Genomic DNA, 57,671 nt, shown 5'->3' with positions numbered 1-57,671 from the left:
AGGCTGCCACCAAGGGGAAAAAGTGATTCGCATATTCTTTACTTTACTTATAGTGTTAGCTGGTTTTACCTGCGGATTTTCAAAAGATCTGCCGATCGCCCCGGGTAGTTACCACATTGATTTTAGCAAGTACAGCTTCATCGATTCCACCTTGAACGTGATTCAGTTCCCCAAGGGGAACGCCAGTTTCGAACCGTTCTTCAAGAAGCTGGACACCCTGGTTTTCGAGAACCGCGGTCAGGTAAAGATCCTGCATATCGGCGGCTCCCATTTACAGGCCGACGTTATTTCTGGGCGTATCCGCGAACATCTGATCAAGGAATATCCCGGCGCCAGTGCAGGCCGCGGTTTCGTGTTCCCCTACTCCGCCGCAAAGACCAACACCCCTTCGACCTACGGCAGCGCCTACAAGGGCATCTGGAATCGCAATCGTAACATCCAGAAAGAAATCACCCGCCCGCTGGGTCTCCTGGGTATCGCCGTAAGCACCAGCGACCCCCGCGCAGAAATCAGCATCTTGCTGGACAAGTACAACAGCGAACCCATGTGGGGCGAAACCCGCCTGCGTCTGTTCGGCTACAGCGACAACAACGATGTGGTCCCCGTGCTCCGCGTCGACACCACTGACATCTATGGCGTCCAGGACACCGCAAGCCAGAGCTACGTGTTCACTTGCCCCCGCCCCATCGACACCATCCAGATTCAGTTCCGCTGGATGGATAGCCTGCAGCAGGCCGCCATCGCCAAGTTCATTACCGACTCCCTGTATCAGGATTCTATCGCCCGCGCTTCCGCCGACACCACCCAGAAGGATTCCGCAATCGCTTCTAGCGCATCGGCACAGCCGGCAGCAAACGTACCCGCCAACGTGGCACTGATCGCTCCCGACGCCCCCAGCGATTCCATGTTCCAGGGGGACTGCGACCTGCTGGATACCGCCTGCATGGCCAAGGCCGAAACAGTCGCCGCCAGCATGAGCAACAGCGAAGGTTTGCGCAAGTGTTCCGACGCCATCCAGGCTGCAGCCGCAGCCAACGAAGATTCCTCGAACGCCGTCAACGTCCACTGCATTCCCGACGACGAAATCATTCCCGATTCCGTCAAGAAGAATGCACGCCCCAACTTCACCTTGACCGGCATCCTTACCGAAACCGACAATCCGGGTATCACCTACACTGGCGTAGGCATCAACGGCGCCCGCGTCCACGACTACTTCGAAGAAGTCTGCCCCCTGCTGGAACGTCAGATGGAATTCTACAAGCCCGACCTGGTGATTTTCGCCATCGGCATCAACGACGCCAACGTAGAACATTTTAACGACAAGCTGTTCATCGAGGAATACGGCAAGCTCCTGGCCCGCATCAAGCGCGTGTCCCCCAATGCAGCAGTCATTTTCGAGACTAACAACGATATGTACCGCAAGGTGAAAAAGAAGCGCTACGTGCAGCACCCCAATGGCGATGTAGCCCGCAAGGCCTTCTTTACCCTGGCAGAAAAGTACAAGGCCGGTGTATGGGATAAGTTCAGCCTCATGGGTGGTTTGGGTTCCATGTCCAAGTGGGAAAAGGCTGACCTTGCAAAATCCGACAAGGTCCACTTCAAGCTGGCAGGCTACAACCTGCTGGGAGACCTTTTCTACAAGGCCCTGATCAACGCCTACCAGGAACACATCGCAAACTTGCCCGCCCAGGAACCCTAACGAATTACTGAACGATGCTTGACTACGTTATTCCCTACTTAACCCGCACCTTCTCTTTCGACCCCAACAGCCCCCTGCTGTTTACCCAGTTCTATTTCTGGGGATTCTTCGCAGTGGTCTTTGCCATTTTGACTCTAGTTCACAAGCGCATACTTTTACGCAACGCCTTCCTGTTTGCCACAAGTATGTTCTTCTACTATAAGACCAGCGGCAGTTATGTTTGCATTCTCGCCTTCTGCGTCGTGGCCAACTTCTTTATAGGCAAGTGGATCGAATCTACAGAAACCCAGTGGAAAAAGAAAGTCTGGATGGTCCTGGTAGTGATTATCGACTTGCTGGTGCTGAGCTATTACAAGTATGCCTACTTCTTCCTGGATGTAATCTACGACATTTTCGGCATCGAACTTCACGTCTATAACTTCTTTGCCGCTGCAAGTAACGCCATGTTCGGCACCAATTCCCTGGTAGACCGAATCATCTTGCCTGTGGGTATTTCCTTCTTCACCTTCCAGGCCATCAGCTACTGCGTCGATATTTACCGCGGGAAGATCAAGGCCGTATCCAACATCCTGGATTTCGGATTCTACCTGACCTTCTTCCCCCAGTTGGTGGCAGGCCCCATCGTCCGCGCCGACAAGTTCGTCCCCCAGCTCTATAGAAAGTTCTTCTTAACCCGCACTGCCTTCGGTATCGCCGTGTTCTGGATTCTGAACGGCCTTGCCAAGAAGATCATCCTGAGCGACTACCTGGCCACAAACTTCGTGGACCGCGTTTTCGATACGCCGCTGCTTTTTACGGGCTTCGAAAATCTGATTGCCCTGTTTGCCTATTCCCTCCAGGTTTACGCCGACTTCTCGGGCTATACCGATATCGCCATTGGCGTGGCCCTGCTCATGGGTTTCCGCCTGCCCCAGAACTTCAACTCCCCCTACAAGGCAATCTCCCCCACAGAATTCTGGCGCCGCTGGCACATGAGTCTTTCTAGCTGGCTCCGCGACTACCTTTACATTCCCCTGGGCGGCAACCGCGGCGCAAGTTTCGGCACCTATTTCTGGATTGCCTTTATCGCCCTCACCGCCATCCTGCTTTCGGGTAGCGTCTGGGTGGGACTGGGAATCGGCCTGTTCTTTGTCTACATCGCCCTGTACGCCTATTTTAAGCCGGAATCCCGCAAGTTCATTACCACCAACATGAACGCCATGACCACTCAGATCATGGGCGGTCTGTGGCACGGTGCCAGCTGGAACTTCATTATCTGGGGCGGCCTTAACGGTTTCGGCCAGGTATTCAACAAGATCTGGGTCAAGCGCAGCCTCAAGTTCCGCGCCTTCGCCTCCTTTATCCTGTTTGCGGTCTCGGCCATCATTTTCAAGCGGGAACATATCGCCATTTTCGCCATTTCTGCCGTCTGGTTTGGCGTTATCTTCTTCGGCATCTACGCCGTCATGATTTTCCGCCTGTTCAGCGACAGGACCTTCGGCTGGCTCCATACCGCCTGGAACGTCACCCTGACCTTCGTGTTCATTACCTTTACCCGTCTGTTCTTCCGCGCCGGTTCCAACCTGGACCCCGCCGAAGCCAACGAAGTGGCATGGAACACCGCCAAGAACATGGTGCAGCAGATGGGTACCGCCTGGAAGCTGGAAACCATTCCGGCCATCGCCTGGGAACACATGAACATTATCTTGGTGTTCATTGCCGGTATGCTGATCCACTGGATCCCCAAAAAATACAAGAGATGGTACCGCCTGAACTTCGCCATGCTCCCCATCCCGGTCATGGTCTTGGCAACGGCCCTTATCATCTTCGTGATCTACCAGTTCATGAGCGCAGACTCCTGCCCCTTCATCTACTTCCAGTTCTAGCGATTTTCATTTAAGCAAAATCACACTTTGAGTCAAAAACACCGCTATTTGTGGTGTTTTTTCCGTTTTACGCGTCAAAGAACCATTTTTCTTACAATAAAAAGTTATTTTACAACCGATGAGTTTCCAGTATCAGATATGCGGTCTAATTATAATAGTGTTGATCCATGTGATCTACTCTACTCATAAGCGTCTGATGCTCCGTAGCGAAAGGGTGTTCAGTAGGGCACTTCGCATTACTACGGGAATGCTGATTCTCGACATTTTGAAGGTCTTAGCCATCCAGAATATGGATACTCTACCCCTGAACATGATCAAGGGCATGAGTAAAATCTACGAAGGGTCCATCATCCTCTGCTCGGGGACCGTGCTGATCTACCTGATGGCCAACATTCTCAAGAAAGAAGCCTATAACGACCTGAACAAGACGACCCTGGCCGTACTTCTGGCCGAAATCGTTCTAGCAGCCGTTCATACCACCCATATCGACCCCCGTGGATTTTCTTACGGACCGGCCATTAACGTGGGCTATGTCATTGTGGGCGTAAACTTCCTGGTCACCCTGTTTTTCCTGATCAAGAATATCGAAAAGGTGGAACGTCGTAGACGTTTTGGGATCCTGCTCTGGATTGCCATGTGGGTGGCCCTAGTCCTAACTCAGCGTTACGTTCCCCATATCATGCTTTCTAGCCTGGCCGTTGCGTTGGGCGTGTTGATCTTGTTCGTCTTGCTCGAAAAGCCGGAATCTAAGCTGGACAAGGAATATGGCTGTTTCAACTATTTCGCCTTGCTGAACTACCTGGACGAAATGCTGGAAATCAAGGCCCCCATCCACCTGATGTCCGTTTCATTGAAATCTTCAGGAACATTGACTGGTACCGCCCTGTACAAGGAAGCCTCCCACGCCCTCAGCGTCATGGAACGCATACCCGGCGTATGGGTTTTTAGAGGCATCGGCCAGGATTTTATTGCCATCGCCAGGACCAAGGAAGCCATTGACGACCTAGGCAAGGAACTGGAACGAGAAGCAGCCCTGATTCCCTACATTTCTAAACTGGCCCGATTTGTGCGCAGCGACAACTGCTCCATATTCAACAATGCCGTAGAAGTTCTGAGTTTCTTGAGTTTCGCCAAGACCTGCGACAACGAAAAGAGCCGAATTTTTACCACCAACGACAGTTTGGTTGAAGCTTATCATAACCGCAAGCAGCTTGAAATAGAACTGAATAACGCCCTGATCGAGAACCGCATCGAGACGTTCATTCAGCCCATCTATTCTGTTCACGACAAGCGAATTTCTTCTGGCGAGGCCTTGGCCCGAATCCGCACCCGCGACGGAAAGATCCTGATGCCCAGCGATTTCATTCCCGTTGCCGAACAGAACGGTTCCATTTCGGAACTGGGCTACAAGATTTTTGAACAGACCTGCGAATTCATCTCGAAGAACATGGACCTGTTGGATTACATCGAAATCAACCTGTCGGTGGTCCAGTGCGAAGATGAAGGCTTGTCTCAGAAGTTGATCGAGATTATGGACCGCTACCACGTTCCGCCCCAGAAGATCAACCTGGAAATTACCGAAACGGCCTCCATCGTGACCAAGCAGAAATTGCTGAAGAACATGGAACGTATGCTGGAACATGGCGTCACCTTCTCCTTGGATGACTTCGGAAAGGGCGAATCTAACCTGATGTACATGGTGGATATGCCGGTTTCCATTGTGAAGCTGGACTTCGACATGAGCAAGTCCTACTTCAAGAATGACAAGGCCAAGTATGTGGTGAACGCCGTAGAAGGAATGTCTCACGGTTTGAACATGAAGCTGGTGGCCGAAGGTATCGAGACCGAAGAAGAACTGCGCGCCATGGAAAAGCAACGCGTGGACTACATTCAGGGTTATTACTTCTCTAGGCCCCTGCCCCAGGATGAGTTTGTAGATTTCGTGCAGAACTACAACGCTAACAGGGATATGGAAGCCGGAAACGAAAAGGAAGATCCCATCGAGAAGTTTAGACCCGCATAAGGGTACTGCAAATTTTATATTTGTAGTGATGAATTCCTCCGAAAATAAAAGCCCAGAATCCAATCTGGAAAAGCGCCTGAAACGTCAGGTCATTGGCAAGCCCCACCGCTTTATGGCCGTGGTGCCTCTGGGATTTGAAGGGACTTTGGTGGAGGAGTTGAAGTACATCGGAGTGGAGTGCGTCCAGGATTGCACCGCTAATGGGAACTGCGCCGCAGGTATCAAGGTCGCGGGCGACGGCAAGGTGGAATTCACCGCAAAGATTACCGAAGCCTGGAAGGCCGTAGCCTACAGCCGCATCGCCAACCGAGTCCTCATGGAAATCGCCACCTTCAAGGCCGAGAACTTCGGACAGCTGGAAAAAGGCGTAGCAGCAGTGCCCTGGGAATTGTATTTGCCCAGCGTCATTCTGGAGGCACAAAGTGCCGATAGAATCCAAAGCTTTTTAAATATTCACGTCACGTGCAAGCATTCTCGACTTTACCATAGCGATGCCGTGGAAGAACGCATCCGCAAAAACATCACCCCCACAGATCACGCTAGCGCGCCCCAGCACTTGTACGTCAACCTGCAAGACGACCGCTGCACACTCTGGCTAGACCTAGCCGGCGAAGAACTTTACAAACGCGGCCACGAACGCTTTGTGGCAGAAGCCCCGCTGAAGGAAACCATAGCCGCCGCCATGATCTTCGAGGCGTCAAAAATCGCGAGCACCAATAACCCCAAAAGCACCGAAGGTGCGACCCCACACCTCAAAGCGAGCGACGCGAGCGCCCTCATAACCTTTATTGACCCCATGGCCGGAAGTGGAACTTTCTCGCTGGAAGCCGCCTACATCGCAAACGGCCTGATTCCTGGGAAATGTAGGGACTTCGCTTTGAAGCACCAACCCGCCTTTAAAGAAGGCACCTGGAACTTTATCCTAAAAGGACGTCATTCTGAAACAGCAGCGCCCTTACGTCATTCTGAGGAGCGGAGCGACGAAGAATCCACAACGAACCTTCTATCGATTATTACCTCCGACATTTCGGAACGCCCCGTCAGCATCATCAAGCATAATGTAGAATGCAGCCCGCTGGCAGAAATTGCGAAAACAAATCCCGACGCGGTTACCATCAACCCACAGCTGAAAGATTTCTTCAGCTACACCATAGAAGATTTTCAGAAAGCGTCGAGCGAATCCGCCCGCAACATCATCATCCTGCTAAACCCGCCCTACGGCAAGCGCCTGGCATTTGACGCCCCAAAACTTTATTCCCAAATCGGTAAAAAGTTAAACGAATGGAGCCGCGACGCCCACCCCCGCGGCATCAACTTGACCGTAGCCATCCTCGCCCCCAAAGACGATACCCGCGGCGGCGCCCATTACACCTGCACAGAAAACCTGCTGAAAGCCTGCCCTGCCCTAAACCCAAGCAACAATCCCGAGGCAAAGCTCATCGAGACAAGTCACGGCGGCTTCAGCCTAAACGCAATCTTTGCAAGAATCTAACAAGCGTCCCAGCCTTTCAAATTAAATCTATTGACAAATACACATATACTTTTGTATATTATCAATTGATGACAGGGTGGCAGGCCAGCCCACCTAAGATAAAAAAGAACGGCCATTGGATGACAGGGTGGCAGGCCAGCCCACCTAAGACAAAAAAGAACGGCCATTGGATGAATATCCGCGTTTTGTATATCCTACAGAACGCGGATTTTTTTTGTTTAAGGAAAAATAAATGAACGAAGTAAAAACTGTTGTCCTGAAAAAAGACTTCTACGAGAAACACAAAGAACACAAGGAAATCCTTTCCGACAAGGACGGGCGCCCCTACCTTACCTTAGTTATTGAATGCAAGGATAAAATGTTTGCCATACCATTTAGAACAAATCTCAAACATAAATTTGCGTTTTATTTCTACACTTCCCAAAGAAAAGATGAGGAACAAAAGGGACTGCCTGGTATTGATTATACAAAGGCCGTAGTCATTCAAGAATCAGATATAGAACGAAACAGCGCTGTTGATAAAAAAGAATGGCTAGAATTAAAGAGAAATATCAATACAATCATCCGTGAATTCCAGGAATATGTCCAAGCATTTAAACATAGCCTTGAAAACGGTGATTTCGGCGTAAGGCCGGTCTTTAAATATTCAGCATTACAGTACTTCATTCCAGAGATTAAAGATTTTTAGAAACTCACTGGATTCTTCGCCCCTGGGGCTCAGAATGACAATCGAGAAATATCGCGATATACTATATTTTCCTCGTTCAAATTTTATAGAATCGGCGCAGCCCCGCCCCGCATATACGGAACTGCGCAATTTATGAGGTAACATTATGCCGAAACTTCGTTCGTTGAAGACTATGGAAGGCCGCGAAATGGCCGGTGCACGTGCCCTTTGGCACGCAACAGGTACCAAGGTGGAAGACTTTGGCAAGCCGGTGATTTGCGTTGTTAACAGCTATACCCAGTTTGTTCCGGGTCACGTTCATCTGAAGGACGTGGGTCAGATCGTTGCCCGCGCTATCGAAGCCGCCGGTGGTGTTGCCAAGGAAATGAGCACTATCGCCGTGGATGACGGTATCGCCATGGGTCACGACGGCATGCTTTACAGCCTCCCCTCTCGCGACCTCATTGCAGACTCTACCGAATACATGGCCAACGCCCACCGCGCCGACGCCCTGGTCTGCATCTCCAACTGCGACAAGGTGACCCCGGGTATGCTCATGGCCGCCATGCGCCTGAACATTCCTGCCATCTTCGTTTCTGGTGGCCCCATGGAAGCTGGTCACGTTACCACTAAGGACGGCAAGGATCGCGCTCTTGACCTGATCGACGCCATGATCGATTCTGCAGACAACTCCGTTTCTGATGAAGAAGTTGCCGCTATCGAAGCTAACGCCTGCCCCACTTGCGGTTCCTGCTCCGGCATGTTCACTGCAAACTCCATGAACTCCCTGACCGAAGCTCTTGGCCTTTCTCTCCCGGGCAACGGCACCATCGTCGCCACCCACTCCGAACGTAAGAAGCTGTTCGAAGCTGCCGGTAAGCGCATCGTGGAACTCTGCCACAAGTATTACGACGAAGGCGACGAAAGCATCCTGCCCCGTAGCATCGCTACCATGGACGCCTTCGAAAACGCAATGCGTCTGGACATCGCCATGGGCGGTTCCTCCAACACCGTGCTCCACCTCCTGGCTGTGGCTCAGGAAGCCGGCGTTGACTTCACCATGAAGGACATCAACCGTCTCTCCCTGAACACTCCTTGCATCTGTAAGGTTGCTCCCACCGTTCACAACATCCATATTGAACAGGTGAACCGCGCTGGCGGTATCATGGGCATCCTCGGTGAACTGGACCGCATGGGCCTCATCCACAAGAATGCAAAGACTGTTCACGCAGCAACCATGGGCGAAGCTCTTGAAATTAACGACATCGTCCGCGGCAACGCAACCGAAGAAATCAAGCAGCGTTACCTGGCAGGCCCCGGCCGCAAGTACAACCTGGTCGCTTTCAGCCAGAGCACCTACTACGAATCTCTGGATCTGGACCGCGAAAAGGGCGCAATCCGCGATGGCGCACACGCCTACACCAAGGACGGCGGTCTCGCAGTTCTGTACGGCAACCTGGCTCAGGACGGCTGCATCGTGAAGACTGCAGGCGTTGACGAATCCATCTGGAAGTTCACCGGTCCCGCAGTCGTGTTCGAATCTCAGGAAGACGCCGTGAACGGCATCCTTGGCGACAAGGTGAAGGCTGGCGACGTCGTTGTGATCCGCTACGAAGGTCCTAAGGGTGGTCCGGGCATGCAGGAAATGCTGTACCCCACATCTTACCTCAAGAGCCGTCACCTGGGCAAGAGCTGCGCTCTCCTTACCGACGGTCGCTTCTCTGGCGGTACCAGCGGTCTTTCCATCGGTCACGCTTCTCCGGAAGCCGCTAACAAGGGTAACATCGGTCTGGTGGAAACTGGCGACGTTATCGAAATCGATATCCCGAACCGCACCATCAACGTGCAGCTCACCGACGACGAACTCGCCGCTCGCCGCAAGGCTATGGAAGCTCGTGGCGAAAAGGCATGGAAGCCGGTTTCCCGTGACCGCGTAGTCTCTAAGGCACTCCAGGCATACGCCGCCATGGCCACCTCCGCAGACAAGGGCGCAGTCCGCGACCTGTCTTTGATTGGCGTAAAATAAAGGAACATGGCGCGGGCCGCACCCGCATACAGCCTAGCTAAAAATCCCGACGGTTCAAAAAACCGCCGGGATTTTTTTGCATTCCCCTTCTGCGAATAAATCGCAGGCAAAGCCTGCGACGAAATGTGCATCGCACATTTCAGCGGGGGTTCTAAGGGGGGGGGAGAGCCCCCCTTACGTCATCGCTTACTCATCAGGCGTAGCAGTTCATCGGTCACTTCGCCCCACATGTCCAGCACCACCTTGCCAATGGCAGGATCGTACATCTTCCCAAGATTTTTCTCGATCTCTTCGCGGCAGAAATCCAGGGACATGGCATCACGATAGCAACGTTTACTGGTCATGGCGTCGATGGAATCCGCAATGGCAATAATGCGGGAACCCAGCGGAATATCATCACCAGAAATTCCTTCCGGGTAGCCTCTACCATCATAACGTTCATGATGATGCATCACAATATTCACCAGTTCCTGGGTATAGTTGGACTGCATCAAAATCTTGGCACCGATAGCCGGATGCTGTTTAATCGCGGCGAACTCATCATCAGTTAGCTTTCCCGGCTTGCCGAGAATAGCATCGCTAATTCCCACCTTACCAATATCGTGGAGAATGGCCGCATCAGAAATCATCTTCAGGGAACTGTCAGAAAGTCCGAGAGCTTTTGCAAACTTAATGGAAAGTTCCTGCACTCGGTCGGAATGATGGGCAGTGTATGCATCCTTTGCTTCTTCGATGGAAATCAGGCAAGACACCAGTTCTCGCAAATTCTGATTTTCGCCGTAACTATCCGCATGATGAGACGCACTCTTATCGCGATACATATTCAAGTCGGCATCCATTTTCCAGTCGCTTATGGACTTGCGCATGCCGTAATCATTTTTCAAACGGCTTTCACCTACAGCCATCGAAAGCCTGTACAGGGCGGTCTTGTTGTAAGTCTCAACCGCATTGCGAAGGCGCTTCTGCAGTTGGAACATCTTTTCTTTGCCGGCGTCTGCAACAACCACAAATTCATCGCCGCCAATTCTAAAGCAATGACCCGAAGCACCGAAGGCCTCTGTAACGGTCTGGGCAGCTGCCACGATCAAGGCGTCACCAGCCAGATGTCCAAAAGTATCGTTGGTATACTTCAGACCGTTCACGTCGATCATGAGCATCGACCAATCCGAAGGAGCATTCCCCTCGGAATCAATTCGCTTTAACAGGGAATCAAATGCCAACCTGTTTTCAAGCCCGGTCAGGCTATCCCTAGAAGCAAGGCCCTTCAGCTGCTGGTTGTACACCTGCAGCTTGCTGTTGATTTCTTCCAGTTCGAAGGAAGTCTCGCGAATGAAGGTTGCCATTCGTGCGGCCAGGGGCAACTTGGTGGAACGAGCTTCATGGCGCTTGAATGCCGAAGCCTGCAATCCCTTGCCGGGGCCCTCTCGCATAGCCGCAATCACAAGGGTAATGTTATGCTGATTCAAGTGGAACTTCTCACGCAGGAATTCACCGTGGGAGAAAAATCCCGTGCTATGGGCGATGCACTTAAAGGGAAAAATTTCGTAGGTCGGTTCCTGGGTGGCCCAGAAGGCCTTGCGGGCGGCACAAGAAAAGATATGCAGCACGTCAGGATTAAAGACCTTGATCTTTTCGCTTTCTTGCCTAATGGATTCCAGAATGGTTTGAGGTTCTCCATAGGAAAGTCTAACAATAGAACCCACCTGTACATCGGAACTCATGTTGATGGAACCGTCCGGATTGCTGGAAGCAGGAGCGCGGACAATGGTGGTTCCGTTATGTTCGTACATAATGGGGAAATCCAGCGCATTCATAAAGAAATTGCTGTCGTTGTTGATGTTCAAATACTTGTGGTAAACATCGAAAGCGGGAATGCCGCTCAATTCGTGGAGAACACTTCCGTCGGACTTGGTCACATGGAAATTACGTCCGATAGGTTTCCATCCGCTGATCTTGATGGACTCCACAATAAAATCTTCGCCGCCGAAAAAGAGGATAATCAGACCGTTGGGGTTATAACCGCCGACAGAAGAGAACACGCAGGAATCAGAACTGCTTAAATCCGTAGAACAGACAATGCCGCCAAACATCTGGATATCGGGACGCAGACCATCCATGCCTTCGCAGAAATTTGTAGAGGAGTTGGCCGAAATGGTACGGTACATTTCGATAGCCTTGACCCACGGATTTTCATTGGCCTCGGCCACAATGCTCTGGGTAATTTCGCGGGCCGACATCTTGGACATGTCGTACTGTAAAAGTTTGAACTGGGTCGTGGGCTTTTCAAAAAAAGTAACCGCAATGGTAATTTCGGCAGCAGCATCGCAGTCAACGATGTTACCGCTAGTGGAATTTCCGAACCAAGGCACACCGGGGAATACTTCCTCGATGATCGTCCAGATAGGCTGCAGCTTGTGCGGGCTCAGAACCGTTGTGAAAATCTGGATGTACATCCTAGGCAATTCAGTTCCGTTCCCAGTCATGGGCAAAATCGCCTTCAGGACTTCCAAATTGTTCCGTAATTCCTCGTCACCCTTGTAAGATATGATTCTCTTCTGCATCGAAAATGTAATTCCACTTTAAGATATTTATTTCTTACAATATATGTTAATAATATACACCTAGGCAAACGGAATTTCACAACGCTTACATTTTTTTAAAAATTCTATATTCCAGTTCGTTACAAGATGAAATTAACTTGCGCCTAGATTAAGGCCAAAGAAAAGCGAGATTATTTATGAGTGATCAGAAGGATTCGCTCCAGAAACCGTTCATGAACTCCAAGAAGGTGTTCGTTTCCGGCAAGATTTTCAATGATATCAAGGTCGGCATGCGCGAAATCCAGATTGAAGATCCGGATTTTACCTCTGTTACCGTCTATGATACCAGCGGACCCTACAGCGATGCCGACGCCAAGATCGACGTAACCAAGGGTATCGAACGTTTCCGTGAAAGCTGGATTAACGAACGTGGCGACGCCGAACAGCTGGACGACATGACTTCTGCCTATGGCCGCGCCCGCCGTGAAAACCACGAGCTGGACCACCTGCGCTTTAGCGCAGAACACCACCCCATGCGCGCCAAGGCTGGCCACAAGCTGACCCAGCTGGACTATGCCCGCGCAGGTGTCATTACCAAGGAAATGGAATACGTGGCTATCCGCGAAAACCAGCGTATTGACGAACTGGTGGCCGCAGGAAAGATAAAAGCTAACGGCAAGCCCATTACCGCCGAATTCGTCCGCGACGAAATTGCCGCCGGCCGCGCCATCCTTCCGGGCAACATCAACCACCCGGAATGCGAACCTATGATCATCGGCACCAACTTCCTGGTGAAGATCAACAGCAACATCGGCAACTCCGCCATTACCAGTTCCATCGAAGAAGAAGTGGAAAAGATGGTGTGGTCCGTGCGCTGGGGTGCAGATACCGTCATGGATCTTTCTACCGGTAAGCACATTCACGAAACCCGCGAATGGATTATCCGCAACAGCCCCGTACCTATCGGAACAGTGCCTATCTACCAGGCCCTGGAAAAGGTCAACGGCAAGGCCGAGGAACTGACCTGGGAACTTTACCGCGACACTTTGATCGAACAGGCTGAACAGGGCGTGGACTACTTCACCATTCACGCAGGCCTTTTGCTGGAACACATCCCCATGTGCGCCAAGCGTACCACCGGTATCGTTAGCCGAGGCGGTTCCATTCTCGCCCTGTGGCAGATGAAGCACAACCAGCAGAACTTCCTGTATACCCACTTCCGCGAAATTTGCGAAATTCTGGCACAGTACGACGTAGCCGTCTCCCTGGGTGACGGTCTCCGTCCGGGTTCTCTGGCCGACGCCAATGACGAAGCCCAGTTCGGCGAACTGGATACTCTGGGCGAACTGACCAAGATCGCCTGGGAATACGGCGTTCAGGTGATTATCGAAGGTCCGGGTCACGTGCCTATGCACAAGATCCAGGACAATATGGCCCGCCAGCTGGAAAAATGTCACGGCGCCCCCTTCTACACTCTTGGACCTCTCACTACCGACATCGCTCCCGCCTACGACCACATCACTTCTGCCATCGGTGCAGCACAGATTGGTTGGTACGGTACCGCCATGCTCTGCTACGTGACCCCCAAGGAACATCTGGGCCTCCCCAACCGCGACGACGTTCGTGCAGGCGTTGTGACCTACAAGCTGGCCGCCCACGCCGCAGACATCGCCAAGGGACATTTTGCAGCCCAGTTCCGCGACGATGCCCTGAGCCGTGCCCGCTTTGACTTCCGCTGGAACGACCAGTTCGCATTGTCCCTGGATCCGGAAAAGGCCATGGAATACCACGACGCGACTCTGCCCGGCAACCAGGCAAAGTCCAGCCATTTCTGCTCCATGTGCGGCCCTAACTTCTGCAGCATGCGCATTACCCGCGCCATCCGCAACTTTGTGGCCACCGGCGACATCGGCGATGTCTAACAGAAAATCCAAAGCGACGCCGAAAGGCAAATTCTAACTTTGTGTAAAAAAGCGAGTTCCCGTACATTCGGGAACTCGCTTTTTTATATCTTTTCAGCATGATCAAAGATTGCATTCAACTCGCCATTTCCATCGTCAAGATTTGCGTCGTGCAGATTCTGACCTGGACCTATATTCTGCCGTTGTTCTATTTCTTGAAGGGTATGCTTGAAGTGCGCCCCTTCAATTACCTCAAGTCCCTGAACTGGATCGTGCTCCTGGGCATTGCCGCCTTCTGCGTGATCCTCGCCATCGTAAACAATATCCGCGTCGAAGATTCCAAGTCTGTGGAATGGATCGGAAGCCAGGAAATCCTGGAAAAGCCGGCAGACATTCTGTAAGGGGGCCATATGGAAAAGTTTACCAAGAAGACCGCAATTTCTCTGGCACTGCTGATTGTCGCCTCCATTCTTGTCGCTTTCGGCGTTGCAGAAATCTCGTTCCCCGAAACCTTCCTGACCGTTACCGACAAGGATTGGATGATCGATATCTGGCCCAAGTCCTACCGCTATAACATTCATGTGGGTCTGGGAGCCATCATCGTGGCAGCAGGCATCTGCATTCCCGCCTACAAGCTTCACAAGGACTTCGCCATCCGCGCCCTGGAAACCTTGTTCCGCGTGGGCATTGGCGGCATGTTCATTTTCGCAAGCATTTTCAAGATCCAGGATCCTCACCAGTTTGCAACGCTGGTGGCTCAGTACCAGTTCTTCTCCACCCTGCACCTGGATTTCATCAACAACTTCTTCGCCCTGGTGTACCCGCAGTTTGAACTGTGGTTCGGTCTGGCCATGATCTTTAGCCCCTTCGTCAAGGAAAGCGCCTTCGCTATTTTCTGGATGTTCGTCAGCTTCATTATCGCGCTGGCTTGGGCCCTGGGCAACGACCTAGGCATTACCTGCGGTTGCTTCGAACTGGAAGACGGTGACGCTCACGACAAGGCCGAAGCCTGGACAAGCCTTATCCGCGACCTGGTGCTGATCTGGCCCACCCTGTGGCTTATCTTCCGCAAGAACAGAAGCCTAATCAAGGTCTGGACAGAAAAGAAGTAAGTGCCGAAAGCACACAATTCTTAAAGGAATTCATAGAGCAGTGGAGTAAAAGTTCCGCTGCTCTTTTTTCGTCTACCACATTTTCGCCGGCGATGACGCGGTCAATTACCTTGGCGTAGGCTTCGGCATCGGTAGGCGGATCAATCAGAGGAACAACCCCTTCCAGGTTTTCTTTTACCGCAGAGGTGGCTGCACACAGGGCAGGAGTTCCGCAGGCAAGAGATTCAATAGGAGGCAGGCCAAAACCTTCTAACAAAGAGGGGTATACCATCAGGTCGGCATGGCGGTAAAAGTCCCGCAGTTCCGTTGCGTTCAGGCGTTCAAAATGGTAGACGTTATAAAGCTTTTTAACGTTAATGATTTCGCGGAGTCGTTCCGAAAGTTTACCCACACGGACAAAGGCCACATCGGGGCGGAGCCTTGCCGTTTCAAAATAAGTGTCGATATTCTTGCGGGGTTCATCAAGGCTAACGTTAACGCACATGCCCTCGAAATTACGCATACCGTGCTTGCGACGGAATGCCTTTTTATCGTCGGCAGTAATTGCCACTTCGGGCTTGTTAAACAGATCCTGGTCAATGGGGCAACCGATTACAGAGCCGGGAGCACAGGACATTTTCTTGCCAAAGTGAGCCGCAGCCTGTTCACGAGTCCATCCCGAATTATAGACAAAAGAATCCGCCTTGACGGTTGCACGGATATAGAACAGGTTCAACAGGATAAACTTGGCACTTGTGGGGTAAAGGGTTTCTGCAAAGGTATCGTGAACGAACATGACTGTACGTCCGTCATTCTTGCAAGCCTTTAACGCCGACTTTGCCACCGGCACCAGAAAACCCAACTCCGGTCGAATAAAGAAAACCACATCCGGCTGCACCGCCTTAATCGCCTTCTTTAAAGGACTGCGGAAACTCATGAATCCAGTATAGAGCGACTTGGCCCACACTTCGTGAGAAGTATAGGAATCCGGCGACACCACTGCAGCGGCACCTTCAGCCGACTTGGCCGCATCCGGGAAGAACTTGGGTGTCTTTAACCACAGCACATGGGTTTCAAACTCCGGCGTTACCGCCTTCACCAAATTCAAGGTTAGGCGTCCAAAACTGGTACACTCATTCTTATCGCAAACAAAAAGGATTTTCTTCACAACGTCAATTATAAAAAATTCCTTTTTTTATATTGTGGGCTATGAGCAAGCACCTCTACTTTTATAGCGATGCGTCGGAATGGGGCGGCCAGGAAATTCTTTCGGCCCGTATCGCCAACATTCTGGCAGAAAGTTACCAGGTGCATTTTTTCTTTTCCGCTCAAAAGTTTGATTCCGAGTTACACCCCTCCATTGAACGGATTCCCCTACCCTACCATTCCCAGGGACCATTCCCCATTGTTCGAGATAGGTTTTCGGGTAAGTCGGGCAAGGCCTTCAAACTTTTAAAAGAACATGGAGCAGGTTCCGCCAACTTTAGGCAGCTTATCATCTGCCCGGGCAACATAGAACGTTGTATTCCCGCCGTAGTTGCCGCCTCCAAACTCAATCTGGAATTGATTTCTTATTACCCCATGGCCTTCACCCAAAAGGAATCGCTGGCCAAGTTTGGAACACTCCGCGACAGGCTGGCATTGAAAGTCTATCCGAAGATTTCGAAATGGATCGTCAACACGCCTTACCAGGAACGTCTGCTCCGCAGATTTATTCCCAGTGAGACGCCTGTATTCCAGTTGCCCAACCCGCTGACCTACCAGGAAGACGCAGCCCCCAAAGCACCTTCCGAAGTAAGAAACATCGCAAACATCGGCAGACTATACTTCGGGCAAAAAGGTCAGGAGATCATCCCCCCGCTAGCAAGCCTGCTAAAAGAAAAAGGCGTTCATTTTCACGTCATCGGACAAGGCCCCGACAGGGACATTTTCAACAAGATGGTCCAGGACTGCGGAACATCTAACGTTGTTCATAATTACAGTTGGCTTTCCCCTAACGAGGTCAAGGAAAAACTTCAGAATCAAATGGACCTGCTGCTTGTAACGTCAAAGTTTGAAAGCGGCCCCATGGTGCTTTTCGAAGCCTTGCAATGTGGCATTCCCGTGTTAGCCGCCAACGAAGAATACGTCAAGGACTACAGGCTTCCCTGCTGGATGACCTACGACCCCGGCAACGTTCAGGACGCCGTCCAGAAGATCCTTGATTTGCCCCAGGCGTGGAATCAAAAAACCTTTGAAGAGGTCCGCCAATTCCTTTTTGCAGGCCGTAGAGACCAAGAGTTCCAACAACAGGTGTTGAACATCTTTTCTCAGATTTAAACAGCTCCCGATATTTATATATTAGGGCAATGAACTCTGTACACGTTGTCCTATGCACCTATAATGGCGAGCGCTATCTTGATGAAATGCTCCGTTCCATTGCATGGCAGACCCTTCCGGCAAAATCCGTCACCATTCTTGACGACGCCTCGTCTGACAGGACTTGCGAAATTGTAGAAAGCTATAGAGAAAAGCTCCCCCTCCATTTTTACAGAAATGAAACCAACACGGGGCACAGAGCCGCATTTTCGAAAGCGCTGGAATACGCTCGACAGCTTGTACAGCCGGGAGATTTCATCGCTCTCGCCGACCAGGACGACATCTGGAATCCAACCAAAAACGAAAAGTTGGTCCAGGGCATCGGCAGCAAGGCCCTTGCATTTGGAGACGCCCAGATCATAGACGGTCAAGGCAACAAGACTGCAGATTCCTGGCGCGCCCTCGCCCATATTAGCAAGGACTCCAACATTTGCCGCCAGGTTGCCGGCATCAACAACGTCACGGGAATGATTTCTCTTTTCAGAGTAGAATTGCTGAACGAGATCCTCCCCATTCCAGAAGGGGTCACCGTACACGACCGCTGGATCGCCATGATGGCCCTGAAGAACGGAGGCATTGTCGCCATCGATGAAACCGTCGCCAGCTACCGCATTCACGGAGGCAACGCCGTTGGAGGTGTCGCCACGCCTTGCATGAGCAAGACCCTGGCCACGGCAATTTCCTGGAACGAGACAATTATCGCCAACGCAGACCGACTCAAAATGAATGACGGGGAAATCAATTTCGCGAAAAAGCACCTGCGCTGGACTCAACACAAGACAGCTCACACAACCGCTTTCCGATTCCTCCCCTGGGTTTTTGCCCACAGAGATGACCTTTTCTTAAAGACATCTGCAGTCACCAGATTAATGCAGATTCTCTTTAGCGCCCTTGGATTACCACTGGCTAAAAAACTTTTTGGGAAATCCTGATGGAAAAGCAGACTGCCATTATTTTGGTTACCTATAACGGATGGGCCTTGACCGAGGTCTGCCTTAAAGATTTGCTGCCCCTGGTTTCTGCCAACGATGCAGAAACTGCAGGTCATTTCGTCGTAGCCATCGCCGATAATGGAAGTTCCGACGGAACTGTAGAAAAAATCCGAGCCCACTTTCCATGGGTACACCTCTACCCGCAAAAAGGCAACCTGGGCTTTGGCGCCGCCAACAACGGGGCCATCAAGGGTCTCATCGCAGACGGCATAGAATTCGACGCCATCTGCCTTCTCAACAACGACACGCGATTCAATCCAGAAGCTATCGTGACGTTGCGAAAGAATCTTGACCAGGCTGCAGAAGCAGGCCACGAAGCGATCATCGCGCCTACAACGCTAAACGCAGACGGCAGCCGTCAGAACAATTTTTTTGCTGGACTGGGCCCCGACGGAATTGGAGCCATTCCGTTTTTCCTAAACGCCTTCCGCAGCGAATCAGGTGCCGCCCGCATTCTAGAGGGCACACCCGCCCCCGCCGACAAAAATGGTCTTCAGGAAGTCCACTGGGCAAGTGCCGTCTGCTGGATGCTGCACCGAGCCCTCTGGGAAACCGTCGGCGGGTTCGACGAAAAAATTTTCATGTACTACGAAGATGCGGATCTGGCCCTGCGATTCCGCAAACTGGGCGCACGCTTCTACATCGCACAGAACGCCCCCATCACCCACCTGGGTGGCGGCTCCGCAAGCAACAGCCTCAGTCGCGCCCTGCAGCATGACCGCTCCCAGCAATACGTGTTCCGCAAGCATTTCGGACTCCGCGGACTTCTGCTTTCCAAGTTATTCCGCATGACCCGTAGCCTTGTCCGCATATTGACCGCCCTTCCCCGCTGTCTGGCAGGAGCCTCCGCCAAACAAAAGAGGGAATACCTCCGCCATCATTTAGCCTTGTTGAAGGAAGCCTTCAAATGAGAATCGTCGCCGCCCTTCTATTGTTAGCCGTTTATGCATCGGCTCATTTTACCGTAGTCGATACGTCAAAAAATTACGAAGTCAATATACACGCCCAGCTGTTGGATTCCCTGGCAATTACCAATTACGAAAAAATTCCAGGTCAAGGCAACACCCCCACCCATTATGACAACGCCATGTCGGTGCGTCTGTTTTTGGATGGTCATTTTACAGATGCCTTCCAGTTCGCTGCCCGAGTAAAAGTCAGCACCGACTTTACCAACCGCGATATCGCCGACCATTTCTACAACCCCAACGAAGGCATTCCCTACAACAAGCAGAGCGACACCAAGCGAACCTGGGACCTGTTCGCCGCACACGCCAGCTACCAGCTTTCCGCCGTAACATTGCTTGGCGGTTTTGATTACCTGGACATGGGTCCCGCCCGTCGAAACCATGTGATTCTCCGCGGAGAACAGGCAAACTACCGCCCTTGGCAAGATAGCAGTAGCCGCATTAGCGACCCGGCCCCTACGCCCTATTTCGGTTATCAGTTTGAAGTGGGCCCTGTCGTATATTCCCAGTACGGCATGAAGCTTTTCGAGAAAAAAGGGAACGGTAAATATCTACACGTCCATCGTCTTGACCTGAACTTGCCGGCCAACATTACCTTGGGACTTTCCGAAACGGCCCTCTATGGAACCACAACAGAACCCGCAGGCTCCAACCCCAACCTGGATGCCGATAGCAGCGGCCGCGACTTTGAATGGTCCTACATGATTCCCTTTATCCCTTACGTTTTCCAGGAACATCTGCAGGGAGATCAAGACAACATCGGCCTAGCCTTTGATCTAAGCGTCAAGACCATTCCCCATTGGGAATTCTACGGCGAACTGCTTTGGGACGACATGAAGTCCCCCACCTCCATGTTTGATGATTCCTGGTGGGGCAATAAGTGGGCAGCCTCTGTTGGCATCGCCCGCGACAGCCTGCGTCTCGGCAAGACGCTCTGGAACTGGTATGGGGAATACACCCGCATCGAACCTTGGGTTTACACCCACCACAAAGGCGGCGCTTACACCTATGCCAGCTACGCCCAGAGCATGGGCAGCGATTTAGGCCCCAACAGTCAGGAACTCTACACCGAAGTTAGCGGTCTCTACCGCGTAGAATCCGGTCTGCTGAAAGACGCCCTCATCCGCGGAACATTGCTTGCCAGCGCCGTCGCCAAGGATACCGCATTCGGCGGAAACATTACCGACATTCACACTCCCGAAAGCGCCATCGACAAAAAATACCTGAATGATGAAACCTCATTCAGGTATTACGAAGTAGGCGGCAAGCTGGAATTCTATCCCTTTAGGTGGATGAGCATCCGTGCCGGTTACTCACGATTCTTCGGAGATTACGAAGGCTACAGAACCTACGGATTCGGATCCATTCAGTGGTGATGCCCCTTCTTGGGAATAAATCCCACCAAAATCAATAAGGCAAGAACAGCGGCACAGCTGTAATCGAACCATCCCAGGCCATCACCATCCCCGTAGTGGCCATTTGCAGTTATGGTGCTAAGGAAGGTGTCCATCATGAACGTATCCACCAGCCATCCAAAGAAGAAAGCTCCGGCAGCAATGCTGATTAGGTAGGCAATCAAAGTACGCTTGCCAAAAGTCTTACCCACCACAACCATAGATGCAATGCTTGTTGCAGGACCAGCCATCAGCAACACCAAGGCAGCACCAGGAGGAAGTCCCTTTGCCATCAAGGCCAAAGCCAGAGGGATGGAGCCTGTGGAACAGGTGTACATGGGCATGGAGATCAACAGCATGGCAAACATGCAGAGGATGGGATACTCGCGAATTGACATGAACAATTCATTGGGAACGAAGGCAGCAATCAAGGCACCCAAAACCAAACCGACCAAAAGCCAGCGGGTAATTTCAGGCAATAAATCGCCGAAGCCGTACTTGAAAGTTTCCTTCAATTTTCCAACAAAACCGTTCGCCTTTTCAGAAGAGTGTTCATCGAGACAGCAACTGCAACCATGCACTTCTTCATGACCGCAGCAACACTTGCGTTCCTCATGTTCATCATGGTCGTGATCGTGGCAGCAGCAACATTCGTGATTCTCATGTTCGTCGTGTTCCTTATGGTCGTGACCGCAACTGCCGCAGCCGCATTCACTTTTGGGAACCGCAATTTTCGAAAGGTCATCTTCAGCCTCGCCCCGCGTTACCAGATTGGTTAGCAGCCCGCCGAACATCGAAGAGACAAATGCAGCCACCGGACGGAGAATGGCAAAAGGGAGTCCCAGCAAAGAATAAGTCGCCAGAATGGAATCCACCCCAGTAGCAGGCGTAGAAATCAAGAAGCTGACGCTGGCACCCTTGCTAGCCCCTTCCTTACGTAGGGCCACCGCCGTAGGGATTACGCCACAACTACAAATAGGAAGCGGAATTCCAAATAGCGCCGAAAGCAGAACCGACTTGAAGTTAGGCTTACTTATCTTAGGAACATATAAGGATCTGGGAACCCACACGTGCAAAATTCCCGCCAATAGGAACCCTAAAAGCAGGAAGGGCGCCATTTCGGCAAAGAGTTCTATTAATGCAGAAAGAAATATTGTTACGTATTCCATGATATTATTCCTCTTTTCAAGATTCAATAGTTGAACAACCTTTCAACCTTTAAGAGAAAGAAAAACAGCCTTCGCCGTTAATCTTCATCCTCCATGACATGGGCCATGCCCTGATTGAAAATCATCTTAACGTGTTCATCGGCCAGGGAGTAATAGACAACGCTCCCTTCCTTACGGCACTTCACCAGATTAGACTGTTTTAAAATTCGAAGCTGATGGGAAATGGAAGACTTGGTCATATTCAGCAAGACCGAAATATCGCTGACGCACATTTCCGGGCGACAGTCATTCCCATGGCATTTGCTAATTCCTTTCTTGTGGGAAGCCATATGGACTTCGGCACGCATCAAGGCGCAAAGAATCTTGACGCGGGTAAAATCACTGAAAATCTTGAAGATATCCGCCAGATCCATAAGGTTTTCATCCTCAGGCATCATAGGACGAATAGCATTCACCACTTCTTCGTGAATGCAGCTACAGTCGGTTCCTTCTAATTCGATTTCAGCCATTGTTACCTCAAGGATCTCAGTCCAACCAAACAAACGGTTGAACAATCATTCAACTACCAATATAAAAAGTTACACGTTTCCCTGCAAGTGGTCCACATTATTTTTCATAAAAAAAGACCACGCCTTGGCGCGGTCCCTTTAAAAATTTGCTGTACAATCCAGCTATCCAAACAAGGCCCTTATTTCTTCGTCGGTCTTAACCGCCAAAGCCTTAGTCTTCCATTCAGAGTCCAGCATCTTACGAGCCATGTCGGCAATGACAGTGGTATGGGCCATTGCAGACTCCGCCGGAGACAACAGCACGCACATGAACTTCGCCTTTTCACCACCGCGGATTTCAACATCCGTCAGACCCTCGGGGCAAACTACGAAAGCCATCAACGGTTCAGCTAGTCCCGGCACACGAGTATGAGGCAAGAGCAAGCCCTCCCCCATATACACGCCCTGCTTCACACGATCCACAAGCCCCTTCCATGTCGCATTAGCATCAAAGGAGCAGGGACCATGTACAAGAGCATCATAAGCGAAACCCAAGGCTCGGCCAAAGGTTTCTTCTGCTGCATAAAATTTTGTATAAACAAGAGCCATGGGCTATGCCAGTGCCTTATCCATAAATTCGAAGACTTCCGGTTCGGTGACCTTGGCGATCTTCTTGAATTCACCGAACAGCACGCGGAGCTGAGCCTTACCCGGTTCGATGTACTGTTCAAACTTCTGGATTCCCTTAACCTTAGAGAGGAAGCAATAAGCACCCATGGCCTGCATCACGCGCTGGAGGCTTGCATGGATAAAGGCTTCCCAGGCATCTTCCTGTGTATAGGTCTTGGTTTCGCGGAACATGGTGCGCCAGTATTCAAAGAAGTCCTTGATTTCGTTCAGAGACAGGCTCACGTAAGGATCCCACAGGAGGCTAGCCAGATCATAGAACATGGAACCGCGACGGGCGCCCTGATAATCTACGAAGGCAACTTCAGAATCGGGCTTCACCATAATGTTCTGGCTCTGGAAGTCGCGATGCAAAAGTACCTTGGGCTGAGCATCCACAGAAATGGCCAGCACAGAGTAGAAGTTCAACACCGACTGAGGAATTTCCTGAATTCCCTTATGAGCCTTCAGGAAGTTTTCGGTAAAGTAGTCGGTTTCCCACTTGAGGGCGGCAAAGTCAAAACGACGGAGCCAAAGGTCGGAGCGGGAACTGAACAGGGAGCGAGAAACTTCCTGCCACTTGACGAGAGCGTCAATCACCACCGGATACAGGATGCGGACGTTGCCGGATTTGTTCTGACCAGACGGAAGAATTTCATCCAGCAGGTTGTGTGCGCCCAGATCTTCCTGCAACACAGAGCAACTTGCTTCGTCCACAAAATACACGCGAGGCACCGGCAGACCGAATTCACGGAAGGCGGCGGAATAATCTACAAAGCGCTTAAAGTCGTCATCTACAGATGCGGAAACCTGAAGTACACAGGACTTATCGCCACTGGCAATGCGGTAGTACTTGCGGCCCGAACCGGCACCGGCAATGGTTGTAATTTCAAAATCCGCGGCATAGCCGTGAGCCAAAAGAAAATCTTTAACTGCAGAAGAGACAATTTCGTTATTCATAGTACGGAATATATATAAAATTAGCGGTCAAGGTACCGCAATCTTTATTACGAGAACTTAATTCTCGGGTCTACCAAAGTATAAAGGATATCGCTGAACAGGCGGCCCACCATGGCCATTAGACTGCTCAGGAAAATAATCCCCATAACCACATTGTAGTCACGGTTTACCATGGAATTGTAATAGAGCAATCCCATGCCATCGATATCAAAAACTTTTTCGATCAAGAGCGCTCCGGCAAACATAAGGGTGCAGATTTCGCTCAGGCGGGTGGCAATGGGAATCAAGGCGTTGCGCAGAGCGTGGCGTACCAGAGCCTGGTTGAAACTCATGCCCTTGGCCAGGGCAGTTCGCATGTAGTCACGGCCCAGCTCCTCCAAGGCGGAGTTTTTCATGAGAAAGGTCAAGAAGGCGAATTCACTGATCATATAACAGAAAATAGGTAGCACCAGATGGTGAGCCAGATCCGCTAACTTTTCGAAGAACGTGAAATCTTCAAATTCGTCTGATGTCAAACCGCCCAGGGGGAAAATATCCAGGTAAGAACCGCCGGCCAAAAAGATAATCAGCAAAATACCAAGGGCATAACCGGGCATCACATAGCCCGAAAAAATCACGCCGCTGCTAAAGGTATCCAACTTGCTTCCATGATGAACCGCTTTCCACAGTCCCAACGGAATACAAATCAAGTAGCTTAAGAAGAATGACGTAAAACCAAAGAAAAGAGAAATGGGGAAACGGCTAGTGATTACGTCCCACACAGGAAGACCGTAAGTATAACTGTTCCCTAGATCCAAATGAAGTACGTTCCAGAGCCAGGTCAGGTACCGCTGCCAGGCCGGCTTGTCGAAACCGAAATAAGCCTGAATCTGGGCAATCTGATCTGGAGAAAGAGCCTTCGACGCATCTACCCCACCCTTCATGGCAGCAGCCTGCTGGGCACGGGAAATCATTTCTTCTACCGGGCCACCGGGCAACAGCTGAATCAGGATAAAGCACACCAATGAAATCCCGATAAGAGTCGGGATCATCAGCAGCAAACGTCGAAGGATATAAGAACGCATATTAGCGACGAGGTGATAGCGGAAAGGTTAAAGAACTTAGCTAGGCGGCTACGCCGCTCTTCATCAACGAGGCTTAGCCTCGCATTATTCTTCTATAAACTTTATCCTTTAACCTTTAAGCTGATTAACGCATCTTACCGGAGCGGAGGACGTCCATCATGTTGAAGGGTTTTGCAGTGCCAGCGGCAATCTGTTCGGCCAGGAAGTTCACGGCGTCCACAGTACCTTCGGCGTAAATCTTACGGCCGCACACATTGTGCTGGAATTCGAAGTGGACGGTACCGTCTTCGCTGTCCAGGCTATAGGTGTGGAATGCGTGGCCGCCCAGGTATTCTTCAGGCACGCCCATACGTTCCATCTGGCTCTTTTCGTCACGAACCTTTTCGATATCGTCCGGAGTGTATTCAAAGCCCATCTTCTGGAAGGAGCCAACCACGGCGCGTGCAGTACCACTGGTGTCAGCCTTAGTCTTCTGATGGCTTTCAACCACAGAAAGCTTGTAGCCGCTGAATGCGGTGGGGAATTCATTGGCCAGCCATTCGATCATGGTCTGGAAGGCCACAATCTGCTTGCTCATGTTGGGAGCAATCACGCTGGGGTGATTAGCTTCGGCAACAAGCTTGGTCAAAGCTTCGCGGTCACCACCGGTGGTGCCCATGACAAACGGAATCTTGTGCTTGACATAGAAAGCGGCGTTGTCGTTCACGGCGGTGGGATGAGTGTAGTCCACGCAAATCAGGTTGGGGTACTTAGCAAGAACTTCACCGATGCGTTCTTCGCGGTTGCTGGGTTTCAAGAGCTGAACGGTCTTGCCAGCCACGACCGATTCATTTTCAACGATGATTTCGCCAGTGAGGGAATAGGGAACCAGTTCCAGGCCACGCTTGACGCAGGTTTCGGCCACGATCTTGCCCATGTTACCCGGAATACCATTTACCATTACTTGAACGGACATAAAAAACTCCTGTAATTATTTACAGGAGACAAGATAGAAAAAATATTTTTTTAGAAATTCTTTCGCTGTTTGAAAACGACCAGATGTTCCTTGGCTCGGGTAGCCCCCACCAAAATCAGATTGGCATTGCTATGAGGCGCGCCAGGGTCATTCTTGGACGGTTCTAGATCCGCCAAAATAACCACCCGCTTATCCAAGCCCTTATAGCGGTAGGCCGACACCATGTTTATGGCAAGACTGTTCAAAGAATCGCTCACATCGCTCCACTGGAATACATCATCGTTCAACGACGCCAGGCCGGAATGATTTTTGCTTCTCAATGAAACAACCAGAATGTCCTTAGGTTCGACACCCTTCTTTTTCAGATCCAGAACCACCTTCCGCAACATTTCAATCTGGTCTTCGGGCTTGTCATATAGGCGAACATCTACCTCACGGCCAGGCACAGTATCTTCGTAACAAGGGATACGGATATCCGTTACGTCATGAACCCAGTTCAAAATTTTCTTGGTGCTGCGGAAGCCTCGCTTAAGAACCATTACAGGCATGGCATTAATGGCAGCATTCCCCAGAACCTCGCGGCCTTTGTACAAAGTCTGTTTGGAATCATAGAAGAATCGCACAATCCCCTTTTCTGGATCCTTCAACAGAAGCAAAGCCGTATCAAGCCAATCGTTGGCAAAGTCCTGTCCTTCATCAATAATCAGGGCATCAAAAAAGCGATTCTTCTTGCCACGTAATTTTTCCAGAGCCTCCTTAAAGAAGACCGACATGGATTCAAAATATTCAGCCTTCTCCTTAGCATCATCCGGTTCCTTGCGGGCAACACCCTTGACCTTGGCCAGGCGCACATATTTAGCCGCCAACTTATGGAATCCAGACATCACCACCTGCGATTCATCTAGGCCAGCCTCCACAAAATTTTGCTGCATGTGTTCCGCCAGCAAATCATTGTAGCAAAGAACCACAACCCGCTTCCCTTCGCGAGCCAGGCGGGTCGCCTCCCACTGCACCAACAACGACTTTCCAGAACCAGCCACACCCTCGATACGCATGCGCGGGTTACGAACAATGGACTCCATCAGCATTTCCTGAATTTCCGTCGGGCGCACACGGGCTTCTGCCTGCATATCCCAAAGTTCCGGCCAGGAAGGTTCATCAAAGCAACCCAGGAACGAAACCAGCCTGTCAAAATTTTCATCCGAAAGTTCATCATTGGGGAAGGGATTTCCTCCCCGAGATTCTTCCTTCATTTCCAGGATTTTCTTGACCTTACGTTCCAAAGTATTGTAGCTTTTCAGGTCCGACTTTAAAATCGCGCGTTTAGGTTGCATGGCATTGCTGCCAATTTTTCCAACGCTATCCATATCCGCAAAACAAACGGCCCACTGCACACGAACCCGGTGATAGCCAACCCCTTCATCCTTGGGGAACATACCGCTAAAATGATCATGAAGTGGATAAATCAAGGACTGCACTTGTTGAACGGGAGAACGTTCCATCACGCGGTTTCCCTGCTTCCACATAAAACCGTTTTCGGAACCCTGCGACTCTTCCGTAGAAATCTGGCCGTCCTTGCATTCAATCAGGAGCATCCCATACTTCTTGTGGTAAAGGATGCAGTCCACTTCGCGGTCCACATCATTACCCCGGCCTCTCACGGCAAAATTCAGGTGAACATTCATCCACACATTCCATTTTTCATCCAAGCAGGAGGCCATATCGAAAATGGCCATTTCGGAACGTGAGGTAGATTCAGTAGACAAGCGCTTACGAATAGTAGACATAAAAAAATCCTTCTTTACAAGGAATATAATATCATAAATAAAAAACGCATACTTTTAAATAAATAGAAAAGGAATCATCCAGAACGGATGATTCCTAAAAAGCGAAGGCAACCCTTTTAAATATGCCCCGGAATAACCTCTAACAATCGAGATTTCAGCATCTCGTAACGAAGCCGTTTTTCTTCCTTGGCAAAATGAACCTCACGAGACTGCAATGCATTACCCTCATAGCAAAGCTTTTCACTGCCGAACTGTTCGCTGGTCAAGTCAAAAACACGATCTCCAATTACATTATAGCAGTGGACACCACCTTCCGGCCGGAGAATGCCATACACATCCCCACCCAAAAGATCTTGCACTAAAAATGCCGTAATAGAACACTGTCCGCAGGTTTTGTTTTCGCAGGACCATTTTTGACGAAGGCGGGGTGCGCAAGTTTCAACACACCAGATTCCGGAAAGCAGGTCGTAAAGGCGCCGCACTTTTTCTGGAGCACCTTCCCAACCATAAAACTTGTAGGATTTATTCAACATGGCAAACCTTTACAAGGCCAGCTTGTAAATTTCCATAGTAGCTGCGGCATCCAAATCCATATAGCCCTTAAGAACCTCCCCCTTCAACTTATGAAGGCGTTCGTTGAGCAATTCCAGGTTGGGATTTTCCACCCCCAGCTGAGCAAAAGTCACAGGCATATGCAACTTGTCGTGGAACCAAGTCTTGAGGGCAAGAGCACCCGCCATAGCGTCGGCAGCTTCGTCGCCGGAGTTCGCAACGCCTAACACGCGATGACCCAGCTGGGCAATCTTGTGAGGATTGTGCTTGGCACCGTACTGCAGGAACGCCGGGAAAATCACCGCAAGGCCTGCGCCGTGAGTCACATCGTACTCTGCAGAAATTTCATGTTCCATGGCGTGGCTGTTCCAGTCTTCCACGCGGCCGATGGAACAAGTATCGTTATGGGCGATAGTAGCGCTCCACATGATGTTAGCGCGGGCTTCGTAATCATCGGGATTTGCGATGACCTTTTCTGCACATTCCATAATGGCAAGGAGCATGCCCTCGGCAAGGCGGTCGCCAATCTGCACGTCAGGAGTGTTGCTCAGGTAACGTTCCAGAATGTGGGCCATCATATCGCTGACGCCGCTGGCTGTCTGCCATTCCGGCAAAGTCATAGTCAATTCAGGATTCATCACCGCAAACTTCGGGCGAAGAATCATGGGATAGCGGATACCCACCTTCACCTTGGTGGTGGTATTGGTAATGACGGAATTGCCGGAACCCTCGGAACCAGCCGCAGGAATAGTCAGCACTACGCCAATAGGCAGCGCACGGGTTCCCGTCGCCTTCTTCTTGCTACCTACCACTTCGTACAAATCCCAGAAGTCACCTTCGTAATGGTAACCCACAGCCATAGCCTTGGCCGTATCGATAACGGAACCGCCACCCACCGGCAGCAACATGTCCGGCTTAAATTCGCGGGCAATTTCAAGGCCCTCGCGAACCTTGGTATCAATGGGGTTCGGCTGCACGCCACCCATTTCTGTAAAGGCAATTCCTGCAGCGGTCAATGCACTTTTCACACGGTCCAAAAGACCGGAGCGCACCACGCTGCCCCCACCGTAAATAATCATCACGCGGCTAGCGCCATGCTTAAGGCAAAGCTCCCCTACCTGGGATTCTGTGGAACGACCGAAAACAAATTCTGTAGGACTGTAGAAAGTAAAGTTGTTCATGGAAAGGAAATATAAGTTTTCATTTCTAACAATGAAGCTAAAAAACTTCTATTTCCTCAATTTCCTACCAGCAATAAAATTTTTCACAAGACTTGATAAGATCATCCAAAAACCATAATCAAGCAGGCCCAAAAAAGCAAGCCATTTCATGGGCGAAATTAAAAAGGCTATGGCAATAAGGGTACCGCCAACAAGAGGCACCCCAGACGAATAATGTCCGCTTTTCTTGCTAGAAATCAAGGCACCATAGGTCATCACCAAGAAGAACAGACCTAATCCGCCAATCACCATTGTCAAAGCCCACTGATTCATTGCAAAAAAATAATTAAATCAAGGTTTCCTGGTTATAAAATTTTCCTTCATAAGCTCTGTGACCCGCCGCAAAAGCCATTTTCCGCAAAAATGGACTCCAAATAGGCCAATCAAGCTAATTTGGAGCCCATTTCATTACTTTGTATTCAACAAACATAATAAAGTTTGTTCAAAAATAGGCTCCAAAATGGACAACAATGAAAAAAAGGAGTCCATTCAAAACTTAGACAACACGGTAATCCGCCATTTTCGCGTTAGTTTGTCTAAAAATATAGACTCCAAATCCGATAAACCAATTAAAATGGAGTCCAAAAATTCGAAAAAACGAAACAAATACAAGAAATGCGACCCCATAGGAGCCGCACTTTAAAAGTTGCTAGATCCTTCGCTAACGCTCAGAGCCTGCCCTGAGCTTGTCGAAGGGATTACATCTGAATCAAATTTCGCTTTAGAACCAGGCATTCAATTTTGTTCTAGAGTCAAGCGAGACAAGGCGCGAGCCCTCGTAGCGTACTAATCGTACGTGAGAGGGCGAGCAACGCAGTATCGCGCAGGCTATAGGACAAAATTAAACCTTCAGTTCGCCGGCGTCGATATTATCCCAATCAGCAATAGCGTCGATAGCCGGGCGAACTTCTTCGGTAACGAACTTCACAACCTGGCCAGGAGCGCGACCGACGAACTTCTTCAGGTCGAGAATTTCCTTCAGCTTTTCTTCGGTGATGCCCAGCTTCTGGAGCTTTTCGTTCTTGAGAACGCGTTCGAGAAGGTCATTATCCTTACCCTGTTCCTTAACGACGCGGCCAGCTTCCTGAGACATCACGCGGATTTCTTCGTGGAGTTCCTGACGGTCGCCGCCATTCTTCACGCCTTCCATGATGATGTTTTCGGTAGCCATGAACGGAAGTTCTGCCATGATACGCTTTTCGATAACCTTCGGGTAAACCACGAGGCCGTTCGTGACGTTTTCAGCGATGATGAGCATTGCATCCATAGCGAGGAATGCTTCAGGAATGGCGAGACGCTTGTTGGCGGAGTCGTCCAGAGTACGTTCGAACCACTGGGTAGCCTGAGTGATAGCGGTGCTGTTCACCTGGGCCATGACGAAACGAGCGAGAGAGCAGATACGTTCGGAACGCATGGGGTTACGCTTGTAAGCCATGGCAGAGGAACCGATCTGAGTCTTTTCGAACGGTTCTTCCACTTCCTTAACGCCCTGCATGAGGCGCATGTCGGTTGCAAACTTATGGAGGGACTGAGCGATGGAGCTAAGCACCTGGTTCACGCGGTTGTCCCACTTACGGGTGTAGGTCTGGCCGGTGATGGTGAGCACGCGCTTGAAGCCAGCCTTGGCGGTAACGCGGCGGTCCAGTTCCATGATCTTTTCTTCGTCGCCGTTGAACAGGTCCATGAAGGAAGCCTGGGTACCGGTGGTGCCCTTTACGCCGCGGAACGGAAGAACTTCGATGAGGAAGTTGACTTCTTCCAGGTCGATGAGCAAATCCTGGAGCCAGAGGCAAGCGCGCTTACCAACGGTGGTGAGCTGAGCAGCCTGGAAGTGAGTTGCACCCAGCTGAGCCATGTCCTTGTATTCCATGGCGAACTTGGAAAGCTTATCCATCACGCGGCAGAGGCGCTTACGGACGATGATCAAAGCCTGCTGCATCTGGATGAGGTCAGTGTTGTCGCCAACGAAAGCGGAAGTTGCACCCAGGTGGATGATGCCCTTAGCCTTGGGGCACTGCACACCGTAAGCGTAAACGTGGCTCATCACGTCGTGACGGCGGCGCTTTTCTTCTTCTTCGGCAACGTCAAAGTTGATGTCTGTTGCGTGAGCCTTCAGTTCGTCCACCTGTTCCTGGGTAATGGGCAGGCCAAGTTCCTTTTCGGATTCGGCCAGGTAGATCCACAGCTTGCGCCAAGTCTGGAACTTGTACTGCGGGCTGAAGATGAAACTCATTTCCTTAGAAGCATAACGCTGAATCAGCGGGCTTTCGAATTGGTCACGCATTTTGATGTCCTTGGTTTAAGTTTTTAACAAGTCAAATCTAGAAATTTAGACGGAAGACGGAAAGTGTAAAAATGAGATAACGAATCAAAATGATTATCTTTCCCCTCGTAAAAACACGGAGTTTCATCATGATTCAGGAAATGCTCGCCTATAACAAGGAATTTGTAGCCAACAAGGGCTACGAGAAATTCGCCACCAGTAAATATCCCGACAAGAAGATTGCCATCGTCACCTGCATGGACACACGCCTAGTGGAACTGCTCCCTGCAGCGCTAGGCATCAAGAACGGTGACGTGAAGATGATCAAGAATGCCGGCGGCACCATTACCAATCCTTTCGATAGTACCGTCCGAAGCCTGCTGGTAGCCATCTACGAGCTGGGCGTCAACGAAATCATGATTATCGGCCACACCGGCTGCGGCGTGCAGGGCATGGACGCCCAGGAAATGCTCCACCTGATGAAGGAACGTGGTGTAGACGAAGAGCACATCAGCCTCATGCGCCATTGCGGTATCGATCTGGATTCCTGGCTGCACGGATTTGAAGATACGGAAGCAGCAGTTCTCGAAACCGTAGACTTAGTAAAGAACCATCCCCTGGTTCCCAAGGATATCGTGGTCCGAGGATACATCATGGAATCCGAAACAGGTGCGCTAAAATCACTTTAACGCACCCCAAAACGTCGATTTAAGTCAATTTTCTCTTTTTTCAAAATCTGAGGTTATATTATTGACATCTAATGATTTTGAAGGAGAAAATCATGACTGTTGTAAATATTGACGGGAAAATCGAGAATAACAATCTCAGCATTATCCTATCCGGTAAGGTTGATTCATCCAACGCAGGCGATGCAGAAAAGCAGGTGATGGAACTACTCGGAGACAACTCCCCTACAGCCGCCACCATTGACGCAGAAAAACTGGAATACATTTCTTCTGCAGGTCTGCGTATCCTTCTCAAGCTTAAAAAGAAAATTCCCACAGTTACAGTCATCAACGTTACCAGCGAAGTGTACGACATCTTCGAAGTGACTGGTTTTACAGAAATTCTGGACGTTCAAAAGGCCTATCGATGCGTAAGTATCGAGGGTTGTCCGGAAATCGGCCGCGGCGCTTATGGCACAGTCTATCGTCTGAGCGAAGATTCCATTGTCAAGGTCTACAGGGTTGAAGGCGCCAACTCCATTGACATCATCAAGCGCGAACAGGAAAACGCCCGCAAGGCATTTGTCTACGGCATGCCCACAGCCATCAGCTACGACATCGTCAAGGTTGGCAATGATATGGGCGTGGTTTATGAAATGCTAGACGCCCAGACCGTGGGTTCCTACATTACCGAGCATCCCGAAGAATTTGACCAGCGTATCCAGCAGATTGCGGACTTGGCCCGCAGCATTCACGCCACCGTCGTAAAGAACAACGAATTCCAGAGTTTCAAGGAATTTATTATCGGCGAAATGGAACACGTCAGAAAGTGGGTCAACGAGGAACAGTTCCAGCAAATCCTGGATACAATCGCCGCCATTCCCGACCCGTCCACATTGCTCCACGGTGATTTCCACCCCAAGAACACCTTGATCCGCAATGGTGAAATTGAACTGATTGACATGGGCGACGTCAGAGTGGGCCACCCCATCTTTGAGTTCAGCAGCATGTGCATGCTGGACACCCTTCTCAAGAACAACCCCCAGATGCAGCCCTGGCAATTCATGGGAACCGACGAAGCCACGGCTTCAAAGGTTTGGCCCGCATTTATCAAGAGCTACCTGGGAGACAAGTTCAATCCCCAGACCGCTGAACTGCTAATCAAGGCAGCCCAGATCGGTATGTTGATCAAGGTTCTCCCCAGCATTGCGGCAAGAGTCAATGCGGCACCCGAACCCAGACCCGAAAGTATCGCCATGCTGACTTCCAGGATTGAAACCCTGTTAGCCATCAAGCCCGAAATGATCGCCGGCCTGTTCAAGCAGGTTGACGCCTTGCTCCAGAACTAAATTTCGGAAACCAGCTCTTCCATTCCCTTTCGAACGGAATGGCGGGGGCTGGGGCCACCTTCTGCAGGATCGGCATAGCCGATATCCAATAGGCAGCTCAACTTCAAATTTTCAGGCAATTCAAAAGCCCGTGCAATTTCCACGGCATTGAATCCTCGTGCCCACAAAGTATTCAGACCCAGTTCCGTGGCCTGCATCATCATTGTCGTGGTTACAATGCTGGCATCCATATCGCCGCATTCGTGTTCGTCGTTGTAATTTAGGGCGCGGTAACACAAGTCCTTGTCGTAACAAACCATAAGAACAACCGGGGCGTTGTAGGCCATGCGGGTAATTCCGCGGAGTTTTTCCAGCGACTGGGCAGACTTTACAACGAAAATCTTCAATGGTTGATGATTCATCGCCGTAGGAGCCAGACGCCCAGCTTCCAAAATCTGCAGAAGCTTTTCTTCTTCAACATTCTTGTCACAAAATTTGCGGCAACTGTAGCGATTTTTCACCAAATCCAAAAATTCCATAGAAGAAACCTCTCTTTTTTTGGTGAATATAACCTTTTTCTTCTAATTATCAGCCTTTAATCGCATTTGGAATAGCATTTTTCAAAAAAAAATCGCACTATTTTTTTACAAGCTCTATTTATATTTGGAGTGTGCTGTTTTACAGTTTGCATAATCAAGGATTACCGTAAATGAAAAAACTGGTTCTATTCTCAAAGAAATCGAAAGTTGACAAGACGCTCCAGAGCATCCTTGTCGAAAATTTCGACAGCCAGTTTTTAACTACAGAATCGGGCAATGGCATCTGGGGAACGCTGACCGAAACGAATCCGGACATCATCCTAATTATGTCGGACGCCGCCACAGACAACGATTACAGTCTGCTAAAGGCGATCCAATCCAAAAAGACTTTGCTTCCGGCATCCGTTATCGTGGTCACCCCCAAGACTCCGTCCGACAAGGAATTCAAGTGCCTGGATTACGGTGTACTGGACTTTATCAGTGCCCCTTACAGCAAGCAGCTAATCGTCAACCGACTTGAAAAGCTGACCAACGTCAAGGAATCCATCCATCTGCAGGAACTGGAGTACATTCTAAAGCGACTCCCCTCCAACATCTTCTTGAAGGATGCCGAAGGCAAGTACGTGTTCTGCACCCATTACTGGCACCACCTTCACGGCGCCGACGAACCGGGCTGGACGATCCGCGGAAAGACCGACGTGGAAATCCGAAAGGACAAAGAAAACGCCAAGATGGCCATGGAAAAGGACAAGGAGATTATCCGTACCGGCAAGGGCGCCCATTACGTCATCGAGGTAAACGCAGACGGAATCCAGGAATTCCTCGAGATCATCAAGGAACCCGTCCACGACGACAAGGGCAACATTTACGGCATCGTGGCCCTGATCAACAACGTGACGGAACAGGAAAAGCTTAAACGCCAGCTGCACCGTCTGGCCATTACCGACGAACTGACCGGCCTATACAACCGAACTTACCTGAACGAAATTCTAGGAACAATCGCTACCGACGACAAGTTGCCGCTGGGATTCATATCGGCAGACTGCAATTACCTGAAGCAGGTAAACGATTATTACGGACATCTGATCGGCGATGAATACATCCGACTTGTGGGCGTGCTGTTCAAGATGGTTCTCCCCGAAGACGCCATGTTCTTCAGAATGGGCGGCGACGAATTCCTGGCAATCATCCCGAGAACTACGGAACCTCAGTTGCTAAACTACATTCTGCACCTGAAGTCCAAGGCCCAGATGCTACAAATTCGCGGACGACGCTTCAGCGTTGCCTTCGGCTACTCCTGCATGACTTCCAAGAACGACGACATCATAAAGTATTTGGAAAGGGCCGACCACGAAATGTACACGGACAAGGCCGAAAAAAAACGTAAAGACGACTAACGACAAAGGCCGACAGTAAGCCGGCCTTAAATCATTTTCGGTTAGTTTCATTTTCGGTTAATTCTCGTCTAACCAACGCTGCAAGATAATCTGGGCTGCAAGCTGGTCAATAACCGCCTTGCTCTTTTGTTTTTTCTTCTTGCTGAAATGTGCGGTACAAGCCTGGGCCTGCACGCTGGAATAGGATTCATCCTGAGTGTAGACAGGCATACCCGGGAAACGTTCCTTGAGATCCTGCACAAACTTTTCGACCACAACGTTCTTGCCATTGGCACGACCATCGGGATGGTACGGCATACCGACCACAAAGGCGTTCACCTTGTTTTCCTTGACAAGAGCATCTAGACGGACCCACAAGTTTGTGGTCTTCTGGTCGATAGTTTCGCGGGCGAAAGCAAACTTCAGTTCGGAATCGGCAAAAGCGACTCCCACACGATGTTCGCCATAATCCAGGGCAAGATAGTTCATGATCGTAAATCCACTACTCGTGGATGATAACGTTATCAAGCTGCTTATTGCAGACCGTGACTCCGTTCCAGAGGACAGCATTCTCGATTGTGCAATTTTCGACAACGCAACCGTCGCCAACCGCCACGTTAGGACCGATGGTGCAATTGGTCAGCTTGGCATCCTTGCCAATATAGCAGGGAGCAATAACCTTCACGTCGTCTCTTATAAAGTCAGCGGAATTGTCATTGCGGTTCAACACGTGAGCATTGGTTTCGAGCAGGGTTTCTGCCAGACCGCAATCCAACCACTTGCTTACAGGTGCAGTACGGAAACGGCAACCCTTCTGGATCATCATTTCAAGGGCGTCGGTCAGCTGGAATTCGTTCTTGGTACGAATATCGTTGACCATCAGATACTTGAGGGATTCCTTAAGGACCTTGGTATCCTTGATGTAATAGATGCCCACAATGGCTTCATCAGAAACGAATTCCTGAGGTTTTTCGACCAGGCGTTCAATACGACCTTCGGCATCAGTCACGGCCACGCCAAAGCGACGGGGATCTTCCACCTTGAAGGTGTAGAGGATGTTTTCGTCAGCCTGTTCCAGCACAGAAAGATCGGCCTCAAAAAGAGTATCGCCCAAAATAATCAGGAGCGGCTCATCGTCGCCAACAAAAGGAAGAGCCAAACTGATGGCTTCACCCAGGCCCTGGGGGTTATTCTGGACGACAGTACGGGTTTTACCCCATGCGGAACGTTCTGCAAGGAATGAATCAACAGTTTCAGCCTTGTAACCAGTGATAAAAATGGTTTCGGCAGGCTTCAAAAACAATGAGTCTTCAACAATCCAGTCCAAAATAGTCTTGCCGGCCACCGGAAGCAAACACTTCGGCAGATTTTCGGTATAAGGACGCAGACGCAGTCCATTGCCAGCAACAGGGAGAACAATCTTCATTAAAAATCCGTGTGAAACAAATTTGAAAAGTTAGTCTCTAAAAGATAGCTTTTTTGACAAGATATAAATTTTGTAATACTAATATCATACTATAAAATGTAATTCTTTGGATTTTTTATAAAAAAACGTGTAATAAAAAATTCTAACCATAAAAAAAGACCTCCCTTTCGAGAGGTCTTTTAGTGGATGATGCAGGGGTCGAACCTGCGACCCGCTGATTAAGAGTCAGCTGCTCTACCAACTGAGCTAATCATCCAGATCGTTATGCCTTGCGGCTATGTAAAGCAAAAGACGAAGTTTCAAAGTTCATGATTCGTTTTCACGAAAGATGCTTATCTTTGCCTGTCGCTTTTAGTGGATGATGCAGGGGTCGAACCTGCGACCCGCTGATTAAGAGTCAGCTGCTCTACCAACTGAGCTAATCATCCATAAGGTGACGGTCGCTATTAAGCTATGTCGTCTTCAATCGAAGAATCAGAAGTCTTTCCAGCCGAAGCCTAAAAGAAGAAGACGAAGTTTCAAAGTTCATGTTCCGCTTTCGCGAAAGGTGCTTATCTTTGTCTGTCGCTTCTGATTTCCACTTTCACCAATTTCTTGGCTCGAGCGGTAGTGGATGATGCAGGGGTCGAACCTGCGACCCGCTGATTAAGAGTCAGCTGCTCTACCAACTGAGCTAATCATCCATAGTCGCGTCTCGAAGACGCGCACAATGATAGAAAAGAAAAGAACACTCGGCAAGGGGGAAAGGCAAAAATTTTTTCTTTTTTTTGAATCCACCCCAAAATAGTGGATAGTGAAGAGCGAAGAGTGAAGAGCGAAGAGTTCTTTTACGTGTCATTCCGAGCGGAGGCCAGTAAGGCCGTAGTCGAGGAATCCAGAGCAAGAGACTCAAATCGCCACCTCACAATCCTTACCCTCTACAAGGAGGGCTTAGGCGATCGCCGATACCGGAAACACACCAAACAGCAACAAGCATAAAGCCAAAGAATAGAGAAGACATCTCATACCTCATACCTCATACCTCATATCTTTTTATATCTTGTATTTCACACTTCAAATCTCTAGCGCCAAAGGCGCGCACCCAAACCTAGTACCAGCCTATGAGCCCAAATTTCAACCGACTTGACGCCTATATGGCATTCCTGGGGGTCGAGAGAAACCTCTCCCCGGCCACGATCCAGAGCTATCAAGAAGATTTGCGCCATTTCGTTGGATGGTTAGACGAACATTCTCTAGATTTAAAAGCCCTAACCCCAGAAAAACTGGACGAATTTTTATCCGATGCGGCCGCTCACGAGGAATACTCCCCCACCAGCATCGCCAGGCATTTCTCCAGCCTCCGAGGATTTCTGAAGTACATGCAGAACCAGGGCGAGTACGATTTCAGTACCGAGAGCATGCTGGCCACACCGCGACTGGGCCACTACCTGCCCCAATACCTAACCCGCGAAGAAGTGGACAGCGTATTCGAAAGCGCCGCCAACGGCAAGAACCCATTGAGAGACACAGCCATGTTCGAGCTGATGTATAGTGCGGGCCTTCGCATTTCAGAAACTTTGGGAATCAAGCTGACGCACCTGGACCTGGAAAACGAATGGCTGACCCCTATCGGCAAGGGCAACAAGCAGCGTCTCATTCCGCTAGGCAGCAAGGCCAAGGAAAACCTGAAAGAATGGATCGAGCGAGGTCGTCCCCTCACCCATCCGGAAACAGACAACGTAATTTTAAATTCCCGCGGCAAGCCCATGAGCCGCATGGGCGCTTGGAAGATCGTGCAGCAACATACCATGCACTTGACTAAGCAGGTATCGCCCCACACCTTCCGCCACAGCTTCGCCACCCACTGTCTCGAAGCGGGCATGGACCTCCGCGTGCTGCAGGAACTGCTGGGTCACGCCGACATCAGCACCACCCAGATCTACACTCATGTGGACAAGGAATTTATCAAGCAGGAACACAAGAGTTTCCACCCCCGCGAAGTGGCACAACGAGAATCTCGCGAGGATGGCGGAAAGAACGGGAATTAAACAAAACGAGAGGTAGAAATGCCCCTCGTTTTTTACTATCTTTGATTCGTTCAAATTTTAACCAAGGACTCAATAATGAGCAAGAATTACAAGATTGCAGTTCTCCCGGGCGACGGTATCGGTCCGGAAGTGATGAAGGAAGCTGTCCGCGTTCTGGACGTTGTTTCCAAGAAGTTCGGTTTCGACGTGAACGCAGAATGGGCCAACGTTGGTGGCGCTGCTTACGACGAAAGCGGTTCTCCGCTGCCGGAGTCCACCCTCAAGCTGGGTGAAGCTTCTGACTGTATTCTTTTCGGCTCTGTGGGTGGCCCGAAGTGGGAACACCTTCCTCCTAACCTGCAGCCGGAACGCGGTGCTCTGCTCCCCCTCCGTAAGCACTTCAAGCTTTTCTGCAACCTCCGTCCCGCTCGCGTCTATAAGGAACTGGCCGGTGCTTGTCCCCTCCGTTCCGACATCGTCGGTGACGGCTTCAACATTCTTACCGTTCGTGAACTGACTGGTGACGTTTACTTCGGTCAGCCCAAAGGCCGCGAAGGCGTTCCTGGCTCCAAGGAAGAAATCGGTTTCGACACCATGAAGTACAGCCGCTACGAAGTGGAACGCATCGCTCGCTTCGCTTTCGACGCCGCCATGCTCCGCAACAAGAAGGTTGCTTCCATCGATAAGGCTAACGTTCTGACCACTTCCGTTCTGTGGCGCGAAGTCGTGAACGATGTCATCAAGGACTATCCGGAACTGACCCTCGAACACCTCTACGTGGACAACGCTGCTATGCAGCTCCTGAAGCGCCCCCGCGACTTCGACGTCATGCTCTGCCCGAACCTGTTCGGCGACATCCTGACCGACGAATGCGCAATGCTCACCGGTTCCATGGGTCTTCTCCCCTCCGCTTCTATTGCAGAAGGTTCCTTCGGTCTGTACGAACCGGCAGGTGGTTCCGCTCCGGACATCGCTGGCAAGGGCATCGCTAACCCGCTGGCACAGATCCTCTCCACTGCACTCATGCTCCGTTACACCTTCAAGGAAGAAGAAGCTGCTCGCGCCATCGAAGCTGCTTGCGAAAAGGTGATTTCTCAGGGCTACCGCACTGGCGACATCTACCAGGAAGGCTGCACCAAGGTCGGCACCACCGGCATGGGTGATGCAATCATCGCTGCTTTGAAGTAATCGAAAACAGCAATTCGCTAAAAAAGGCAGTGTCTTGAACTAGTTTTTTAGTTCAGGCACTGCCTTTTCGTTAATTTACACTAAATCAAAAGCATTTTGAGCTATTTTACAATCAAAAAGGCCAAGACAACTGTCCTTAAAAGGGCTTTTTGTTCCATTCCGCCACGGATTTTACAAATAAATTAATAAAAAGGCGGTGGATTTCGGCATTTTTCATGCAAATCCACCGCCTTTGGGGCGTTTACGAACGAACCTGCGCAATCACTTTTGGAAAAGAGCGGCGATTTCTTCACAGGTCATGCAGGTGCGCTGTTCCAGCCCATCCACAATCACAAGCAAGGCCTTCTGGCAAGCCATCAGAATGTTGTAGCACTGCTCCACCACGTTGGTTTCCGACATCTGGAAGTAATAGCAAGCAGCCTGAAAGCTTTGGTAGTCCGCGTCACTGCGGTTCAGCTCCATAGGCAGTTCACGCATCACCGTATCTAGGTCACAAGCGAAATTCTTGCGGATAATGAATTCGGAAATATGGCCCGCAATGGCAATGTGAGCAGAGCCGTCCAGTTCACTTCCGGTAATGCGGGTAACGCCCGGACGATCCTTGGAATTTGTCATCTTCACATATTCCAGAGGACGCTTAAACAAAAAGGCAACCAGAGCATGCCCCGCCTCATGGCGGCACAGGCGAGAGTATTCTTCAGCACCGAAGAATTCCACCAAAGTTTCACGAGTTAAATTCTGTTCAGACATTTTTTACCATTCCAAAAATAGCATTCCAAACAAGAAATGCCGCATAGCGCGGCACCTCTCAAAGATTAGACTTTACTTTTTCTTTTTAGAAGTCTTCTTTTTTGCAGCAGCCTTCTTTTTAGTCGTCTTTTTGGCGGCAGCCTTTTTCTTGCTGGTTGCCTTCTTGGCTACAGGCTTCTTCTCCGGTTCGGGAGCGGGTTCAGCTGCAGGTTCCTCAGCAGGAGCTTCTTCAGCCACAGCCTCTTCTGCGGGAGATTCTTCGGCAGGAGCCTCTGCGGCAGGTTCTTCAACCGGAGCAACTTCAGAAGATTCTGCGGCAGGCTGTTCTTCTGTGGGAGCAGCATCATAAGCAGGTTCAGCAGAAGGTTCACCAGTCATATTTTCTGCAGCGGGTTCACCATAATTAGAATACGGATCCGTAGACTCAGAATTTTCATTCACACTAGAAGGAGCATATGCGTCATAGTTTTCTTCTACAACCGGTTCCGCCACAACAGCATCATTTACAGTAGCGGCCTTATCGGCTTCAGCAGATTTGCCAGACAAATCAAAATGAACCGTAATGGAACCACCAAACTTCACAGAACTCAGGCGGAAATTCACACCATGCTTACTGAAGTACTTATCCATGGTCAGATAGGTGCAGTCGAACTCTACACCCATATGGTACGGCAGCTGCACACCGACGTTTCCCGTTACGAAAAAGTCCTGAGGCTTATCCCACCAAGTCAAATAATTAGTGGCCGGAATCGGATATCCCACGCGAGCGCCAAGGTAAGGGCGAACCTTCCAGCTATCAGGGCCAATTACACCAACAGAAAGCCACAGAGGCACGGAAGGCATCACGACATTATAGCCGCCATCAGTCTGTACACTAAAAAATCCGAGGCCACCGCCAACCATAAGGGGACCGACCGGGAAAGCCAAATATTCGACACCAAGTCCCCACATAAAATCGGTATGGAGATCTCGGCTGGATTCAACACCTTTTACTTCTTTTTTTTCTTTAACGTTACCAGGTGCGTATCCTGAAACAAAGCCTTGAATCTGGGCTGCAGAGCTAAATGTTACAAATGCGCCCAAGGCAAGGGCTAATGTAGAAGAACCGATTTTCATGTCAAAACCCTCTAATAGTGGTACAAATATAGTTTTGTCAAACCACTATTACTCGTAAATTTTGACAAACATTTTTGATAAGACTACTGTACTGACTAATCCTCGAGGCAGCGAACGACATCGCATTCGATTTGACACGGTCACTACCTTGCAAAAAAGCATAGTCTGCATAACAAGTCATGAACACGTAATATGCGTATCGGCCATGATAATCTTCACTTTCATTTTGGGTAACGGACCAAAAATCAGATTCACAGCCGCCAACACTTTCAAACAAAGTTTCCCATTCCGCTAAACTGGGCAAATGCCATCCGTTGGGGCAAACACCTTGTACTGGAGCCAAAGCAAGAGCATCGTCTTTTAAACAATCACATACGACTCCATAGCCACAATTCTGCGGGTCATTCGCGTCATTAGCCAACGAGATCGAATCAATGGCAGCAATCCACGTATAGAGGCGTCCAAAAATGGAGCATTCATCGGCGTCATCATTACGGCACCAGGAACTTTCCTTGAGACTCGGGGTCTGCACAGAATCCGCATAGTTCAGATTCTCGGCCATCCAGGTTTGAGAGCCAATCACTACCGTTTTATAAATTTTTCCATCCCTTTCATCGACCAAGGTGCCATACGTAACGTCGGGATTAAAGAACGATTCCTTCTGAAAGAATCAGCCCCCGAAGACAACCCTTCAGATAGAGAACTAGATGAAATCATTTCTTCACTACTAGAAGGCGAAATATTTCCTGAAGAACTTACAGGCAACTCACTGGAGGAACTTGCAAAACCTTCATTCGGTAAGTCTGCAGAACTTTCACTGGATGAGATTTCATCAACTACACTTGAAGATGAAATTTCATTGACATCTTCATTTGTGGAAGTTCCACTATCGCCATCACCGCAGGCTTAAGCCAAGAAATCTTCTTAAAAAGATTCATAATAAGCTCCTAACTTTTAACAACCTGCAATGTAAAAAAAATCCGCCCCTGCGGTAAAGCAGAAAGCGGATTTTTCAAGCAGCGCGGTACATGCCCGCGACAAGACTTTTATTAGCCCACGAAAATACGGCCAGGCCGCATTCGACCCTAGCTACCCAACAAAGATACGGCCGTTGCGGAACAGCTGCATCCACGGACCGTCTTCGCCCCATTCAGCCGGATGCCAGGAGTACTGGCAAGTACGGAACACACGTTCCGGGTGCGGCATCATGACGAGAGCACGACCGTCTTCAGAGCAGAGGCCGTTGATAGCGAAGGGAGAACCGTTGGGGTTCAGCGGGTAGCGTTCGGTGTATTCGTGCTTGCCGTCCACGTAGCGGAGAGCCACGAGGCCAGTCTTCAGGCAGGCTTCTGCAGCGACCCGAGATGCGAATTCTGCGCGGCCTTCACCGTGAGCCACTGCGATAGGCAGCACAGAGCCTGCCATACCCTTCAGGAGCACAGCCGGAGTATCTTCCACCTTCAAGCTTGCGAAACGGGCTTCGAAACGTTCAGAGAGGTTCTGAACGAAGCGGGGCCAGTGCTTTGCGCCAGGAATCAAATCCTTCAGGTTGGAAACCATCTGACAGCCGTTGCAGACGCCCAAAGTGAAGGTATCCTTACGGTTGAAGTAGGCTTCGAATTCTGCACGAGCCTTGGGGTTGAACAAGATGCTCTTTGCCCAGCCTTCGCCAGCGCCAAGAACGTCACCGTAGCTAAAGCCACCACAAGCCACCAGACCATTGAAGTCCTTCAGGCTTACGCGACCGCTCAAGATGTCGGTCATGTGAACGTCGATGGATTCGAAACCAGCCTTGGCAAATGCGGCTGCCATTTCCAGTTCGCCGTTGACGCCCTGTTCGCGGAGGATAGCCATCTTCGGGCGGCTAGAGTAGTCCTTGATAATCTTTGCGCTTGCAGCCAAGTCGAAGGTGACCTTCGGAGTGATACCCGGATCATCCTGTTCCAACTTCAGCTGGTATTCGCTTTCTGCGCAAGCCGGATTGTCGCGGAGGGCGGCGATGCGGCGAGTGGTATCGGACCAGATAGCGCGAAGGTCAGAGAGGCCTTCAGCGTAGTCGCCAATCACGATGTTGTAAGTGTTGTTCAGCTTACCGATTTCAGAAACGGTGTCGCCAAGGCCAGCAGCAGCGAAGGCTGCCTTAACAGCGGCAACATCAGCATTTGCAACCTGAAGCACAGCGCCCAGTTCTTCGTTGAAGAGAGCGTCGATGACATTGCCCTGGAGAGCATTTACGTCCAAAGTAACACCAACGTGGCCAGCGAAAGCCATTTCGGTAACGGTAGTATAGAGACCGCCATCAGACTTATCGTGGTAAGCCATGATCTTGCCATCTGCATTGAGCTTCTGGATGGTTTCGAAGAAGGCGCGGAGTTCCTTTGCGGAATCCACATCCGGAGCCTTGTCGCCAAGCATGTTGTAAACCTGGGCTGCAATGGATGCACCCATACGGTTCTTGCCGCGAGCCAAGTCAACAAGCATCAAGGTAGTCTCCTTGTTCTGGATGAGCTGCGGGGTCATAGTCTTGCGAACGTCTGCGCAGGGAGAGAAGGCGCTGATGACCAGAGAGATGGGAGCAGTCACGCGGTGGCTACCCTTTTCGTCCTGCCATACAGTGCTCATGGACATGGAGTCCTTGCCCACCGGAATGGTGATGCCCAGTTCCGGGCAGAGTTCCATACCGATTGCCTTCACAGCTTCATACAGGTCGGCACCGTCACCTTCGTAGTTAGGAGTTGCCATCCAGTTTGCGGAAAGGTTTACGCGGCCCATATCCGGAACGTAAGCGGCAGCCATGTTGGTGAGGGATTCAGCAACAGTCATGCGGGCTGCGGCAGCCGGAGAGATGAGAGCGATAGGAGCGCGTTCGCCCATGGACATGACTTCACCTTCGTAGGTGTCCAGAGTTGCGCTTGTGACGGCGCAGTCAGCCACAGGAACCTGCCAGGGGCCAACCATCTGGTCGCGGCAGATCATACCGGTCACGGAACGGTCACCGATGGAGATCAAGAAGGTCTTGTCTGCCACAGTGGGGTTTGCGAGAACGCGGTGTGCAATATCCTTGATGGTTGCATCAGCAGGAACCACCTGAGAAGTAAGGGGACGCTTCTGGCTCTTTTCGTTACGGATCATGCGGGGCGGCTTGCCCAGCAAGACTTCCAGCGGCATATCGATGGGAGTAGAACCGAAGTGCTTATCGGTAAGAGTCAAATGCTTTTCGGGAATAGCTTCGCCAACTACAGCGTAGGGGCAGCGTTCACGCTTACAGATAGCGTCGAACACGTCAAGCTTGTTACCAGCAACAGCGATCACATAACGTTCCTGGGATTCGTTACTCCAGATTTCAAACGGGCTCATGCCCGGTTCGTCGTTAGGAACGTTACGGAGTTCAAACTTACCGCCGAGACCGCCATCGTTCACCAGTTCCGGGAAGGCGTTGGAAAGTCCACCTGCACCCACGTCGTGAATGAAGGTAATGGGGTTTTCTTCGTCCATTGCCCAGCAACGGTCGATGACTTCCTGGCAACGGCGTTCCATTTCGGGGTTTTCGCGCTGCACAGAAGCAAAGTCCAGAGATTCGTTACCAGCACCGTTGGCCACAGAACTTGCTGCACCGCCACCAAGGCCGATAAGCATTGCCGGACCGCCCAGAACTACCAGGTGGTCACCCGGATCGATGTGGCCCTTTTCGATGTGGTCGTGCTTGATGTTGCCGAGACCACCAGCCAGCATAATGGGCTTGTGGTAGCCGCGAACTTCGTTACCCTTTTCAGCAGAAACTTCCTGTTCGAAAGTACGGAAGTAACCCAGGATGTTGGGACGGCCATATTCGTTGTTGAATGCGGCACCGCCAAGAGGACCATCAATCATGATGTCCAGAGCGGAAGCGATACGGGACGGGCTGCCGAAGTCCTTTTCCCAAGGCTGAACGGCACCAGGAAGCTTCAGGTTGGAAACGCTAAAGCCAGTGAGGCCAGCCTTCGGCTTGGAACCCTTACCGGTTGCACCTTCGTCACGGATTTCACCGCCACTACCGGTTGCAGCACCGGGGAACGGAGAAATTGCTGTGGGGTGGTTATGGGTTTCCACCTTCATCAAGATGTCCACTTCTTCGTTGTGGAAGTCATACTTGTTGGTGCGGGGGTCAGCGTAGAAACGACCGGCGGTTGCACCCTTCATCACGGCAGCGTTATCCTTATAGGCGCTGAAGATGTTGGTGTTGTGCAGAGCGTAGGTGTTCTTGATCATCTGGAACAGGGACTTGTCCTGCTTGACACCGTCGATGGTCCATTCGGCACCGAACACCTTGTGGCGGCAATGTTCGGAGTTGGCCTGAGCGAACATGTACAGTTCCACGTCGGTGGGATTGCGCTTGAGAGCGGTAAAGTTGTTGACCAAGTAGTCAATTTCGTCGGCGGAAAGAGCGAGGCCCATGGCCTTGTCAGCCTTCACCAGGGCTTCGCGGCCTTCGGTGAGCACCGGAATAATGTTCAGGGGACGCGGTTCTTCCTTGCTGAAGAGAACGTCCAGGGAAGCGGTGTCTGCGAATACAGCCTGAGTCATGCGGTCGTGGATCTTGGATTCGATGACCTTGCGAGAGTCGGCGGAAGCGGCACCGTCAAACTTCACGTAGTAGGCAATGGCGCGTTCGATACGCTTGATAGCGGGCAGGCCGCAGATGTGAGCGATATCGGTAGCCTTGGAGCTCCAGGGGCTGATGGTACCCGGACGGGGGCAAACCACGAACAGTTCACCTTCCAGGGCCTTGGCTTCACGCATGGGGCCGTAGTGGAGCACCTTTTCCAGAGTTTCCTTTTCGGAAGCGGAAAGATCGGCGGACAGATCCACCACATGGAGGAATTCAGCGTAGACGCTTGTGACGTTCAGGTTTTCTTTCTTGAAGTCAGCCAGAAGCTTCTGGAGACGGAAATCCGACAGAGCCGGAGTACCACGAAGAATGAGCATTTTTACCTCTTGCCGGGGGTTAGCCGGCACCTTGTGTTATTTGTTTTTACGAGGGGAAAGATAGTAAATAGTGGTTAGTGGTTAGTGGTTAGTGGCTAGTGATTAGCAGGTGAAGAAATGCAAAAAATCCTCGCATTTCTGCGAGGATTTTTGTAATTCTTTGAGTATCAATGAGTTAGGTTTTCCGCACCAATTCTAGCTCGCCAGATTAGCGCTTCTTGCCCTTCTTACCCTTGGCAGCCTTCTTGGGAGCCGGAGCTTCTTCCACAACAGCTTCTTCGCCTTCTTCTTCATCTTCGTCAGATGCAGCAACAGCGGCATTGCCCAGAAGAGCATTCACGTTCACAGAGACGAGGCCAGAAAGGGACTTCACTTCGGTCTTCTTGTCGACTTCGACCTTGGCGAAGTTAGAAACGATGTAATAATCGGAGCTAGCTTCGAACTTACGAGTCTTGTTGGCAATGCTCATGGTACCCTTTACAGAGGGGAAGAGCTTTGCTTCGAGGCGAGCCTGATCCTGAGAAGTCTTTACGCTCTGAACAGCTTCGCAAGCCAGGGTCCAAACGCCCTTGTTGGTCTCGATGGAGTTGTTCACATACTCAATGATCTGGGAAGCGCCCTTGAAGGACTTGGTAGTGGTCTTTTCGTAGTGTTCAGTTGCCTGAGAAACGTAGCTACCCTTCTGCATCAGAAGAGTTGCCAGCAAAAGCACAACCACGACAGAAAGAGCAATGGAAATATTCTTCATGTTCATCGTTCATTACTCCTTATTCAAAGTGGTAGGGAGCCGGAGCTTCCAGCTTAAAGTTTGCACCCATGTTGTATTCGGTCAGAGCCTTGTAGTCAGCGGTCTTCAGCTTGCCCTTTGCGAAGGTGAAGCTAATGACGCAGTTCTTACCGCAAGCCACTTCCTTGACGCCGCCTTCATTCTTCAGAAGGAACTTGTCAGCAAGGCCAGCCTTTTCGTAGATGGAGTTCTGAGCCTGAGGAGGAATGCCTGCAGCGTTGTACATATAGGAAAGTTGCTTGAAACGGGCATCCTTGTCTTCTTCGATAGCCTTTGCGGTGGCATCAAAGGTAGCTTCGGTCTTGTCGCCGGTCAAAGTGGCAAAAACGAGCTTCCAGGCCATGCCGTACTGGTCAACAGCCTTCCACTGTTCCTGAACAACACCGTTAGACTGTTCCAGGTAGGCACCCACCTGTTCGCCAACGGACTTCTGAGCCTGGTCATTATAAGTACCCTTGAGGATCATCATCAAGGCAAACAAGCCGATAATCAATGCGATATCTACAATAAGTAGAATCTTGAACTTTTTGTTATTCATAGATTTCCTTTTTACAAGTTTATGCAGGGGTGAATTTAACTTCTTATTTCCAAAATAACAAACTAAGCTTTGTAAAATTACCACAAAAGGGGCTTTTTTCAGTTATAAATGGAGAATTAATCTATATTGGAGGCCATGAGTGATTTGCTTCCATCCCAGATTATATTCAACAACCTCAAGGAAATGCTGAAGGCCAAGAACACGGCCCACGAGTCCATGTTCAAGTTCCACTGGAAAAAGATGTGGCCCTTCAACCTGATCTGGCCCCAGGTGGATTTCGAGCGAATCGTACGACTGATGAGCGAACTGCGCAAGAACGTCATCAATCAGAAGAACCTCGTGGGTCAAGCAAAAGGCAAGGCCAAACCTTTTGAAAAGACCTTCCTGAACGCGGTGCCCGCCTATCTCGACGCACTGGACGAATCCTGCAAGTTCCTTGGCGAAGCCGCCCAATGGAAACAGGACATGCTCATGAAAAAAATTCGCAAGGACATCAAGTTCAAGCGCGACGTAACCGAATGGAGCCGCATCCTGAAGGAATACGAAGACGCCCAGGGGAACTTGGTACGAGCAGGCGCCCTTGTGCAAATGGGCTGGGGCGAAGTGGTCCAAAACCTAAACCAGGCGTAAAAAAGCCCACCCTATGGCAACCGTAAGCGTCATTATTCCGGTATACAATACCGCCGAATATCTGGAAGCATGCCTTATCAGCGTACAGCACCAGACCTTTGCCGACTTCGAAGCCATTGTCGTTAACGACGGTTCCACAGACAACTCTGCAGAAATTGTCGAAGAATTCATCAAACGTGATGAACGTTTCACGCTTCTGTCCCAAGAGAACGCAGGACTTTCCGAAGCCCGCAATGCAGGCCTCCAGAAGGTCTCCGCCCCCTGGATTACATTCGTCGACAGCGACGACATGATCGCCCCCACATTTCTAGAAACCCTGCTCAAGGCTTCACAAGATTCCGATGCAGAGATTATCTGCTGCGGGTCCAACAGCTTTACCGAATTGCCCGCCAAGATTCCAGGAAACCGAAGCAAGTCCATCCAGAAAATCTGGTCCCCCGAAGACGCCCTTATCCAGGCGCTGTACCAAGACAGGATTCCCGACCATTCCGCATGGAACAAACTTTACTCATCAAGGCTCTGGAAAGACGTCCGCTTCCCGAGGGGCAAGTACTTCGAGGACCTTTGTACCATCCCGCAGATTTTCTTGAGCGCAAAGGAAATCCGTTCCGTAAGTTTGCCTCTATATCTGTACCGCAAACGCGAAACCAGCATCCTGAATTCCGCCTACAATTTAAAGAAAGCGGAACTGCTAGACATCGCCGAAAACCTTTGTACGACTATCACGGAAAAAATAAGGAACCCGAAGTTACTTCGTGCCGCAAAGAACATGCTCATCAGCACCAGCTACAGCATTCTGAAGCGCACCCCCGATACCGACGAATTCCAGGATTACCGCAATCGCGCCTGGAATCACATCAAGGAACTTCGATTGCAGAACCTGTTGGATTTCAAGGTTAGACTTCGCAACAAGGTGGCCAACGTAATCTCTTTCGGAGGCCGCGACGTCTTGCAAAAAATGCTTAGGAGGGATGAAAAATGATTCCTAGGAAAATTCATTACTGTTGGTTTTCCGGGGAGCCGTTCCCTGCTGATGTAACCCAATTTTTGGACGGATGGAAACAAGTTCTACCCGATTACGAACTGATCCTTTGGGACCGTTCCAAAGCCGAAGCCACAGGCATTCCCTGGGTAATGCAGGCCCTCGCCCAAAAAAAATGGGCCTTCGCCGCAGATGCAGTCCGTCTGTACGCCCTAGAAACAGAAGGCGGCATCTATCTCGACACCGACGTTGAAGTCGTGAAAAGTTTCGATCCGTTAATGGGCCGCGAATATTTCTTCGGATTCGAAAACGGATCCCGCCGCATAGAAGGCGCGATTCTCGCCGCAAACAAAAATCACCCCGCCATTACAAAAGCCCTGGACTTCTACAGACAAGAATCATTCAACTACACAGAATCCCAGGTGAATGAGCTGGTCTTGCCCAACATCCTTGCCAACGCCTTTAACAGTCTGCGTGACCCTTTGGAAATTTTCCCAGAAGATTTCTTTTCACCCAAAAGCTTTATAGACGGCAAGATTCGCGCCACTGCAGAAACCTACTGCATCCACCACTTTCAAAGTAACTGGAGACCGGAATCCGTCCGCAAGGGAATTGAACGTCGTCAAAAGCTTTACAAGATTTTCCCGACACCGGTCGCCAAGATTCTCTCCATTCCCCTTGCCCTTTGGACAAACCTAAAGTCACTGGGAATTGCAGGAACCATCAAGAAAATTTTCAGACGATAACGGCGTTTTGAATCAGACGTTAAAACGGCGGTCCAGAATAAACTTGGGCACAAACAGCTTCGGGAACCTTTTGAAAAAGTCCCAGGAGAACGAGGCTAGCTGAGGAATCCTGCGAACGGCCTCGGCCTTGTTGGTATAAGCAAGCATGGAGAACCAATGGGACTTCCAGATTTTCACAGCTTTCGGGTAAAGGGGATGATCGGAGTAACGAGCCAGCGCCTTTAAGAACGTGCCATACATCAAGGTACTGTTGCTGGACATGTTGTTTCCGTGAACGCGATAGTAGCAGCACAAGGTAGGCAACACAGGTAACGTTCCAAACCTATGGAAGAACTTCAGCCACTGGGGAAAATCCTCGAAAGGGAATTCCTTATCATAGCCGCCCATATCACGGAATACATCCAGGCGAATCATTTCGGAACAACCGTGAACTTCTTTCTTCCCCATGAAAAATTCCTCGAATGTCACTTGAGGAACAGAACGGGTATAGCGCGGGTCCGGGGTTTCGCCATGATTCCCTTCCCCATCCATCACCACAATCTGTCCGAAGCATACGGGAACTTCAGGATGACTTTCCAGGTACTGACTTTGTTCAGCCAATCGGCCTGCAGGCATCATATCATCTGACGCCATGGAGCAAAAATACTTGCCCTTCGCCATAGAAAGCAATTCATTCATGGTCGCCACCACCCCTTTGTTCGGACGATGGACGTATTTGAAGTGGAACTCGTTTGCCAAGCGTTCAAGAATCTCGGGCGACCTATCGGGACTGCCATCATCAATAACGATCAATTCAAAGGACACGCCCTCTTGAGCCATTACAGAACGGACAGCCGCCTCTACAAAACGTTCATGCTTGTAGCAGGCCATCAGCACAGAAACGATTACTGCTGATTCCATTTCAGCCTCCGGACAACAACGAACATAACTGCAAAGTATAGGAAGTTTTCTACGGCGTAAGCCATCATGGGCCCCTGAAATTCCACCAGTTTCATTAGGATCAGGGAACCTGCGGCCAGAAAAATTTCCGAACCAATTTCAATGGAAAGGAACTTCTTTGTTTCGCGGCGAGCGATCAGGACCAGTGCCAAGGAAAATCCACCAGCCCTAAAGAAATCTCCCAACAGTTGATAAAACAGATAATCGGCGGCACCCATATAGGCTCTTGAAAAAAGGATTTGCACTAGGAGACCGCGGCACAAAAATAAAGCCGTCACCATCACCAGAGAAATTCCCATCACACGCAAGAGCAAGGGATTAAACAACTTGAAAAATTCCTGCCTAGTCTGCTGGGCCGAAACCTTCGGCAGGATAATCACGGTAAGAATAGCCGACATCATCATGAAGAGGAAGTCCGAAACCTTCAACACACTCTGCCAGATGCCGGCGGCATCCTGCCCAAAGTTCGAAGCCACTGCGGTTCGGATTACCGTAAGCACAACGGGAGTCATGACCATGGGAACCAAGCCCATCAAGGCATAAGAGACCCAAGGTTCACGAATATCGGCTGCCGTAGACCAGACTTTCTTGACACTAAAACCAGCCTGGCTTGCAATGCGGATGGCAAAAAAGGCGGCCACGATGGACTGGGTCGCAATAATAGAAAGGACAGACAGTTGGCCCGTATAAAGGAAAAATGCAACCCATAAAACTTGCCACAAGGAAGCCACAATATTGATAAGCGCCCACTTGCGATTTTCACCCATACCGTTCATGACGGCAGCACAGATGGCAACAATATTGGTAGCGAATACACCTGGCAAAGCAAACAGGATTGCTGCCTGCACCAGTCGAGTATTCATCCCAGGAAACAGAGTTTCCAATGGAGCCATGAAACAGAACAGAACTGCAGCCACAAAAGTGAACAGGCTCGCAAAAGTTGTCAGACGAAGACCGCCTCGCCACACTCCAAGAAGTTGCTTTTCGTTCTTGAAATTCTGAGCGGTCAGGCTAGTCCAGCCATTCTGAAGAGCAAGACTGGAAGTGGCCTGCCCGATAGTCAACAGGTTCATGAACTGCCCGACACAGGCAAAGGCTGCAGGCGGCAAGAAAACAGCCAAAAGCTTGTTGATGGCAAAAGCCCTCAAGGCGTTAAAAGCCGTTACCGCACCCGAACCCAGGAAACTTTTCACAAACATAGACTAATCCTTAAAGTTGTTAACGCCTTCAATTACTGCTGCAATTTCATCTTCAGTCATGAAGGGGTGTAAAGGCAGGCTCAACTCCTCATTGGCCAGACGTTCTGCAACTGGGTAAGCCCCGGTGGAAAAATCATCGGCAAAAGCCTTCTGCAAATGGGGCGGCGTCGGATAATGAATAAGCGTTTCTACACCACGATTTGCCAAATGTTTTTGAAGGGCGTCGCGACAACTTTCGCCATTAGGCAGTTCGCAGTGTACCGCAAAAATATGCCACACACAATCCGCCACAGTACCGGCGGGCACAGAAACAGCAGCCTTTGGCAACCTCACCAGCGGATTTCTGATTTCGGCCAGGTAGCGGTTAGCGATTTCATTACGGCGGCGGTTTTCTTCGTCCAGTCGAGGAAGCTTCACGGACAGGACTGCAGCCTGAATTTCATCTAGGCGGGAATTTTCACCGGCAAACTCGTGAACATACTTCTTTTCGGAACCATAATTTGCAAGTTTGCGGACAACGGCAGCCAATTCGCCATCGCTGGTAACCACAGCGCCGGCATCCCCAAGGGCCCCCAGGTTCTTTCCCGGGTAGAAACTGAAACCGGCTGCGTCTCCGAGATTCCCGGCGCGAACAACGCCATTTTCAGTAGCAAATGACGCGCCATGAGCCTGGGCCGCATCTTCCAGCAAAAGAAGATCGCGAGTCTCTGCAAACTGTTTCAGTTCCATCATGGGGCAAAGACGACCGTACAGGTGAACCGCCAGAATTGCCCGAACCTTAAGACCGTCCTGCTGGGCACCTGCAAACGCACGATCCACAGAAACGGCACTCAAAACCGCAGTTTCTGCATCCGGTTCCGCAGGAACCGGCACAAGATTAGCAGCCTTTACCGCAAGCCATGAGGCAATAAAAGTATTGGAAGGAACAATGACCCCGTCGCCAGGCTGCAAACGGCCCAAGGAGACATAACCCTTCAAAATCAAGGCCAAGGCCTCAAGACCATTCCCTACCCCGACGCAATGGCGAGATCCACAGTATTTGGCAAACGTCTCTTCAAAACCGCCGCATTCCTTGCCACGGATATACCAACCAGAATCCATCACACGATTGACAGCCTCCTTTATTTCGGAGCCGTAGGAATCGCTTACTCGCTTCAAAGGGTAATAGGGAACTTGAATCATGAACCTCAAAGTAGAAAATATCCCTATTTGAAAAACAGTCTAAAGCATTAAAACCGATAAAACCACCATTTTAATGGACAATCTAAAGTTTTCATCCATCGTTAAATACTAATTTGTGAATATGTTCGAGATTTTGCCCTACAACAAGGAATTGGACCAACGACTGGACCGGTTTGTGAACCGGGAGTCCGTCAACGGCACCTTTCTACAGACCCGGCAATTTTTGAACTACCATCCGGAAGATCGATTCAAGGATGCAAGCTTCGCCATCCACAAAAGCGGAATCATAACAGCCTATTTCCCCGGCACGGTTACAGCAGACGGAGAATTCATATCCCACCAAGGTTCCACCTTCGGCGGCCCCGTCATTTCAAAGGATTTTTACACCGCCAGCCGCCTGCAGGAAATCCTGAAATTCGCCGACGAATATTTCGCAAAGAATTTTAGAAGAGTCCGTCTGAAACTAACCCCGGCCGTATTTAGTCAGGAATCCCCTGCCCTTGTGGAATACCTGTTAGAGCACCTGGGCTACGAAAGACATACTGAACTAAGCGCCGTAACAACCATCGTTTCTGCGCCGGATGGAACATTCGCCGATCCTTTTGATCTCTGCGAAGGGGCTAAGCGCAGACAGGTTAAAGCATACGAAAAATACAAGGCCGAACACAAAGACATCATTTACCGCCCCATCGAGGCTGAAGAACTCGGACCGTTCTACGAATTTCTGAAAATTTCAAAAGCCAAGTACAACGTCAAGCCAGTCCATTCCATCGAGGAAATCAAGGATCTCGCTTCCGCCCGCATTGCAGATAACATTTGGCTTCGAGGCATTTTCGGCAAAGATGAAACCGGCAGGGAAAACCTCATCGCAGGAGCCATGTTCTTCGTCTTCCCTGAAACCAAGGCCGTACACTACCAGTACATCGCCCCAGACCCAAGCTTTGACGCATTCAACCCAACCGTGGCAGTCCTCACGTCCATCATGCGCGAAGCGGCAACCAAGGGTTTCAAGAACGTGTCCTGGGGAATCTCCACCGAAGATGGCGGCAAATACCTGAACGAAACCCTGTTCAAGTTCAAGGAAGGCCTAGGCGGCAAAGCCTCCCTCAACACCTACTACACAAAAAATTTTTAACGACGCAGGGGCCGTAGCCCCCATGCATCATCTAACTTCTTTGAGGAAGTCTTCATATTCATATATGTAGTCGGCTTCTTCGTAATGTTCCGAAGCAAGAACCATGCATACTGCGCCAGAAGAGAAATTCTCGATTTCACGCCAAGTCATGGTGGGGATATACAACCCCTTGTAGGAACGGTTCAACTGGAACTTCTGACGTGTCTTACCATCGTCCAGAACCACGTCAAAACTGCCACTGGCCGCAAAAATCAGCTGACGAAGCTTGCGATGGGCGTGCCCCCCGCGGGTAGATCCACCGGGAACATCATACAGATAATAAACACGCTTGATATCGAAAGGGACCAGTTGTCCCCCTTCCACAACACTCAAATTACCACGTTCATCGTGTACAATAGGAATATCAATAATCTGCGGTTCGTTCCAATTCATGAGATAAATATAGACAAAATGGAGTGAGGAACGCTGCGCTTCAGGTGTGAGGTCGCACGCAAGCGTGCTAGAGGTTTTATAGGGGGTTAATGGTGCATTTTTCTGACATCTAGCGTCGCTAGACGCGACCAGACCCCCTCTAGGAGCTCCGCTCCGACCTCACCACCTCGTTCCTCCGGTGGAAGTTTCCCCGCTGGTAGCCGGATTTCCTTGCGTGAACTCCTATGACACTTGAAAACCCCTATTGGATTTTCTATATATAGCTCCAACATCTAGCGTATGTCGTGTTAAGCTCTACCAGCATACGTCATTAACCAAAGAGCTTCCTTTTACGAGGTTAATATGTCCTCTTTCCGTGGACCTAAGGGCAAGGTTGCCCGTTCCCTGGACCTTGCTGTTTCTCAGAAGACTCAGAAGGCTCTCGACCGCCGTCACTTCGCACCTGGCCAGCATGGTCAGAACCGCAAGAAGTCCTCTTCTGTTTACAAGCAGCAGCTCGTCGAAAAGCAGCGTCTCCGTTTCACCTACAACATTTCCGAAGCACAGCTCGCTAAGGCTTACGCCGAAGCAAACCGTCGCGCAGGTTCTGCTGGCGACAACCTGATGATCTTGCTCGAAACCCGTCTGGACGCAGCAGTGCTCCGCATGGGCTTCGCTCGCACCATCTTCGCTGCTCGTCAGTATGTTGCTCACGGTCACTTCACCGTGAACGGCGTCCGCAGCTTCTCTCCCTCTCGTCAGCTCAAGGCCGGCGACGTGATTGCAGTTCGCGAACAGTCTAAGGAACATGCACAGATCAAGGAAGCACTCGCCGCTGGCGCAGCTGTTCCCGAATATCTGACTGTCGATGCTAACAAGATGTCCGGCTCTCTCGTGAAGCTCCCGCTCCGCGACCAGATCCCCGTTCAGCTTGAAGAACAGCTCGTTGTGGAATACTACTCTCGCTAGTAATAAACACCTTATTTTAAGCCTACTCCGCAAGGGGTAGGCTTTTTTTAGTCTTTAAAATAAACCAGCGGACACTCCCAGCGGACACTCCCAGCAGACACTCCAGCAAACACTCCCAGCAAACACTCCAGCTGGGATTCCAGCGGACACTCCCAGCAAACACTCCCCCGATGATTCCAGCAGGGACTCCAGCAGAGATTCCAGCGGACACTCCAGCTGGGATTCCAAGCAAAGACTCCAGCAGACATTCCAGCGGACACTCCCAGCAAACACTCCCCCGATGATTCCAGCAGGGACTCCAGCAGAGATTCCAGCGGACACTCCAGCAGACATTCAGCAGAGATTCCCCAGCAGACACTCCAGCAGGGATTCCAAGCAAAGACTCCAGCGAACATTCCCCCGATGATTCCAGCGAACATTCAGCAGGGACTCCCCAGCAGAGATTCCAGCGAACACTCCAGCTGGGATTCCAAGCAAATACTCCAGCGGACACTCCCCCGATGATTCCAGCGGACACTCCCAGCAGGGATTCCAAGCAAAGACTCCAGCGGACACTCCCCCGATGATTCCAGCGAACATTCAGCAGGGACTCCCCAGCAGAGATTCCAGCGAACACTCCAGCTGGGATTCCAAGCAAATACTCCAGCGGACACTCCC

The 57,671-nt window shown here is 50.5% G+C and carries 53 protein-coding genes and 3 tRNA genes (1 of these 56 running past the window's edge); 25 read left to right on the top strand and 31 right to left on the bottom strand.

All coding sequences use genetic code 11. The features are described 5' to 3' along the window. From BUB73_RS04995 to ilvD, 7 genes are all read left to right on the top strand, one after another. Nucleotides 1-26, top strand: partial view of an SGNH/GDSL hydrolase family protein gene (locus tag BUB73_RS04995; protein ID WP_139259118.1) — the final stretch only. 1,636 nt of this gene lie to the left of the window's left edge; only the last 26 of its 1,662 coding nucleotides appear in the window; its start codon lies off the left edge, out of view; it ends in the stop codon at nt 24-26. 26 nt (nt 27-52) lie between these two features. After that, nucleotides 53-1,699 (top strand): GDSL-type esterase/lipase family protein, encoded by a 1,647-nt coding sequence (locus tag BUB73_RS04990; protein WP_073160643.1) that lies wholly within the window; start codon nt 53-55, stop codon nt 1,697-1,699. A 14-nt stretch (nt 1,700-1,713) separates the two neighbouring features. Beyond that, the gene (locus tag BUB73_RS04985) at nt 1,714-3,564 is read left to right on the top strand and encodes an MBOAT family O-acyltransferase (protein WP_073284058.1); all 1,851 of its coding nucleotides are present in this window, start codon (nt 1,714-1,716) and stop codon (nt 3,562-3,564) included. A gap of 169 nt (nt 3,565-3,733) precedes the next feature. Then, nucleotides 3,734-5,587, top strand: a complete 1,854-nt coding sequence (locus BUB73_RS04980) for an EAL domain-containing protein (RefSeq protein WP_158236641.1) — start codon at nt 3,734-3,736, stop codon at nt 5,585-5,587. Between the two features lie 28 nt (nt 5,588-5,615). Further along, the gene (locus BUB73_RS04975; protein ID WP_073284055.1) at nt 5,616-7,079 is read left to right on the top strand and encodes a THUMP domain-containing class I SAM-dependent RNA methyltransferase; all 1,464 of its coding nucleotides are present in this window, start codon (nt 5,616-5,618) and stop codon (nt 7,077-7,079) included. 232 nt (nt 7,080-7,311) lie between these two features. Next, on the top strand, nt 7,312-7,767 hold the full coding sequence (gene tenpIN / locus BUB73_RS04970; RefSeq protein ID WP_073160635.1) for a type III toxin-antitoxin system TenpIN family toxin: 456 nt from the start codon (nt 7,312-7,314) through the stop codon (nt 7,765-7,767). Between the two features lie 145 nt (nt 7,768-7,912). Continuing rightward, nucleotides 7,913-9,772: a dihydroxy-acid dehydratase gene (ilvD, locus tag BUB73_RS04965; RefSeq protein ID WP_073284053.1), complete on the top strand. Its 1,860-nt coding sequence runs from the start codon at nt 7,913-7,915 to the stop codon at nt 9,770-9,772. A 179-nt stretch (nt 9,773-9,951) separates the two neighbouring features. On the opposite strand, the gene BUB73_RS04960 is transcribed toward ilvD, so the two are convergent. Beyond that, on the bottom strand, nt 9,952-12,333 hold the full coding sequence (locus BUB73_RS04960; RefSeq protein ID WP_073160632.1) for an HD domain-containing phosphohydrolase: 2,382 nt from the start codon (nt 12,331-12,333) through the stop codon (nt 9,952-9,954). 176 nt (nt 12,334-12,509) lie between these two features. Here BUB73_RS04960 and thiC point away from each other — a divergent pair, with 176 nt between their 5' ends. From thiC to BUB73_RS04945, 3 genes are all read left to right on the top strand, one after another. Continuing rightward, nucleotides 12,510-14,234: a phosphomethylpyrimidine synthase ThiC gene (gene thiC, locus BUB73_RS04955; RefSeq protein ID WP_073284050.1), complete on the top strand. Its 1,725-nt coding sequence runs from the start codon at nt 12,510-12,512 to the stop codon at nt 14,232-14,234. A gap of 98 nt (nt 14,235-14,332) precedes the next feature. Next, on the top strand, nt 14,333-14,614 hold the full coding sequence (locus tag BUB73_RS04950; protein WP_073160628.1) for a hypothetical protein: 282 nt from the start codon (nt 14,333-14,335) through the stop codon (nt 14,612-14,614). A 9-nt stretch (nt 14,615-14,623) separates the two neighbouring features. After that, a complete protein-coding gene (locus BUB73_RS04945; RefSeq protein WP_073160626.1) occupies nt 14,624-15,325 on the top strand; it encodes a MauE/DoxX family redox-associated membrane protein in 702 nt (233 codons plus the stop codon). Here the strand turns inward: BUB73_RS04945 and BUB73_RS17545 are convergent. Further along, nucleotides 15,300-16,472 (bottom strand): glycosyltransferase, encoded by a 1,173-nt coding sequence (locus BUB73_RS17545; protein WP_073160624.1) that lies wholly within the window; start codon nt 16,470-16,472, stop codon nt 15,300-15,302. The genes BUB73_RS04945 and BUB73_RS17545 overlap by 26 nt on opposite strands. A 41-nt stretch (nt 16,473-16,513) precedes the next feature. On the opposite strand from BUB73_RS17545, the gene BUB73_RS04935 reads away from it, so the two are divergent. From BUB73_RS04935 to BUB73_RS04920, 4 genes are read left to right on the top strand one after another with little or no spacing between them, the layout of a single operon-like run. After that, nucleotides 16,514-17,623, top strand: a complete 1,110-nt coding sequence (locus tag BUB73_RS04935) for a glycosyltransferase (RefSeq protein ID WP_073284048.1) — start codon at nt 16,514-16,516, stop codon at nt 17,621-17,623. Between the two features lie 29 nt (nt 17,624-17,652). Continuing rightward, nucleotides 17,653-18,594 carry a glycosyltransferase gene (locus BUB73_RS04930; protein WP_073284045.1) on the top strand — a complete coding sequence of 314 codons (942 nt, stop codon included), beginning with the start codon at nt 17,653-17,655 and terminating at the stop codon, nt 18,592-18,594. Next, a complete protein-coding gene (locus BUB73_RS04925; RefSeq protein ID WP_073284044.1) occupies nt 18,594-19,565 on the top strand; it encodes a glycosyltransferase family 2 protein in 972 nt (323 codons plus the stop codon). Before BUB73_RS04930 ends, BUB73_RS04925 begins: the two co-directional genes overlap by 1 nt. Next, nucleotides 19,562-20,995, top strand: a complete 1,434-nt coding sequence (locus tag BUB73_RS04920) for a hypothetical protein (RefSeq protein WP_073284041.1) — start codon at nt 19,562-19,564, stop codon at nt 20,993-20,995. The genes BUB73_RS04925 and BUB73_RS04920 overlap by 4 nt, the downstream gene beginning before the upstream one ends. Here the strand turns inward: BUB73_RS04920 and BUB73_RS04915 are convergent. The 11 genes from BUB73_RS04915 to purB form a co-directional block, all read right to left on the bottom strand. Next, nucleotides 20,986-22,182 (bottom strand): SO_0444 family Cu/Zn efflux transporter, encoded by a 1,197-nt coding sequence (locus BUB73_RS04915; protein WP_073160614.1) that lies wholly within the window; start codon nt 22,180-22,182, stop codon nt 20,986-20,988. The two genes, BUB73_RS04920 and BUB73_RS04915, sit on opposite strands and share 10 nt — an antisense overlap. 77 nt (nt 22,183-22,259) lie before the next feature. Beyond that, on the bottom strand, nt 22,260-22,691 hold the full coding sequence (locus BUB73_RS04910; RefSeq protein WP_073235204.1) for an ArsR/SmtB family transcription factor: 432 nt from the start codon (nt 22,689-22,691) through the stop codon (nt 22,260-22,262). Nucleotides 22,692-22,853: 162 nt separating this feature from the next. Continuing rightward, complete coding sequence (locus tag BUB73_RS04905; RefSeq protein WP_073160610.1) at nt 22,854-23,279, bottom strand: PTS sugar transporter subunit IIA; 426 nt, start codon at nt 23,277-23,279, stop codon at nt 22,854-22,856. 3 nt (nt 23,280-23,282) lie between these two features. Then, nucleotides 23,283-24,296 carry an aminoglycoside phosphotransferase family protein gene (locus tag BUB73_RS04900; protein ID WP_073160608.1) on the bottom strand — a complete coding sequence of 338 codons (1,014 nt, stop codon included), beginning with the start codon at nt 24,294-24,296 and terminating at the stop codon, nt 23,283-23,285. A gap of 47 nt (nt 24,297-24,343) precedes the next feature. Beyond that, complete coding sequence (locus BUB73_RS04895; RefSeq protein ID WP_073160606.1) at nt 24,344-25,360, bottom strand: ABC transporter permease subunit; 1,017 nt, start codon at nt 25,358-25,360, stop codon at nt 24,344-24,346. A gap of 124 nt (nt 25,361-25,484) precedes the next feature. Further along, the gene (gene dapB / locus BUB73_RS04890; protein WP_073284038.1) at nt 25,485-26,315 is read right to left on the bottom strand and encodes a dihydrodipicolinate reductase; all 831 of its coding nucleotides are present in this window, start codon (nt 26,313-26,315) and stop codon (nt 25,485-25,487) included. Nucleotides 26,316-26,365: 50 nt separating this feature from the next. Beyond that, a complete protein-coding gene (locus BUB73_RS04885) occupies nt 26,366-28,102 on the bottom strand; it encodes a DNA/RNA helicase domain-containing protein (protein ID WP_073284035.1) in 1,737 nt (578 codons plus the stop codon). 116 nt (nt 28,103-28,218) lie between these two features. Beyond that, nucleotides 28,219-28,635, bottom strand: a complete 417-nt coding sequence (locus tag BUB73_RS04880; RefSeq protein WP_073284032.1) for a YunG family protein — start codon at nt 28,633-28,635, stop codon at nt 28,219-28,221. Between the two features lie 9 nt (nt 28,636-28,644). Further along, nucleotides 28,645-29,835, bottom strand: a complete 1,191-nt coding sequence (locus BUB73_RS04875) for an iron-containing alcohol dehydrogenase (protein ID WP_073284030.1) — start codon at nt 29,833-29,835, stop codon at nt 28,645-28,647. A 48-nt stretch (nt 29,836-29,883) separates the two neighbouring features. Beyond that, a complete protein-coding gene (locus BUB73_RS04870; protein ID WP_073284027.1) occupies nt 29,884-30,147 on the bottom strand; it encodes a hypothetical protein in 264 nt (87 codons plus the stop codon). 568 nt (nt 30,148-30,715) lie between these two features. Beyond that, nucleotides 30,716-32,158, bottom strand: a complete 1,443-nt coding sequence (purB, locus tag BUB73_RS04860; RefSeq protein ID WP_073284021.1) for an adenylosuccinate lyase — start codon at nt 32,156-32,158, stop codon at nt 30,716-30,718. A gap of 128 nt (nt 32,159-32,286) precedes the next feature. Here purB and BUB73_RS04855 point away from each other — a divergent pair, with 128 nt between their 5' ends. Together BUB73_RS04855 and BUB73_RS04850 are read left to right on the top strand one after the other, a co-directional pair. Further along, nucleotides 32,287-32,826, top strand: coding sequence for a beta-class carbonic anhydrase (locus BUB73_RS04855; RefSeq protein WP_073235177.1), 540 nt, complete (start codon nt 32,287-32,289; stop codon nt 32,824-32,826). Nucleotides 32,827-32,918: 92 nt separating this feature from the next. Then, nucleotides 32,919-34,151: a phosphotransferase gene (locus BUB73_RS04850; protein WP_158535414.1), complete on the top strand. Its 1,233-nt coding sequence runs from the start codon at nt 32,919-32,921 to the stop codon at nt 34,149-34,151. Here BUB73_RS04850 and BUB73_RS04845 read toward each other — a convergent pair. Next, complete coding sequence (locus BUB73_RS04845) at nt 34,148-34,669, bottom strand: nitroreductase family protein (RefSeq protein WP_073235172.1); 522 nt, start codon at nt 34,667-34,669, stop codon at nt 34,148-34,150. The two genes, BUB73_RS04850 and BUB73_RS04845, sit on opposite strands and share 4 nt — an antisense overlap. 170 nt (nt 34,670-34,839) lie before the next feature. Here BUB73_RS04845 and BUB73_RS04840 point away from each other — a divergent pair, with 170 nt between their 5' ends. Continuing rightward, complete coding sequence (locus BUB73_RS04840) at nt 34,840-36,066, top strand: diguanylate cyclase domain-containing protein (RefSeq protein WP_249269276.1); 1,227 nt, start codon at nt 34,840-34,842, stop codon at nt 36,064-36,066. A gap of 57 nt (nt 36,067-36,123) precedes the next feature. Here the strand turns inward: BUB73_RS04840 and ruvX are convergent, their stop codons facing one another. The 5 genes from ruvX to BUB73_RS04815 form a co-directional block, all read right to left on the bottom strand. Continuing rightward, entirely contained in the window at nt 36,124-36,534 is a 411-nt protein-coding gene (ruvX, locus tag BUB73_RS04835; RefSeq protein WP_073160572.1) for a Holliday junction resolvase RuvX, read from the bottom strand. 13 nt (nt 36,535-36,547) lie between these two features. Continuing rightward, nucleotides 36,548-37,471, bottom strand: a complete 924-nt coding sequence (locus BUB73_RS04830) for a sugar nucleotidyltransferase (RefSeq protein ID WP_073160570.1) — start codon at nt 37,469-37,471, stop codon at nt 36,548-36,550. A gap of 183 nt (nt 37,472-37,654) precedes the next feature. Continuing rightward, a tRNA-Lys gene (locus BUB73_RS04825) sits at nt 37,655-37,727 on the bottom strand. A 99-nt stretch (nt 37,728-37,826) separates the two neighbouring features. Continuing rightward, nucleotides 37,827-37,899, bottom strand: a tRNA-Lys gene (locus BUB73_RS04820). Between the two features lie 182 nt (nt 37,900-38,081). Next, nucleotides 38,082-38,154: transfer RNA gene (locus BUB73_RS04815), tRNA-Lys, on the bottom strand. Between the two features lie 417 nt (nt 38,155-38,571). Between BUB73_RS04815 and BUB73_RS04810 the strand changes: the two genes are divergently transcribed. Both BUB73_RS04810 and leuB read left to right on the top strand, forming a co-directional pair. Continuing rightward, complete coding sequence (locus BUB73_RS04810) at nt 38,572-39,498, top strand: tyrosine recombinase (protein ID WP_073235163.1); 927 nt, start codon at nt 38,572-38,574, stop codon at nt 39,496-39,498. Between the two features lie 75 nt (nt 39,499-39,573). Continuing rightward, nucleotides 39,574-40,665 carry a 3-isopropylmalate dehydrogenase gene (leuB, locus tag BUB73_RS04805; RefSeq protein WP_073284015.1) on the top strand — a complete coding sequence of 364 codons (1,092 nt, stop codon included), beginning with the start codon at nt 39,574-39,576 and terminating at the stop codon, nt 40,663-40,665. A 261-nt stretch (nt 40,666-40,926) separates the two neighbouring features. Here leuB and BUB73_RS04800 read toward each other — a convergent pair whose 3' ends face one another. From BUB73_RS04800 to BUB73_RS04790, 3 genes are all read right to left on the bottom strand, one after another. Beyond that, nucleotides 40,927-41,415 carry a hypothetical protein gene (locus BUB73_RS04800; RefSeq protein WP_073160564.1) on the bottom strand — a complete coding sequence of 163 codons (489 nt, stop codon included), beginning with the start codon at nt 41,413-41,415 and terminating at the stop codon, nt 40,927-40,929. Nucleotides 41,416-41,487: 72 nt separating this feature from the next. Next, entirely contained in the window at nt 41,488-42,531 is a 1,044-nt protein-coding gene (locus tag BUB73_RS04795) for a hypothetical protein (protein WP_073284012.1), read from the bottom strand. A gap of 37 nt (nt 42,532-42,568) precedes the next feature. Beyond that, the gene (locus BUB73_RS04790; protein WP_249269277.1) at nt 42,569-43,114 is read right to left on the bottom strand and encodes an FISUMP domain-containing protein; all 546 of its coding nucleotides are present in this window, start codon (nt 43,112-43,114) and stop codon (nt 42,569-42,571) included. Between BUB73_RS04790 and BUB73_RS17185 the strand changes: the two genes are divergently transcribed. Beyond that, complete coding sequence (locus BUB73_RS17185; RefSeq protein ID WP_170932246.1) at nt 43,100-43,441, top strand: hypothetical protein; 342 nt, start codon at nt 43,100-43,102, stop codon at nt 43,439-43,441. The genes BUB73_RS04790 and BUB73_RS17185 overlap by 15 nt on opposite strands. Nucleotides 43,442-43,620: 179 nt before the next feature. Here the strand turns inward: BUB73_RS17185 and purL are convergent, their stop codons facing one another. The 3 genes from purL to BUB73_RS04775 form a co-directional block, all read right to left on the bottom strand. Beyond that, complete coding sequence (gene purL, locus BUB73_RS04785; protein ID WP_073284006.1) at nt 43,621-47,496, bottom strand: phosphoribosylformylglycinamidine synthase; 3,876 nt, start codon at nt 47,494-47,496, stop codon at nt 43,621-43,623. Between the two features lie 208 nt (nt 47,497-47,704). Next, the gene (locus BUB73_RS04780; RefSeq protein ID WP_073160557.1) at nt 47,705-48,250 is read right to left on the bottom strand and encodes a hypothetical protein; all 546 of its coding nucleotides are present in this window, start codon (nt 48,248-48,250) and stop codon (nt 47,705-47,707) included. Nucleotides 48,251-48,263: 13 nt separating this feature from the next. Next, the gene (locus BUB73_RS04775; protein WP_073160556.1) at nt 48,264-48,821 is read right to left on the bottom strand and encodes a hypothetical protein; all 558 of its coding nucleotides are present in this window, start codon (nt 48,819-48,821) and stop codon (nt 48,264-48,266) included. A 135-nt stretch (nt 48,822-48,956) separates the two neighbouring features. Here BUB73_RS04775 and BUB73_RS04770 point away from each other — a divergent pair, with 135 nt between their 5' ends. From BUB73_RS04770 to BUB73_RS04760, 3 genes are read left to right on the top strand one after another with little or no spacing between them, the layout of a single operon-like run. After that, nucleotides 48,957-49,451 carry a hypothetical protein gene (locus BUB73_RS04770; RefSeq protein ID WP_073160554.1) on the top strand — a complete coding sequence of 165 codons (495 nt, stop codon included), beginning with the start codon at nt 48,957-48,959 and terminating at the stop codon, nt 49,449-49,451. Nucleotides 49,452-49,464: 13 nt separating this feature from the next. Continuing rightward, the gene (locus tag BUB73_RS04765) at nt 49,465-50,433 is read left to right on the top strand and encodes a glycosyltransferase family 2 protein (protein ID WP_073284003.1); all 969 of its coding nucleotides are present in this window, start codon (nt 49,465-49,467) and stop codon (nt 50,431-50,433) included. Next, a complete protein-coding gene (locus BUB73_RS04760; protein ID WP_073235135.1) occupies nt 50,430-51,179 on the top strand; it encodes a glycosyltransferase family 32 protein in 750 nt (249 codons plus the stop codon). Before BUB73_RS04765 ends, BUB73_RS04760 begins: the two co-directional genes overlap by 4 nt. 12 nt (nt 51,180-51,191) lie before the next feature. On the opposite strand, the gene BUB73_RS04755 is transcribed toward BUB73_RS04760, so the two are convergent. From BUB73_RS04755 to BUB73_RS04745, 3 genes are read right to left on the bottom strand one after another with little or no spacing between them, the layout of a single operon-like run. After that, on the bottom strand, nt 51,192-52,079 hold the full coding sequence (locus BUB73_RS04755) for a glycosyltransferase family 2 protein (RefSeq protein WP_073160548.1): 888 nt from the start codon (nt 52,077-52,079) through the stop codon (nt 51,192-51,194). Then, a complete protein-coding gene (locus tag BUB73_RS04750) occupies nt 52,064-53,317 on the bottom strand; it encodes an O-antigen translocase (RefSeq protein WP_073284000.1) in 1,254 nt (417 codons plus the stop codon). The genes BUB73_RS04755 and BUB73_RS04750 overlap by 16 nt, the downstream gene beginning before the upstream one ends. 3 nt (nt 53,318-53,320) lie before the next feature. After that, on the bottom strand, nt 53,321-54,499 hold the full coding sequence (locus BUB73_RS04745; RefSeq protein ID WP_073283997.1) for a DegT/DnrJ/EryC1/StrS family aminotransferase: 1,179 nt from the start codon (nt 54,497-54,499) through the stop codon (nt 53,321-53,323). 121 nt (nt 54,500-54,620) lie between these two features. Between BUB73_RS04745 and BUB73_RS04740 the strand changes: the two genes are divergently transcribed. Further along, nucleotides 54,621-55,634, top strand: a complete 1,014-nt coding sequence (locus BUB73_RS04740; RefSeq protein ID WP_073283994.1) for a GNAT family protein — start codon at nt 54,621-54,623, stop codon at nt 55,632-55,634. 27 nt (nt 55,635-55,661) lie between these two features. Here BUB73_RS04740 and BUB73_RS04735 read toward each other — a convergent pair whose 3' ends face one another. Continuing rightward, nucleotides 55,662-56,066, bottom strand: coding sequence for a sugar 3,4-ketoisomerase (locus BUB73_RS04735; protein WP_073160540.1), 405 nt, complete (start codon nt 56,064-56,066; stop codon nt 55,662-55,664). A gap of 342 nt (nt 56,067-56,408) precedes the next feature. Between BUB73_RS04735 and rpsD the strand changes: the two genes are divergently transcribed. After that, the gene (rpsD, locus tag BUB73_RS04730) at nt 56,409-57,014 is read left to right on the top strand and encodes a 30S ribosomal protein S4 (protein WP_073160538.1); all 606 of its coding nucleotides are present in this window, start codon (nt 56,409-56,411) and stop codon (nt 57,012-57,014) included. A gap of 47 nt (nt 57,015-57,061) precedes the next feature. On the opposite strand, the gene BUB73_RS16825 is transcribed toward rpsD, so the two are convergent. Then, nucleotides 57,062-57,433 (bottom strand): hypothetical protein, encoded by a 372-nt coding sequence (locus BUB73_RS16825; protein ID WP_139259117.1) that lies wholly within the window; start codon nt 57,431-57,433, stop codon nt 57,062-57,064. After that, a partial coding sequence (locus BUB73_RS17180; RefSeq protein WP_175552188.1) for a hypothetical protein occupies nt 57,434-57,671 on the bottom strand: 238 nt, incomplete at its 5' end. It abuts the gene before it with no gap.

This window comes from Fibrobacter sp. UWH6 (genome assembly GCF_900142465.1).
Classification (GTDB): domain Bacteria; phylum Fibrobacterota; class Fibrobacteria; order Fibrobacterales; family Fibrobacteraceae; genus Fibrobacter.
Note: the sequence above shows the minus strand (reverse complement) of the source record. Positions and strands in the feature narration are given on the sequence as shown.

What these genes read in the sequence shown, in the direction of transcription:
- BUB73_RS04975 (WP_073284055.1), top strand. Translation starts at nt 5,616, where the DNA reads ATGAATTCCTCCGAAAATAAAAGCCCAGAATCCAATCTGGAAAAGCGC.
- tenpIN (WP_073160635.1), top strand. Translation starts at nt 7,312, where the DNA reads ATGAACGAAGTAAAAACTGTTGTCCTGAAAAAAGACTTCTACGAGAAA.
- BUB73_RS04750 (WP_073284000.1), bottom strand. Translation starts at nt 53,317, where the DNA reads ATGTTTGTGAAAAGTTTCCTGGGTTCGGGTGCGGTAACGGCTTTTAAC.
- BUB73_RS04795 (WP_073284012.1), bottom strand. Translation starts at nt 42,531, where the DNA reads ATGAAAATCGGTTCTTCTACATTAGCCCTTGCCTTGGGCGCATTTGTA.
- BUB73_RS04905 (WP_073160610.1), bottom strand. Translation starts at nt 23,279, where the DNA reads ATGGCTCTTGTTTATACAAAATTTTATGCAGCAGAAGAAACCTTTGGC.
- ruvX (WP_073160572.1), bottom strand. Translation starts at nt 36,534, where the DNA reads ATGAACTATCTTGCCCTGGATTATGGCGAACATCGTGTGGGAGTCGCT.
- BUB73_RS04960 (WP_073160632.1), bottom strand. Translation starts at nt 12,333, where the DNA reads ATGCAGAAGAGAATCATATCTTACAAGGGTGACGAGGAATTACGGAAC.
- BUB73_RS04885 (WP_073284035.1), bottom strand. Translation starts at nt 28,102, where the DNA reads ATGTCTACTATTCGTAAGCGCTTGTCTACTGAATCTACCTCACGTTCC.
- BUB73_RS04945 (WP_073160626.1), top strand. Translation starts at nt 14,624, where the DNA reads ATGGAAAAGTTTACCAAGAAGACCGCAATTTCTCTGGCACTGCTGATT.
- BUB73_RS04895 (WP_073160606.1), bottom strand. Translation starts at nt 25,360, where the DNA reads ATGCGTTCTTATATCCTTCGACGTTTGCTGCTGATGATCCCGACTCTT.
- BUB73_RS04925 (WP_073284044.1), top strand. Translation starts at nt 18,594, where the DNA reads ATGGAAAAGCAGACTGCCATTATTTTGGTTACCTATAACGGATGGGCC.
- BUB73_RS04735 (WP_073160540.1), bottom strand. Translation starts at nt 56,066, where the DNA reads ATGAATTGGAACGAACCGCAGATTATTGATATTCCTATTGTACACGAT.
- BUB73_RS04910 (WP_073235204.1), bottom strand. Translation starts at nt 22,691, where the DNA reads ATGGCTGAAATCGAATTAGAAGGAACCGACTGTAGCTGCATTCACGAA.
- BUB73_RS04880 (WP_073284032.1), bottom strand. Translation starts at nt 28,635, where the DNA reads ATGTTGAATAAATCCTACAAGTTTTATGGTTGGGAAGGTGCTCCAGAA.
- ilvD (WP_073284053.1), top strand. Translation starts at nt 7,913, where the DNA reads ATGCCGAAACTTCGTTCGTTGAAGACTATGGAAGGCCGCGAAATGGCC.
- BUB73_RS04985 (WP_073284058.1), top strand. Translation starts at nt 1,714, where the DNA reads ATGCTTGACTACGTTATTCCCTACTTAACCCGCACCTTCTCTTTCGAC.
- BUB73_RS04800 (WP_073160564.1), bottom strand. Translation starts at nt 41,415, where the DNA reads ATGTCTGAACAGAATTTAACTCGTGAAACTTTGGTGGAATTCTTCGGT.
- BUB73_RS04920 (WP_073284041.1), top strand. Translation starts at nt 19,562, where the DNA reads ATGAGAATCGTCGCCGCCCTTCTATTGTTAGCCGTTTATGCATCGGCT.
- BUB73_RS16825 (WP_139259117.1), bottom strand. Translation starts at nt 57,433, where the DNA reads ATGTTCGCTGGAATCATCGGGGGAATGTTCGCTGGAGTCTTTGCTTGG.
- BUB73_RS04915 (WP_073160614.1), bottom strand. Translation starts at nt 22,182, where the DNA reads ATGGAATACGTAACAATATTTCTTTCTGCATTAATAGAACTCTTTGCC.
- purL (WP_073284006.1), bottom strand. Translation starts at nt 47,496, where the DNA reads ATGCTCATTCTTCGTGGTACTCCGGCTCTGTCGGATTTCCGTCTCCAG.
- BUB73_RS04770 (WP_073160554.1), top strand. Translation starts at nt 48,957, where the DNA reads ATGAGTGATTTGCTTCCATCCCAGATTATATTCAACAACCTCAAGGAA.
- BUB73_RS04935 (WP_073284048.1), top strand. Translation starts at nt 16,514, where the DNA reads ATGAGCAAGCACCTCTACTTTTATAGCGATGCGTCGGAATGGGGCGGC.
- BUB73_RS04840 (WP_249269276.1), top strand. Translation starts at nt 34,840, where the DNA reads ATGAAAAAACTGGTTCTATTCTCAAAGAAATCGAAAGTTGACAAGACG.
- BUB73_RS04755 (WP_073160548.1), bottom strand. Translation starts at nt 52,079, where the DNA reads ATGGAATCAGCAGTAATCGTTTCTGTGCTGATGGCCTGCTACAAGCAT.
- BUB73_RS04780 (WP_073160557.1), bottom strand. Translation starts at nt 48,250, where the DNA reads ATGAACATGAAGAATATTTCCATTGCTCTTTCTGTCGTGGTTGTGCTT.
- purB (WP_073284021.1), bottom strand. Translation starts at nt 32,158, where the DNA reads ATGCGTGACCAATTCGAAAGCCCGCTGATTCAGCGTTATGCTTCTAAG.
- BUB73_RS04745 (WP_073283997.1), bottom strand. Translation starts at nt 54,499, where the DNA reads ATGATTCAAGTTCCCTATTACCCTTTGAAGCGAGTAAGCGATTCCTAC.
- BUB73_RS04850 (WP_158535414.1), top strand. Translation starts at nt 32,919, where the DNA reads ATGACTGTTGTAAATATTGACGGGAAAATCGAGAATAACAATCTCAGC.
- BUB73_RS04760 (WP_073235135.1), top strand. Translation starts at nt 50,430, where the DNA reads ATGATTCCTAGGAAAATTCATTACTGTTGGTTTTCCGGGGAGCCGTTC.
- BUB73_RS04900 (WP_073160608.1), bottom strand. Translation starts at nt 24,296, where the DNA reads ATGAATAACGAAATTGTCTCTTCTGCAGTTAAAGATTTTCTTTTGGCT.
- thiC (WP_073284050.1), top strand. Translation starts at nt 12,510, where the DNA reads ATGAGTGATCAGAAGGATTCGCTCCAGAAACCGTTCATGAACTCCAAG.
- BUB73_RS04845 (WP_073235172.1), bottom strand. Translation starts at nt 34,669, where the DNA reads ATGGAATTTTTGGATTTGGTGAAAAATCGCTACAGTTGCCGCAAATTT.
- BUB73_RS04950 (WP_073160628.1), top strand. Translation starts at nt 14,333, where the DNA reads ATGATCAAAGATTGCATTCAACTCGCCATTTCCATCGTCAAGATTTGC.
- BUB73_RS04775 (WP_073160556.1), bottom strand. Translation starts at nt 48,821, where the DNA reads ATGAATAACAAAAAGTTCAAGATTCTACTTATTGTAGATATCGCATTG.
- BUB73_RS04855 (WP_073235177.1), top strand. Translation starts at nt 32,287, where the DNA reads ATGATTCAGGAAATGCTCGCCTATAACAAGGAATTTGTAGCCAACAAG.
- BUB73_RS04870 (WP_073284027.1), bottom strand. Translation starts at nt 30,147, where the DNA reads ATGAATCAGTGGGCTTTGACAATGGTGATTGGCGGATTAGGTCTGTTC.
- BUB73_RS04740 (WP_073283994.1), top strand. Translation starts at nt 54,621, where the DNA reads ATGTTCGAGATTTTGCCCTACAACAAGGAATTGGACCAACGACTGGAC.
- rpsD (WP_073160538.1), top strand. Translation starts at nt 56,409, where the DNA reads ATGTCCTCTTTCCGTGGACCTAAGGGCAAGGTTGCCCGTTCCCTGGAC.
- BUB73_RS04765 (WP_073284003.1), top strand. Translation starts at nt 49,465, where the DNA reads ATGGCAACCGTAAGCGTCATTATTCCGGTATACAATACCGCCGAATAT.
- BUB73_RS04930 (WP_073284045.1), top strand. Translation starts at nt 17,653, where the DNA reads ATGAACTCTGTACACGTTGTCCTATGCACCTATAATGGCGAGCGCTAT.
- dapB (WP_073284038.1), bottom strand. Translation starts at nt 26,315, where the DNA reads ATGTCCGTTCAAGTAATGGTAAATGGTATTCCGGGTAACATGGGCAAG.
- BUB73_RS04810 (WP_073235163.1), top strand. Translation starts at nt 38,572, where the DNA reads ATGAGCCCAAATTTCAACCGACTTGACGCCTATATGGCATTCCTGGGG.
- BUB73_RS04830 (WP_073160570.1), bottom strand. Translation starts at nt 37,471, where the DNA reads ATGAAGATTGTTCTCCCTGTTGCTGGCAATGGACTGCGTCTGCGTCCT.
- BUB73_RS04875 (WP_073284030.1), bottom strand. Translation starts at nt 29,835, where the DNA reads ATGAACAACTTTACTTTCTACAGTCCTACAGAATTTGTTTTCGGTCGT.
- leuB (WP_073284015.1), top strand. Translation starts at nt 39,574, where the DNA reads ATGAGCAAGAATTACAAGATTGCAGTTCTCCCGGGCGACGGTATCGGT.